This window comes from Mucilaginibacter sp. (assembly GCF_039925265.1).
GTDB lineage: Bacteria > Bacteroidota > Bacteroidia > Sphingobacteriales > Sphingobacteriaceae > Mucilaginibacter.
In genome coordinates this window covers 1-57,671 of the sequence record NZ_JBDSZG010000031.1, presented here as the reverse complement: position 1 = coordinate 57,671, position 57,671 = coordinate 1, and the positions used below count along the sequence as shown (strand labels likewise).

The following is a 57,671-nucleotide window of genomic DNA, read 5'->3' as shown; positions in this document are numbered from 1 at the left end:
AGGAGAATTACGCGGCATACCAGCGCACTTTAGGCAATAAAGAAACCATGCAGGCCAACCCCGATTCGCTGTATATTGGCTTAGGTACCGCTCATGCGCAGGCCTTTACCGATGATAACAGCAGCTATTTCACCCGTATAATTCCGCCTAAATATCTGGAGCGGTATAATGCAGACGCGGGGCGGTCATACCTGCTCAACTTGCTCGATCTGCCGATTACCAGGCACTATAAATACGGCTTGCTCATCACCTTACAAAAAGACCACACCGGCACCATACTGGCCGTTTGCTTTGCAAATGAAAAAGGGCCGGAGTTTTTTAAGAATATAGACAAGGCCAGCAATTGCTTAAAATTTAAGCCTTAGCCCATACAATGTTGATAAGTTAGCATATTTAAATATCACTTTAAGTGTGGGAACTTTATTTTTGCAACCGGGGCGTTTCGTTTCCCCGATTTTTTAGAAAGATATGGCAGAGAATGTAGATTATAATGACGATAGTATCCGTTCGCTCGATTGGAAGGAACATATACGCCTGAGGCCGGGTATGTACATCGGTAAGCTGGGCGATGGTTCTGCTTATGACGATGGCGTATACGTGTTGCTAAAAGAGATCGTGGATAACTCGATAGATGAGTTTGTGATGGGATCTGGCAGAACGATAGAGGTGACCATGAGCGACCATAAAGTGTCCGTGCGCGATTATGGCCGCGGTATACCGTTGGGAAAGGTGATCGATTGCGTATCTAAAATAAATACCGGTGGTAAGTACGATAGCAAGGCTTTCCAAAAATCGGTAGGCTTAAATGGTGTGGGTACCAAAGCGGTTAACGCGCTTTCCAACTTCTTCACCGTACAAAGTTACCGCGACGGGCGCACCAAAATAGCCGAATTTGAAAAAGGCGAGCTAACGCGCGATGAGCCTGAGAAAGAAACCTCGCAGCGTAACGGTACCGCCATTAACTTTATCCCCGATGATACCATCTTCCGCCACTACCGCTTTATCCCGGAGTTTGTAGAGAATATGATATGGAACTATGTGTTCCTAAACTCGGGCCTTACGCTAAACTTCAACGGTAAAAAATACTTGTCGGAACGCGGACTGTACGACCTGTTGGTGCGTAACGCTGATGCCGAAAACCTGCGCTACCCCATTATTCATTTAAAGGGGCACGATATTGAAATAGCCATGACGCACGGCCAATCGTACGGCGAAGAATATTATTCGTTTGTGAATGGCCAGAACACCACGCAGGGCGGTACCCACCAGGCTGCCTTCCGCGAAGCGGTGGTAAAAACCATCCGCGAGTTTTATGATAAAGATTACGATGCGGCAGATATCCGGGCATCTATTGTAGCAGCTATTGCGATAAAAGTACAGGAGCCGGTTTTCGAGTCGCAAACCAAAACCAAGCTGGGGTCGCAAAACGTTGGTCCGGATGGGCCGTCGGTACGTACCTTTATTGGCGACTTTGTAAAGCGCGAACTGGATAATTATCTGCACAAAAATTCGGCAACTGCCGAGGCATTGAAAGCAAGGATACTACAATCTGAACGCGAGCGCAAGGATATTGCCGGCATCAAAAAATTAGCTAATGATCGCGCTAAAAAGGCATCGCTGCATAACCGTAAACTCCGCGATTGCAAGATCCATTTCGACGATAACCACGAACGTAAACAGGATACCACGCTGTTTATTACCGAGGGGGACTCGGCGAGTGGGAGTATCACCAAATCACGCGACGTGCAAACCCAGGCCGTATTCAGTTTAAAGGGTAAACCATTAAACTGTTTCGGACTCACTAAGAAAGTGGTTTACGAGAACGAAGAATTTAACCTGCTTCAGCATGCCCTGAATATTGAAGACGGGATTGATAACCTGCGCTATAATAATATTGTGGTAGCTACCGATGCCGATGTGGATGGTATGCACATTCGCCTGCTGTTGATGACCTTCTTTTTACAGTTTTTCCCGGATTTGGTAAAAGCCGGCCACGTATCTATCCTGCAAACACCATTGTTTAGGGTTCGGAACAAAAAAGAAACCATTTATTGCTACAGCGACGAAGAGCGCCGAAACGCCATTGCCAAACTGGGCAACAAGCCCGAGATAACCCGCTTTAAAGGTTTGGGCGAGATCTCGCCGGACGAGTTCGGACTGTTCATCGGTAAGGATATCCGCCTTGACCCGGTATTCCTGAAAGATGCTAACATTAAGGCGCTTTTAGAATACTTTATGGGCAAAAACACACCAACCCGCCAGCAGCATATTGTAAACAACCTGCGGGTAGAGAAAGATGATGAAAGCGTAAACCCGCTGATAGCCGAAAATTTAGATAGCGTGGAGTTGCCGGTGGCAAGTTAGGTAAATGACAAAGATCTTGTGTAGAGGCGCGATACTTCGCGCCTCTTTTTTGTTTTTATAATAATTACCCTTATCTTGTATCCCCTCCTTTTCAGTAGGGTTACAAAGATGACAGAACACGAAATAAAAATAGCCTTTAAAGAGTTCGATTCCGTTGAGGAATTGAACGACGAAGATCATAACCTTTGCCGGGAAGCCGTTAAGGCTTTGGCCAGCTCGCATTCACCCTATTCAAAATTCAGGGTTGGGGCGGCTTTGCTGCTAAAAAGCGGTAAAGTATTACACGCCAGTAACCAGGAAAATGTTGCCTATCCAAGCGGCCTTTGCGCCGAACGTGTGGCGCTGTTCCACTGGGGCACCAGCCACGCCGATGATCCTATTATAAGCATGGCGGTTACCGCTAAAACGGATGATTTTCAACTTTTAAAACCCGTAACATCGTGCGGGGCCTGCCTGCAGGTAATGGCCGAGTGCGAAAAACGCCAAAACAGCCCTTTTAAAATGTTGTTGTATTGTATAGATGGCCCGGTTTGGGTGATTGACGGCGTACACAGCCTGATGCCTTTTATGTTTTTCGAAGAACGATTGTCGCAAGTGATATGAGATTAAGAATAATTGTACTGTTTATTTTAGCTGCAGCAGGTATCAGCGCCCGTGCGCAAACAGGTTTCCCGTTTGATAACGAGATCCGCGATTTTAAACACCAGGACAGTCTGAAATTCCCGCCCAAAAACGGCATTTTGTTTATCGGCAGTTCCTCCATTCGCAAGTGGACCGACCTGGAGCAGCGTTTTAGCGATAAGCCCATCATTCGGCGGGGTGTTGGAGGTTGTACGCTGGAGCAGGTGGTAGATTACTATACACCCTATATATTGTTCCCCTATCAGCCAAAAAAGGTTTTTGTTTACGCGGGCGAGAATGATATCGCGGCAGGCAAATCCGGCTATTTTGTGGCGAAAGAATTTACTAAGCTGTGGGCTATGCTACGCAGTAAACTACCCCGTGCCGAGGTCTATTTTATGGCCGTAAAGCCAAGCCCGAGCCGGGCAAAATACTTTGATGAAGTGAAAATTGCCAACACCAAAATAAAGGCATTTTTGGCAGGCAAAAAGAAAGGGCATTACATAGATGTAGCTACTGTAATATTAAAGCCAACCACCATGCAGCCCGATTCATCCCTGTTTGAGGGGGATCTGCTGCACCTCAACAAAACCGGTTACGATAAATGGCAGACGGTTTTACAACCCTATGTAAAATAAGAAAGCCTCCCGATACATCGGGAGGCCTCACACTTAAACACTAAACTAAACTAAACTAAAAACTATTTAAAAACGCTGTACACGTTGGTTATTTTCCAGCCATCGCCGGTGTTTGCAACGGTTACATAATTGCTGCGGGTAAAGCCGTCGAATTTCATAGCCACTTTTACCACTTTTACGTCGGCATTGCTTTCTACCACCTCAGTGCTGGTAGTGCAGGCCTGCTCTACGTTTTTGTCGCCTTTAAAAAACTCCATCATTTGTTTTTTATCAAAGCTTAATACTTTGGTGCCGCGCAGCATGCTGAATTTTACAGACTGATCGAGCACCTCGTTAAGGCCGCCTAATTTGCCACGCGTTATAGCGTCTACGTAGGTATTTATGGCGTGGGTAGCGGTAAGGTTTTCGTTTGATGGGATTGGGTTTGCTTTAACTGCGCCGCATACTAATAGTAAGGTTAAGCCCAGCATAATTGATTTTAATTTTTTCATGATATTTTAAGTTATTCGGTTGAATTTATATACATAAGATGCACCCGGCGACCGAAGTGTTACACCCCAAAGTGTTAAAATTCATCATTTAACAAACATTTAACATTTGCCGCACTATCGCCTATATTTGGCTATGGTTGATTTTACTACCATCATTTTACAATTCAACGAATACGGCGACAAAACCGGCTGGACCTATATAGAGATCCCGGCTGATATTGCGGCGGATCTGAAGCCAAACGATAAGCGCTCGTTTAGGGTGCGGGGTTTTTTAGATGAAATGCCCATTGCGGGTATGAGTTTAATGCCCATGGGCGAGGGGAAACACATTATGGCCCTGCGGCGGGAGATCCGTAAGGGAATCCGTAAGGAGCGGGGCGCCATGCTTAGGGTACGGCTGGAATTTGACACGGATTTTAAACTGACAGTACCCGAAGACCTGCAGGAATGTTTTGATTTTGAGCCCGAAGCGGCTGATTATTTTAACAGCATCACCAAATCGCACCGGGGATATTTTATCAAGTGGATCAACGATGCTAAAACAGAGGAAACCCGGGCAAACCGAATAGTAAAAACCATCAACGCCGCGATGAGGAAAATGGACTACGGGGCGATGCTAAGGGAGCAAACGAAGTTGAGGAAGGGGGGGTGAGGCTGTTAGTATGTGCATAAAATCTACATATCCACCCATTCTCTTATCTGCACATTTCCCTATCTTTACCCATCCAAATTTTTTGCTGAAGAATGAGTGACGATCTGCATCCTGATAATATCCCAAACGATAACGAAGACACCAAGCTTCCTACTATAACCACCCTCGACGGGCTATACGAAAACTGGTTCCTGGATTACGCTTCCTACGTTATCCTCGACCGTGCCGTTCCGCATATAAATGATGGTTTAAAACCCGTACAGCGCCGTATCCTGCACTCCCTAAAGGAATTGGATGACGGGCGCTTCAATAAGGGCGCCAACGTTATTGGTAACACTATGAAGTACCATCCCCATGGCGACGCGTCCATCGGCGATGCTATGGTGCAAATAGGCCAAAAAGAACTGTTAATTGATACCCAGGGTAACTGGGGCCGTCCGGTAACCGGAGACTCAGCCGCGGCCCCGCGTTATATCGAGGCGCGGTTATCCAAATTTGCGCTGGATGTTGTATTTAACCCCGACACCACCGTTTGGCAAGCCAGTTATGATGGCCGTAACCGCGAGCCTATCACGTTGCCCGTAAAGTTTCCGTTACTGTTAGCACAGGGTGCCGAAGGTATTGCCGTTGGTTTGGCAACCAAGGTTTTGCCACACAATTTTATTGAATTACTTGATGCTTCCATCGCGTCACTGAAAGGCATTCGTCCTAACTTACTTCCCGATTTCCCTACAGGTGGCATGGCAGATGCATCCGCCTATAACGAAGGACAGCGCGGCGGCCGGGTACGTGTACGTGCAAAAATTGAGGAGCGGGATAAAAAAACCCTCGTTATTAGCGAGGTTCCATTTTCCACAACTACCGTTAGTTTAATTGAAAGTATAATAGGTGCCAATGACAAAGGCAAGATAAAGATCAAGAAGATAGATGACCATACATCGCAAAATGTAGAGATCATCGTGCACCTCGCACCGGGTATTTCTCCTGATGTTACCATTGATGCGCTTTACGCTTTTACAGATTGCGAGGTATCCATATCGCCAAACACGTGCGTAATTCAAGCAGATAAGCCGCGCTTTATGAGCGTGAACGATATGCTGGTAGAAAGCACCGTTTACACCCGCGAATTGCTGAAAATGGAGCTGGATATCAAACTGAAGGAGCTGATGGAAAAAATCTTCTTCAGTTCTCTGCTCAAGATCTTTATCCAGGAAGGGATGTACAAACACCCCGACTACGAAGGTTCATCAACGTTTGAGCTGGTGGTTGAGGCGTTAAGCCGTTTATTTACACCATTCTTCCCGCTGTTTTACCGCGAGATATTGCCGGAGGATTATAAGAAGCTGATAGATAAGCCGATGAGCAGCATCACCCGTTTCGATTTTAAGAAAACGGATGAGCAGATCAAAAATCTCGAGGCGGAAATAAAACAAGTAAAACATCATCTTAAACACCTTACCGATTATACCATCGCCTGGTTTGAAAAACTGCGCGATAAGTACGGAAAGGACCGTGGCCGTAAAACCGAACTGCGCACCTTTGATAAGGTGGAAGCATCGCAGGTGGCATTAGCCAACGTGAAGTTATACGTGAACCGGATCGACGGCTTCATCGGATCGGGCCTGAAGAAAGACGAATTTGTTTGCGACTGCTCGGATATTGATGAGATCATCGTGTTCCGCGAAGGCGGCAAATTTGTGGTGACGCGCGTGCAGGATAAGGTGTTTGTGGGCAAGGACATACTGCATGTGGCCGTGTTTAAAAAGAACGACGAGCGCACCGTGTACAACATGATCTATAAAGACGGGCAAAGCGGCGTTAGCTACATCAAACGTTTTTCGGTAACGGGCATCACCCGCGATAAGGAATACGATCTGACCAAGGGCAGCAAAGGTTCTAAAACGCTGTACTTTACCGCTAACCCAAATGGCGAGGCCGAGATAGTGACTGTTCAATTAAAACCTCATGCCAAGCTTAAAAAGCTGAATTTCGACGAAGATTTTGCGGTGCTGGCCATTAAAGGTCGTGGTTCTATGGGTAACATGGTTACCAAGTACCCTGTTAAAAAAGTGCTGCTAAAAAGCAAAGGCATCTCCACATTGGCCGGTCGGAAGATCTGGTATGATGAGATCCTTAAACGCCTTAACGCCGATGGCCGTGGCAAATACCTGGGCGAATTTGATGGCGACGACCGCATCCTTAACATCTTCAGCAACGGTACTTACGAACTGACCAGCTTCGACCTGAACAACCATTTCGACGATAAAATGACGGTGATTGAGAAATACGACCCGGCAAAAGTATTCTCGGTAGTGCATTACGATGGCAAATCGAAGAATTACATGGTTAAGCGTTTTGTGTTTGAGAATACGGTTATTGGCAAGCAAACCAGCGTCATTAGCGATGAACCGGGTTCTAAGCTCATCATCATCTCTGGTGCTACCCAGCCAATTGTCAAGATAGAACAATTGAAAGGCAAAGCCCTGGTACCCGAAACCGCTGAACTGAATTTGGCCGACCTTATCGATATAAAAGGAATGAAGGCCATGGGCAACCGGATCTCCATCCACATGGTAAAATTGGTAGAGCTGATTGCCGAGCATGACGATGCCGAGGATGTGCCAGATCCGGCTCCAGATTCGGTAGACGATACGGAAATAACCCTCACCGGCGAAGATAAGCAGGTAAGCGACTCAGCCCCGGCAGCACAACAATCGGCCCCGGCCCCCGTTAAATCACAGGAACCGGATAAGCCAGTAGAATCAGTAAGACCGGTGGTCGTTCCAAAAAACGAATCGGAGAAATCATCTGAATCGGTGGAACCAAAACCTGTTAAAAAAATAGATTTCGAGATAACCAACCCGGATGATATCGATATTGACGACAAAGGCCAGCTGGGCTTATTTTAATTTGTGAGCGAGAAATGTTGAAGAAGATTTTAATTTACTGCGCGCTGTTTTTAAGCGTCATCACCCTAAGCAATGCCCAAACGGTAACCCATACCTTCGCCTTTGGCGATAACGATTTCCTGCTGGATGGCAAGCCGCTGCAGATGATCTCCGGCGAAATGCACTACACCCGCATTCCGCGCGAATACTGGCGCGAGCGGATGAAAATGGCCAAAGCCATGGGCTTAAATACCATTGGTACCTATGTTTTTTGGAACGCGCACGAGATGGTGCAGGGCAAATATGATTTTACCGGCAATAACGATATTGCCGAATTTGTACGCATTGCCAAAGAAGAAGGCCTTTGGGTAGTACTGCGCCCCAGCCCCTACGTTTGCGCCGAATGGGAATTTGGCGGCTACCCCTGGTGGTTGCTTAAAGACAAGGATATGAAGGTGCGCAGTAAGGATGGCCCCTTCATTAACGCTTACCGCAGCTATATGCTGGAAGTTGGCAAGCTGTTGGCACCATTGCAGATCAGCCATGGTGGCAACATCCTGATGGTGCAGATAGAGAACGAGTACGGGTCATACAGTAACGATAAGGAATACCTGGCCCAAAACGAAAAGATCTTCCGCGAGGCTGGCTTTGATGGCCTGCTGTTTACCTGCGATGGTCCATCGCAAATGCCTGCGGGTTACCTGCCCGGCTTTTTGCCAGCCGTAAACGGCGAAGACGATCCTAAAAAGGTAAAGGACCTCATCAACAAATATCACAACGGCAAAGGCCCGTATTATATAGCCGAATGGTACCCGGGATGGTTTGATAGTTGGGGTAAACCCCATAGCGGGAGCAACGCCGAAGCAGATGCCAAAAAACTGGATGAAGTATTATCGGCAGGTATCTCCATCAATATGTACATGTTCCATGGCGGCAGCACACGCGATTTTATGAACGGTGCCAACATGAGCAAAAGCGAGCCTTATTCGCCGCAAACATCCAGCTACGATTATGATGCCCCTTTGGACGAGGCTGGCAACCCCACCGCAAAATACAATATGCTGAGGGCGGTAATAGCCAAACACCTGCCACAGGGCCAAACCCTGCCCGATGTGCCAGGCAAAAAACGGATGACCTTTGCTTTGGAAGTGATCAAATTAACGGGTAAGGCAAACCTGTTCAGTAATTTAGGGCTGCCGGTAGAAGCTGAAAAACCGATGAATTTTGAGGACCTTGACCAGGGATATGGATTTGTACTGTACCGCACCACTTTAAAAGATGCCGTGAACGGTTTGCTTAAAGTGAAAGAATTGCGCGATTATGCTACTGTTTACCTCAACGGCAAGCGCATTAATGTGCTGGATAGAAGATTAAAACTGGATTCGCTGCAACTCAGCAGCCCAACGGCTAACAGCGTACTGGATATTTTAGTAGAGAACAATGGCCGCATTAACTACGGCCCCTACCTAACCGATAACCGCCAGGGCATTACCGATAAAGTTACTCTGAACGGACAGGAACTGCTTGGCTGGAAAATGTACAAATTTCCGTTTACCTCGCTTGCCGGGATGAAATATTTACCTGCACAGGCCGGAGATGAGATAACGCAACCGGCCCTTTACCGTGGCACATTCTCGCTGCGCGGATTGGGCGATACCTATCTGGATATGCACGGTTTTGGTAAAGGGTTCGTGTTCATCAACGGGCATAACCTGGGCAAGTATTGGCAAATTGGCCCGCAGCAAACTCTGTATGTACCAGCGGTTTGGCTAAAGAAAGGCACGAATGAGGTGGTGGTATTTGACCAGTTGAAGAGCGGCCATACCGAGCTGTCCACCTTTGACCACCCGGTACTGAACGAAGTGCAAAAAGATTGATATAAAAATGCTGCTAAACGCGGCATTTTTATATTTTTGGAATAAGTTATCACAATAAAGCCCCACTTATGTTTCTGCATGGCGACTATATGTACTATATACCTGTTGGTTTGCAGGCCATATGCGCCTTCCATTCCTACAGGAACGGTACGTTACAGAAATGGATCTGGCTGATCGTGTTTTTGCCGGTGATAGGTTCTTGCATTTATCTTTACCAGGAAGTATTAAATAACCGGCGCATCAGTACCCCTAAAATAGATGTGAAAGCTGTATTTAACCCCGGCGTAAAACTACAGCGGCTGGAAGATGAAGTTCGCTTTACCGATACCTTCGCCAATCGTATTAAACTCGCAGATGCTTACCTGGATGCCGGCTTTACCGAAAAGGCGGTCGATATTTACAAAGCCAGCCTTACCGGCGCCTTCGACGAGAACGAGCATGTAATGGCACAGCTGATTGTGGCTTATTACAAACTGGAGCGTTACCCGGAGATCTTACCCCTTGCCAAAAAATTGTACAAACTGCCGCAATTTGCCCGCTCCCGTGCACATATTTTATATGCCATGGCGTTGGAGCAATTAGGAGATACCGATGCTGCCGAAAACGAGTTTAAGGCCATGAAAGGCCGATATTCTTATTTTGAACAGCGTTACCAGTACGGGCAGTTTTTAATACGGCAGGATAGGATAGAAGATGCCGAAAAGATCTTTACCGATATGCTGGATGAGCAGCCCCACCTGAGCGCGGTAGAGAAAAAGAGCAGCCGGGAATGGTTTGCCAAAGCAAAAGAAGATTTGAAGAAAATATACCAGTAAATAAAAATGCCCCGGGATACCGGGGCATTTTTAATATAAAATGTGTTGTGTTGGTTCTGATTACAGGATCAGGATCAATACTAAGATGATGATGATGATAGCACCTATAGAAAGGTAAACACCACCGCCACCCATAGCCTGGGCTTCGTGTTTAAGGCTTGTTAACTCAGCTTTCAATTCTTTTTTCTCTGCCTTGTTTAGGTCAGACTTATCCATTGCTTTTATCTCGTTTACACGAGTTTTAATTTCTTCAATACGAGCATGTTTTTGCTCGTCGCTCATTTTAGCGGCAGCTTCTTTAAACGCTTTTTTGTCGTCAGTAAAAGTTGCAGCATTTGAACTGAATGACGCTACCATAAGTAACATCGTTACTGCGAATAGATTAAATTTCTTTTTCATGGTAATAATTGTTGAGTGTATTTAATGATAAGCGTAAAAACGACGGGAATGTTTATTAAAGTAAAAAAAACTTTAAATTGCTATACACTAATATAAAAAGATGCTTCAAAAACGTGGCCGACTGCTATTTTTTGAATAGCTTCTTTGTGCTTAATATCCTTTGGTTCGCCGGCCGAATCGGCGCAGCCCAGCCATGGCTCAATGCACAGGAAATCGGCACCGGGTTTTGCCCAAAGCCCCAGATAATTAAAGTGTGGAAACTCTACCGACAGGCTATGCTCATGTTTATCACTTTTAATGGTAACCATGCGCGATTTCAGATCCTTTAAAACCAGGGCGTCTTCCGCGAACAACTCGCGGGTAAGGTATAGCTTTTTATTTTTAATGGCCAACGGGTGGGTTTCGCCATTAAATAATCCTTCGGCCGATAGGAGGTGGGTATCTAATTTCTCGTTACTTTCAAACTCAACATAGTAATCTTCATAGCTTTCACCCGCGCTAAACGGTACATTGAATGCCGGGTGGCCCCCTACGGAAAAGTATACCGTTTTTTTATCCCGGTTAATGAGTTTATAGGTTACCCTCAAGGCGTTTTCTATCAGGGTGTACATCACCTGGAAATCGAATTTGTAAGGATAAACCTCCAAAGTTTTTTCGCAATAAGGTAAGGAGAATGATGCCGATACGTCGTTGCTTTCCAGCTTTATAAATTCCGACTGCCGGGCAAAACCATGTCGTTTCATGCTGTACTTTTCGCCGTCAACCAGTAGCTCATCATTCGCAAGTTGGCCCACTATCGGGAACAGGTTTGGCGCATGCCATGGCCATACAGTTGGGTCGGCTTGCCACATATGTTCGGCACCGGTTGCTTTGTTGTGTAGGGAACTTAACTGCGCTCCTTTTGTATCGATGGATACCTTAAGGAATTGGTTTTCGAGGATCGTCATTATTCGTGATATTTCTAAGGTAAATATATCAACAAATCAATCATCATCGTGTTTCTTTTTCTTCTCCAAAATAACAAAGGCGCTGCGTTTAGGTGCCGGCATCATAGCCGATTCGCCTTTAACCGATTTCCATACCACCTCGTTCAAATCCAGGTCTGGTGCTGCATCTTCTTCAGCCAGGTTAAACGATTCTGAGCGCCTGCTGCTTTCATTTATGGCAACATTACGCTGCTCAATATCTACCTGCGCGGCTTTGGCCTTATAAGGCGTAAAGTCGGGCTTGGCTGTAAAGCACTCATACAAAGGCATGGCAGCGGCATCGTACTGACTCATCGGCGGGAGGCCTAAAATAAGTTCGATGGTACGCAGCACCCCCGAGGTAGAATACATGTTATGGATAACCACCTTACGCTTTGCATAGGGGCTTACCACATACACCGGTGAGCGGTGGGCATCTATATGGTCTGGCCCATTTTGGGCGTCGTCTTCTAAAACAAATACCACAGATTCTTTCCATATCGGGCTTTGCGAAAGGTGTTCGATAAATCGGCCAACAGCAAGGTCGTTATCGGCAACGGCGGCAATAGGCGAAAATGCTCCTTTACGCTGTCCGCTGGTATGGTCGTTCCCCAGCCTTACGGTATTAAATTGCGGCACCTTGTTAATGGTAAGCAACGAATCGAAATCCTGCTCCCAGATAGCCTCGCGGGTAATATCCTTTATGCTCAAGTCAAAATCCGGAGATTTCAGGCAAAAATGCCCTTCCAGCGATTTAAGATTAGCCTTTGGCTTTTCGCCTCCCTCGGCAAATTCGCCGTAGGTACGGTAGCTAACACCGGCACGTTTGCAATAATCCCAAATGAAGCCATCGCGAGGATAAGCGGCCTTGCGGGTTCCTTCAAAATCGTAATTGCCACCACGACTGCCGTAGCTGGTTGGCCAGGTTTTTTCCACAAAATCGGTAGCGTAGGCGGCCATGCTCCAGTTGTGCCCGTCGGCGCTTACCTCGGCATCTACATAAAAATTATCCATCAAGGCATATTCTGTGGCTATAGCGTGCAGGTTGGGTGTTACTTTTTGCCCGAAAATGCAAAGCGACGTATCGCCATTACCGGCAGGCATATCACCAAGAACCTGGTCGTAAGTGCGGTTTTCCTTAATGATATAAAAAACATGTTTTATCGGCGATTTTTCGCCCATTTTACGGGGAATAGGGTTACCCGCTTCGCCCTTGGCGGTTGCGGCTATCTTATCGGTAAAAGGCGTGTTGGCATAAACCTGTTTAGTGTACGCCTTTAATTTGAGCTCGTTTGGCCCATCAATAAACGAAAGGGTGCCCTTAAACAAACCGCCGATGTACTGTTCGCGGCTGTTAATGGCACCTTTTTGGTAACCGCTGTTATCCACCTTTTTCATGGGCTGCGGGCCTTGCGGATTGGCCATAGAGGTAAACCCCTTGCCGTTACTCACCAGTATTTTATTGCCCAGCATTTTTACATTGGTTGGGTACCAGCCCACTGGTATAAAGCCGCGGCTTTGGCTGCTGCCGGGGTTTGATACATCAAAAACGGCGAGGCAGTTATTATCGGCATTGGCTATGTAAAGCGTTTTTTGGTTGGCTGAGAGTGCGAAACCATTGGTGGTTGAGCCGGTTAACTTTGTTGGATAAAGGGCTGTAGATACGGTTTCAATAATTTTGTGCGTTGCGGTATTGATGATGGATACCGAGTTGTCGTTAGCGTTAGCAACAAATAACAGGCTGCCCTTTTTGTTCAGCAGCAACTCATTCGGGTGACTGCCGGTATTGATGCTGCTTAAGACCTGGGTCGAGGTATTGTAGAAAGCCAGCTTATCGCCGCCCCATAACGAAATATAGAGCGTTTTCTCATCCGGAGATAATACGCAACTGTAGGCCTCGGCGCTTAGTTTTACTTTGCTGAGGATGCTGCTTTTTACCGGATTGATGATGTACAGGGTGCTGTCTTCCTTGGTGACGGTATAAAGGCGGGTGTTTGCTTTATTGATGGCGATGCCTGTTGGGCAAATTTTATTTTTTGGCCAGGGCTGCCCCAGTTTAATAGTATCAGGTGTGCCGAGTTTGCTGTTGCTGATGGAGAAGGTAAGGATAACGTTATCATTGCCGCCGGAAGCGTAAAGCTTTTTCTCATCTCCACTAAAAGCGATACCGTACCAGGATTTACCCAGTACTTTTTCATCCAGAAGTTTCTCGCTGCGTGGGTCTATTAGTTGGAGCGATTGTGTACTTTGTCCGTTGTTGGTAACCGCCAGGTATTTACCAGATGCGGATAGCTGCATATTGAGCGGAAGGTCGCCCAGTTGGAGGGATCGCCCGGCGGGACTAAGTTTCCAGCCGTTGGGAAGCAATACCTGCCCGGTTTGGGCTATTTTACCGGGTGTTTGTGCCGAAACGCTGCAGGCAAAAGCCAGTGCAGCGGCAATACAGAGCGTAAGTTTTTGTTTCATGAGGGAAGCAGTGTAATCCAAAATTACATATTGTATTTGTGGATAGCATACTACTTAACAAAAACTTAATATGCGCCTGTTATTGCTTGTCTACCTTGACCTTGGCGCGCATTACCGAGTCTTTTTGCGGGCCGCTTAGCTTTTTGTTATCAAACAATACGTTCTCCCAATCGCCGTAGGATGGGTTGGGGATAACAATATACCGGCTGCCAAACTCTTTTTTTAGCTTTTCGGTAACGGCGGTGCGGCTTTGTTCGGTTTGTTTTTTATCTGCGGGACTATCATACAAGGCATCAAAATCGGGCAGGTTATCGCCGCAGAGTAATACGATATTATAGGTAGACAGCACAGTCTGGCGACGGCTCTCTTTACTGGATGAGCTTTCGCGCATCAACACATGCGCATCATCGGCGTTTGGCAGGTTATACAATTGCAGGTTCTTGATAGTGGCAGCTTTTTCATCCTCGTTACGGTTGGTAATGTAGAATACCGCTACGCCTTTTGATGCCGCGTATTTGAAGAATGCAGGGGCACCGGGCACGGTATCAGCAATGGCTTTGGCAGTCCACGCTTTCCAGGTTTGGGGGGTATATTCCAGGTTAGAATCGGCACGCATAGCATCGTAAGGGCTGTTATCTAACAATGTTTCGTCGATATCGGTAACCACGGCGAAAGGCTTGGCACCTTCGGTTCGGATGGCTTCGTTCAAACGCATTTTGGCAAGGTTGTACGCCTGGAAACACAGCGCTTTATATTCTGCCGAGCGTTGCTGCCAAAGTGAGGACCATACCTTGCCACTATTGGCCATAGAAATGCTTTCCGTTTTTTTGGGTGCAGAGCAGGCGCTTATCAAAATAAGCCCGGCTAAAAGGGCGACGTTAAACTTTTTCATACGTGTGTTATACAAATATGGCGATTATAACAATCCGTGTTTTACTTTATCAGGAAAATCTTTACAAGAGACTGTTTGGTTGCGGCCAAATTATAAGCCTTGGCTAATCCGTCCAAAACACGAAAGGCACCCTTCACAGGTGCCTCCTCGTATTTGAATATAGAACAGATCAGTAAAAAGCTGTTATTGGCCGCCAAAGCCGCCTGGACCACCCGGACCGGGACCACCCATGCCTGGTCCACCGGGACCTCCACCCGGGCCACCCGGACCGTTTGGCCTTGCACCTGCAAATTTGGATAGCCTTAGCGTAAACGTTACCAAAAAGTAACGGCCCAGTTTGTTGGCATTGGTTTGGGTAACGTAGCTGCCATTGCTAGTTGTAGTGTAGCCCGTGTTCTCGTTAAACACATCGTTCACCGCGAAGCGTAAGGTGCCTACATTGCCCTTTAAAAACCTGCGTTCCACATAAGTATTCAGGATGTTTGGGTTGGTTGCACCCTGGTAACCGTAATACAGTTGCTTGCTAAAATCGTAGCTCAGCGTCCAGTCTTTAAAGAAGTAGTTCTTGCCGTTCAAGCCCAGGGTTAACGTGCTGAATTTGGTGTTCACGTTGGCCGCGCTGAGCGTATTGGTGGTGCGGTTAATAGCGTAGGTAGTATTTGCCTCCGCATCTATAATATCGGCAACATTCACCCTAAACCTTACGCCCTGCGATAATACCAGGTTTTTGGCGATGTTTTTTTCTATCGATAAACCATCCTGGCCAAAGCCGCCTATGTAGGAAATATTGTTGTTGTAGTTGGCATTACCCTGAAAAAACAGGTTGTACTTGCGCTTTGCCCATGGCTTGGCAAACACATAAAAGGCGTTTGCCGCGTAATAACCATCTGCATTTTGGTACGTGGTTAAAATGGAACCCGCCAGGTTAGGGTCAGCTTCGGTTAAAGGATAATTGATAGTTGTAGATACAATTTTGTTATTGCTTTGTGTGAACGACAAGTTACTGAAGAACACATTGCCCGTTGCAAAATCGAACTTGTTATAACGGATAGATAACACATTGTTAAACTCCGGTTTCAGATCGGGATTACCCTTTACCGGATACGATGCGTTAGAGTAATCGGTAACGGGCTGCAGCTGTGTGTAAGTTGGCTGCTGGCTGGTGCCGTTGTAGTTAATACTAAGCGACTGGCTCCGGCTGAAGTTATAAATAAACCTGGCGGTTGGTGCCACGTTAAACTCCGTTTTGCGGTTAACCGCGAAGCCCGGCGAGTTGCCTTCCAGTATAGATGGCTGCGCTACCACACCCAATGTGTAGTTATATTTTTTATCGATAAACCTAAAGTTTAACCCAAAGCGATTAGTGGTAAAGGTGTAATCGTAGCTATTGGTAAGCAGTGGGTCGTTATTACGTAAACCGCCTGTGGTTAAGGTATCGGTGTTCCGGTCGGCATTAGTAGTTTGGTACTTGTAGCCGTAAGTAAATTCCAGGTATGATTTTTTGGCCAATGGCTCCAGATAGGACAGATTCACGCCAACACTATCGGTACGGCTTGTGGTATTGATGAGCTGGTTGGCAGGTGCATTTTGGGTGGTACCCGGCGCATACACATAAATAGGGTTTTGATATTGATCGATATGGTACGAACCTGCGCCAACATTTACGCTAAAGTTACGCCCCTTTTTTGCAAAGCGGTGGTTGTACAGCACATTGGCCCCAAAGTTTGGCGCGGTTGAATGCAGGTACGAGTTAAAGGTATAATCTGATATGGTTTGCGTAGCGTTTAACAGCTGGTTGGCCGCGTTTTGGTCGGTAGTGATAGCGCTAAAAGCAAATGAAGGTGTTATTTTTAAGTAGTTAACTGTATCGGGCTTATACTCTATATTAAAGTTAAAACGGTGGTTAAGGTTACTGGTTTCCTGCACGCTGCTTTGGTTGTTGGTGCTGGGGTTATTTATGGATATATTGTTTTGTATAGTAGTGCTGGTGGTATTAACCGTGTTGTTGGCAAAGCTGTAGCTACCGTACACGGTTGTTTTTTTGCTCCAGCTATCGCGATAGTTAAAGCCTAAGCTGCGCGCTGTAGTAATACCGTTTGCCGCGTTTGCGTTACCACCCGGGCCACCACCACGCGGGCCGCCACCACCTCCCGGAGGGCCGCCAAAGCTGAAAAGGTTGGTATTGGTATTATTTAAGTTCCCCAAAACGGCTAATTGCCTGTCGCCATCAAACCTAAACAGGTTGGCTTGTGCTACATAGCGGCCGCTTTCTGTAGCATTTGGCAGTATATCCTGCCCGCCGCCTACGCTGGCCTGGCCAAAGTAGCCGTAGTTTTTGCTGGGTTTTATGTTGATGTTCAATATTTTTTCGGGTTCGCCGGTTTTTATACCGGTGATGTTGGCCTGGTCGCCGTAATCATCAATCACCTGGATGCTTTGCACCACGTCGGCAGGCAGATTTTTGGTAGCCGTTTTTACGTCGCCCCCAAAGAAGTCTTTTCCGTTTACACGGATCTTGGTAACGCTTTTACCCTGCGCGGTAATGTTGCCATCTTTATCTACATCTACACCGGGTAGCTTCTTTATCACATCTTCTACCGGGGCACCATCGCGCACTTTGTACGCGGCGGCGTTAAATTCTACAGTGTCTTCCTTCAACTTTACCGCGTTTACATCGGTAATGGTTACTACGCCCAGCATCCGTGTATCGCTTTTCAGCACGATAGGTAGCAGGGTGAAGGGAGTGGTTTTATTATCGAGGGTGAACCTGCGCTTAATAGGCTGGTACCCCATAGATACCACCACCAAACTAAACTGGTTTACGGTAACGTTATGAAAAACAAAACCGCCGTTTGCATCGGTAATAATAGCGCTGCTATCTTTATCGGTAACTATTTTTACGGTGGTACCGGGGAGAGTAACACCGGTACTGTCTTTTACAATGCCTTTAACATCCCTGCCTGTTTGGGCAAAAGCGTTTACGCTGAGCAGTAAAGCGAGGGCAACAAATAAGTATTTAAGTTTCATATATTTTTTGATGATGCACAAAACAATAGTTTTATATCAACCTAAAAAAACATGATAGACAGGTGAGGGCAATGTGTAGACGGAAGCCCCTTTTTAACCGATAAAAAGACCGCGAACCCGAAAAGCTGCAAAACTGCCTTTTTAACGGCAAGTTTTAAGCCTTCGTCGGTAAATGTGTGCCACCTGTAGATTTTGGTTGGGGATATAGCGCAGGGATGTGTAATATTGTAACATCCTGTTTACAAACCCATTAAAGTAAATGATACTTCAACGTTTAAAAAGCTCATTCGGCAGCATAGTTATCCAGATCTTGATATGGATAGTGCTGGGCAACATCCTGCTGTTTTATCAGCCTTTCCTGAGAGATATAGAAGTACCTTACCAGTTTTGGATGAAGCAAACGGTGGTATTCGCCATGCTTATAGGTGCCTATTATTTAAACGCCTATGTGCTGGTACCTGCCTTTTTGCTAAAAAAACGTAACGGCATTTATTTTCTCTTGCTAACCGCCATCATTATAGCCATTGTATTTTTAACCGGCTTTGCCGACAGGTTCTTTAACATCCGCGAATTGCTGGAGGAAGCGTTCCACAAGCATGGCCCGGCTTTAAAAAAGGGCGGCCCCGGCAGGCGTGGCTACTTCGATACGTTTACCATCACCATCACCTCGCTGGTATTGGGCATCAGCACCAGCGTGGCCACTGTGCAAAGCTGGCAAAAGAACAAAACGCTGCAAAAGGAGATGGAAGCCGATAAAATCAGTTCGGAGCTATCCTTTCTTAAAGCACAAATAAACCCGCATTTCTTTTTCAATACGCTTAATAACATCTACGCGCTCACTTTAATAAATGTTGAAACATCGCGCACGGCGCTGCACCAGCTCTCGCGCATGATGCGTTATGTGCTGTACGATACTCAAAACAGCACCGCCCTGCTAAGCCAGGAAATTGCCTTTATAAAAGACTATATCAGCCTGATGCAGTTGCGCCTTACTGATAAAGTAACGGTAGATTATGCATCGCCGAGCCCCTTAAAAGAGCACCCGGTGGCACCTATGTTGTTTTTGCCCTTTGTAGAGAACGCCTTTAAACACGGCGTAAGCGATACCCTGCCCAGTACCATTGAAGTCCGCGTTACGCAGGAAGAGAACCAGGTGAAACTGCACGTGCAAAACAGTATTTATAAAAAACAAGGTGCCGACCTGGAGGACAATAAAGGCATAGGCCTGGCCAATACCATCCGCCGGCTGGATCTGCTTTACCCCGGCAAACATATTTTGGAAGTGAATAACGATTTGGAAACGAATGTTTATACCGTTAACTTAACACTTTCCTTATAAACCAACATGACTGTAAACTGCATTGCCGTTGATGATGAGCCGCTTGCCCTTGGCCTGGTTTGCGCCTTTATTGAGCAAACCCCGTTTTTAAACCTCGTGGGTAAATACGGCAGCGCCGTGGAAGCATTAGGAGGATTGCAGCAGCATAAGGTGGACCTGATATTTTTAGACATCCAGATGCCCAACCTCAACGGCATCGAACTTGCCCGCGTACTGGATAGCCGCGGCCCCGCAAAACCCCGCATTATCTTCACCACCGCCTACAACCAGTTTGCGTTGGAAGGTTATCGGGTTGATGCATTGGATTACCTGCTGAAACCGTTTAATTACGAAGAGTTTCTGCATGCCGCCAACAAAGCATTGGCTTATACCGAATTGGTGCAGAAATCGAATAACCCTACACCTGCCATCGCCGCCGCCCCCGCAGCAGAACCAGCGCCGGTAGTGGTAGAGCGGGTGGAAGACGATTATCTCTTTATCAAAGTAGAATACCAGTTGGTTCGCATCGCGTTAAGCGATATATTGTATTTGGAAAGTCTGAAGGATTACGTAAAAGTATTCCTCAAAAATTCTGACAAGGCTATCCTTACCCTCAGCAGCCTGAAGGCGCTGGAAGAAAAACTACCTGCCAAACGGTTTATGCGCGTGCACCGCTCGTACATCGTATCGCTGGATAAGATCAACTCCATCACCCGCAACGCCATGCAGATTGGGAAGATCAACATTACCGTAGGGGATCAGTATAAGGATGCGTTTAACGCGTTTTTGAGTAGGTGGGTGTAGGGGTGGCGTGGATAACACCGACCAAAGGCTGAATGCGCAATAATTTATAAAATGGGAATAATTGAGAGTAACGGAATATACTTCGTCAATCACGTATTGCACGGTTATGTCCATAAGTATGGTTCTTCCAGAAATGGTGATGTAGATATTGAGCATTTAAATTTCTTTAAAAACGCCGATACTCTATCAGAGATAATATCAGATGTCGGTAAGGCTTTGGCCGGAGAATTTGATTTAATAAATGATCCGGATCTCACCAATAATATCGCCATTGCGGAGATCACGCCTACCGAAATAGTTTATTATGACTGTTATGGGAAGGATATTATAGCAAAAAGTTCTTTAGAAGATTTTAAAGAAAAGGCTATTGCCTGGAGATTGTTTTTACAAACGCCGCCTTTTAACGGCAGTAGGGTTAGATGGTGGAAAAGGCCTTGGAAATAAGTAACCTGCCCTGCCCATCCAGACGTCCACGCCTGGATGCAACCATTTGCCCACTGGTCGAAGTTTATAACTTCGTCCTACATTGACTTAAGCTTTCAGCTTAAGCGTATTAAAACTGGTAACAAATAGCTATATGCATATCGAAAGCTGAAAGCTTTGATCATCTTAGGTCGAAGTTTAGCGCAGCATAACTTCGACCAGTGTTGCGAATAATCATCTCCTACAAACAACGATATTATCCTTATGAATAACCGTTTATATTATTTAGTGCTAATCCTTATGTTAACCTTAGAAGCTTGTAATCAAGCTGAAAACTATCAGGACGCGCATTTTGTATTAAAGGATAAAAGGCCTTTCATTAAGTTACGGGGTAAACGAAATCTCATGTCGCATGATTTCGTTTCACTATTCAACAATAAAACCTACGAAGACAGCGTATTGATTCCCGTTCCATCTACAGGTGATAAAAGGATTCCGGGACGGGAGATTGTTTTTGATAATGGTTATAATAAGTATTCGTATGACGGGTACGTACTAATAAAGGGTAAAAAACTATCAATTAATTTCTACTATTCCGAAAAAGGCGATAAAACGGAGAAAAAATATTTTTATGTATGGAATGGAGACTATGTGTTGCATCGTGGTTCAACAAAATAGATGCGTTAAAGTTCCGCCCATGCTGACTAAATAAATGTAAGCGTAGACACTTAAAAATTCACACCGTCAAGTGTGGACCCCTGACCGGGCGGTACCTTTGTATAAGCTCGGTTTTCCCACCGTCCAGTTTAACTTCCTTATAATTATCTGTTTATAAATAATTATATTTGGTAAACCCCATAACCCTCACCATCATGAAAACTGCAGTATCAATCGCCCGCGTTGTACTCGGGATAGTTTTTTTGGCTTTCGGCCTCGATTTTTTCCTCCATTTTATAAGCGGAATTGTACGTTTCCCCGGCTTAGACAGGAAGGCCGACAATTATTTAACCGCCCTTACTCACGCTGAATATTTTTTCCCCTGCTTAAAAGTGCTGGAGATCCTCTGCGGGCTGGGCCTGCTCATCAACCGTTTTACCGCTTTGTTTTTGATCATGCTGTTCCCTATCACCTTTAATATATTTTTGTTCGATATTTTCCTGGGGCCGCAACTGCTGCTGCTTGGCGGGGTTTTAATAGCCCTCAATATATTCCTGCTGGTAGCCTACCGTAAAAATTATCAAGGCTTGTTTGCTGTACATCCAACACTATAATTGTATGTTTGACATATAAACAAATTTTTGTTGATAATGCTTAATGTAAACTACTCTTTTACAAATACCAGCCGTGTGTTTGTATTGTTACTGTTGTGTTTAGGTTTTACCCGCGCCGCTGATGCCCAAACCGGCCGCAGTGTCGCCGATTTTGATAAAGGCTGGAAATTCCATTTAGGAGATGTGAAGGATGCGGATAAGGCATCTGCCCCGGATAAGAACTGGCGCACGCTCAACCTCCCACACGATTGGAGCATTGAAGGGACTTTCAGCAAAGATAACCCGGCCTCGCCCGAGGGCGGAGCGCTGCCGGGCGGTATTGGCTGGTACCGCAAAACGTTTACCGTACCGCTGGCATCAAAAAGCAAACAGGTTTACATCGATTTCGACGGCGTTTACCAACATAGTGATGTTTGGGTGAACGGCCATCATTTGGGTTTCAGGCCCAACGGGTATATCTCCTTCAGGTACGAACTAACAAAATATCTGAACTTTGGCGGCGTGAATGTGATAGCTGTTAAAATAAATAATTCCGAGCAGCCCAATTCGCGCTGGTACTCGGGCAGCGGTATTTACAGGAATGTTTGGTTGGTGACGACCAACCCAATAGCGATTGACCATTGGGGGACTTACGTAACTACACCGGCTGTAAGTGCTAATTCGGCAACGATTGCCCTGCAGGTAAAAGTTAAGCATAACCTTGCCAACTTTAAGCCATACACTATCCAGGTGCGCGTTTTAGACGCCGCGAATAAAGTGGTGGCTGTTGGCGGTTCAATTCCATCAAACCCTCAACTGGCAGATTCTGTGGCCACGCTGAATAATTCGTTTAAAGTTAAAAATCCGCATTTATGGTCGATTGAATCGCCTTATTTATACAAGGTGGTAACCACAATTTTGGTAGACAAGGTAATAGTAGATACCTACACCACTCCCCTCGGCATCCGCTCATTTGAATTTGATGCCGATAAGGGTTTTATCCTGAATGGCAAATCAGTAAAGATCCTTGGCGTTTGCGATCACCATGACCTGGGCAGCCTTGGTTCGGCAGTTAACACTCGTGCTTTGGAAAGGCAGTTACAGATACTGAAAGGTATGGGCGTAAACGGGATTCGCACCTCACACAACCCGCCCGCACCCGAACTATTGGATCTTGCCGACAAGATGGGCTTCATTGTAATGGATGAGGCTTTTGACATGTGGAAGATGAAGAAAACCAAGTACGATTACCACCTGTTTTGGGACGAATGGCACGTACGCGATCTGCAGGACCAGATCCTGCGCGACCGTAATCACCCATCGGTTTTCATCTGGAGCATTGGTAACGAAATTGGCGAACAATACAGCCGCACCGATACCACAGGTCGCGTAATAGCGCGCGAACTGGCAGGCATTGTGCGTAGTCTAGATAACCGCCCAATCACTGCCGCCAATAACGACCCCGAGCCGGGCAGCAACATCATCGCCTCGGGCGCGCTGGATATCATCGGTTACAACTACCATCATCAGGATTACGACTCGTTCCACAAGCGTTACCCGGGCAAGAAATTCATCAGTACGGAATCTACTTCTGCGCTGGAAACCCGCGGAAGCTACGATATGCCATCAGATAGCATTCGCCGCTGGCCCATCGCCTGGGATAAGCCTTTTACCACCGGCAACAAAGATAATAGCGTATCGGCTTACGATAACGTTTCGGCACCGTGGGGCAGCACGCACGAGGAGACCTGGAAAGTGGTGAAGAAAAACCCGATGCTTTCGGGTATGTACATCTGGACTGGCTTTGATTACCTTGGCGAGCCTACGCCTTACAGCTGGCCATCGCGCAGTTCCTATTTCGGGGTGATAGACCTGGCGGGTTTCCCCAAGGATGTTTACTACATGTACCAAAGCGAATGGACCAACAAAACCGTACTGCATATCTTCCCGCATTGGAACTGGGAAGCCGGTAAAACGGTAGATGTTTGGGCATACTACAATAATGCCGACGAGGTGGAACTATACCTCAACGGAAAATCGGTAGGCATCAAAAAGAAAACCGGCGACGACCTGCACGTAATGTGGCGCTTAAAATACCAGCCGGGCACCCTGAAAGCAGTTTCCCGGAAGAACGGAAAGGTAGTACTTACCAAGGTGATCAACACCGCCGGTGCCCCTGCCAAAATTGAGTTAACAGCTGATAGAAGCAATATCAAGGCTGATGGAAAAGACCTGTCGTTTATCACGGTTAGGATCCTGGATAAAGCCGGCAACGTAGTACCTAATGCCGATAATTTGGTGAAGTTTAAAATAACCGGCCCGGCCACCATAGCCAGCGTAGATAACGGCGATCCTGTAAGTCACGACCCATTTAAAGCGGATTATCGCAAAGCGTTCCACGGCTTGGCATTAGCGATAGTGCAGGGTAAGGAAATGGCGGGAAGCGTAACGTTCACCGCGACATCTGAGGGTTTGGCACCTGCAACGCTGGTGTTGAAGACAAAGTAGCAGATTTACAGATTTGACAACTTTAAAAAGTTGTCAAATCTAAATACTAATAATAAACTTGTCATCTCTCGATGAGCAGCGGGCAGGCAAGCTTGGGAGGGCGAAGAGAGAACTTGTACGCCACGCGGCCGTTTATGCACTGGCGCAAAAAGCAGGGCGTATAAGATATCTCGTCGCTACGCTTCCCTCGATATGACAATCGGTGTTATAAAGGCTTTACCCCCAGCTTCAATGCCAGCTCATTTAAATCTTTCGCAACGGCATCTACTAAGGGGATGCCGTTTTGCATTCTCTCCAGTTCAGCTTCCAGTTCGGGTTCGCCGGGGATGATGACGTGTTGGGTTGGGTCCACTGTGGATGCCGACTTAAAGCGCCGGATCCAATTATCCATATCCGCCTTAAACTCATCTGCCGGGCGGAAACCATCCACCCGCATAGCGCCTAAAAAGTGTCCTATACCTTTACCGGGTGGGTTTACCGGCGGCTCTAAAAACGATACAAAAGGCGGCACCCATGGCCCGTAATTGGCACCGGACAACACGCCCGATAATATATCCACCGTAGCACTCAGTCCGAAACCTTTGTGGCTGCCGTGCTCGCGGTCGCTGCCAAGGGGGAGGAGAGCGCCGCCAGATTTGAGGGCGTGCGGGTCGGTAGTGAACTGGCCCCGCTGGTTTTGGATCCAGCCTTCGGGCACCTGCTTGCCGCTGCGCTGAGCAATTTCCAGCTTGCCGTTGGCGGCTGCCGAGGTGGCCATATCTACCACAACCGGCGGGTATTTCCCTGCGGGGAAGGCGTAACACATGGGGTTAGTACCCAGCAGGCGCTCGTTGGAAAAAGTTGGCGCAACCAGCGGGCTGGCGTTGGTCATGGCGAAGCCGATCATATCCTGCTCTACAGCCATTAGTGCATGGTAGCCCGCAATGCCAAAATGGTTAGAGTTACGCACCGATACCCAACCCGAGCCATACGTTTTGGCTTTTTCTATCGCCACCTGCATGGCAAAGGGTGCAACCACCAAACCCAGCCCCGCATCGCCGTCAACCGTGGCGGTGGTGGCTGTTTCGTGCACTATCTTAATATCCGGCGTGGCGTTGATGCGCTGTTTTTCCCAAAGGCGAATATAGCCGCTCAGGCGGGCCACCCCGTGCGAATCTATCCCACGCAGGTCTGATTTTAAAAGCACATCGGCGGCCAGCACAGCATGCGCCTCGCTGCAGCCCATGGACAGGAAAATGTTTTGGGTGAAAGTTCTCAGTTCGGGTTCGGATACCAGCATAGCGCAAATATACATTTTAGGGGTGTACCATTTAGATACGGTACATGATGGGACAGCGTGGTGCAAGCGCCGTAGCAGTTAAATTTTTACACCCACCGTTAAAAATATTGCTTTATTTGCGTACCTTCGCGGCGTTCTAAAAACAAGTAAATCAACAAATTAAATTAAAAACAATGCCTAAACACTTACGCATCACCAGGTCTATTAAAGCTATTGTGCTTTTTGCTGTTGCTTTTGCAACTTTAACTGTTAGCTCCTGCTCAAAGGACTCTGACAACACACCCGCCAACACTATTTCTGCTAAAGTGGATGGTACTGCTACCGTTTTCAATAGCAATGCCTTTGCGGTAACAGGTACATCTGGCAGTGTTTCTTTTACAGCTATACAGGGTACTGCCGCCAATGGCACAAGTATCTCTGTAACTATAAATGGCAGCCCGGTAGCAGGTAAAACTTATAGCAACACCGCCGCTTCTGACGACGATAAGCCACTTGTATTATTTAATACAAAGGACGACAATACCTTTATTAACGATGATGATGCAGCCAGCCAGGTAACCGTTACCATTTCCAGCGCATCTGCTACAAGAATATCCGGCACTTTTAGCGGTGGCCTTACTGTGTTTTCTACCGGTACCGGCGGCGTCAAAAAAGTGATTAGCGAAGGTAAATTTGATGTTAGCATCGTTCACTAATAAAACAATATTCAGATAACAGAAAATGCCGGTTTATGCCGGCATTTTCTGTTTAATATTTTGCTTCCGCTACAGCGGGATATTTTAATATCTTTAGGGAAATAATAGCCGTGAAGAAAGCGTTACTTACCTTTTGTCTTATTTTGTTTACTGCCATTACATTTGCTCAAACTGTTAAATTTGGTTTAAAGGCAGGCCTTAATTTATCTAAGCAAACACTTACAGGAGCATTTACAATAGAAAGCGAAAATTTGACGGGTTTTCATGCGGGTGGAATTATGGATATTCGCTTCGCTAATTTTTCAATACAAACTGGCTTGCTTTTTTCTACTAAAGGAGAGCGGCTGGTAACTCAGCAGGTGGATATTAACCAGCAGTATGCGGGTACGTCTACCGTTACTGTTAAACTAAACTACCTGGAACTCCCGGTAAATTTGCTTTATAAGCAGCATTTTACAGGAAGTACTCTTGGTTATTTAGGCGGCGGCCCTTACATAGGGTATGGTATATCGGGCACTGCATCGGGTAATGGCAGCAGTAGCAAACTGAATTTCGGAAACAACAATGCCCCCAATCCCGCTAACTATAAAAATCCCGATTATGGTATTAATTTTATCGGTGGGGTGGAGATCAATAATGTGATTATAGGTGTTAATTACGGCCTGGGCTACGTAACTTATCTTACGGGCAAGGTGTGACACTAAACAATAAAGTATTGGGCGTTTCTTTGGGGTATTTGTTTAATTGAGTTTCTACTCCGTCAGCACCGTAAACTTAAAATCCAGGGGCTCAAAATTGCGGATGAGTTCGTCAATGAAAAGCTGGCCCCATTTTACATAGCTGAGTCCGAAGTTTTCCTGGCGCTCTTGTAAACTATTTTTTGGGAAGAGATCGTCTTTAATGTGTTCAATCTGTTCCAGGCGGGTTTGATAATTGCGTTTTTCGGCTTTTACCAGTTTTTTCTGGAAGTTATCCATCGCGTGTTTTAGCCTGGCCTGTACGGCGGCGGCGGATGGCGCAAGAGTAGGGTCGATCTTGTGCGAGCGAAGTTTTATCTTCTCGAAAGCGCGTTCCATTTCGCGCCATTCTTCGGCAAGGGTAAGGTCGTGGCTGCTATGTTTTTTTACCCAGCTATTTTTTATCTCGTCGGCGCTTTTAAAAATATCGGCAGGGGCAAGCTCCATGCTTTTTATTTTGGCAGCGGTTTCCTTGCGGATAACCAGGCCGGAATTACGCAGTACCAGTATCGGGAAATCTACGCCGTAAAAATCAAAATTAGATTTTAGTTCCAGCCAGTAAACTATTTCGGCACCGCCACCAATGTAGGCGATATTGGGCAAAATACATTCCTGGTACAACGGACGCATGACTACGTTTGGGCTAAAACGCTCGGGGGCGGTAGCAATCTCCTGTTTCAGTTCTTCCTCTGTAAAAGTTATTTCGGTATTGTTAACGCTGTAGTGGCCATCCTCAAAAACAAGGCGTTCGCGCAGCTGATCCTTCAGGTAAAAAAAGTTGATCTCCCGTGGGTTCACCTGGATGTGTACACCCAGGTTTTGCAGTTTTTCGTTAACAGCGATGATATTTTTAAAGCTGTTTTGCTCAATAATATCCCGCTCAATAATGGGGGCGAAGGATTGTTTAAGGCGATGGTCATCGGCATCGATGATCACCAGGCCGTACCGGCCGAAGAGCGCATTTACTAAATAGCGGGTAGCATCGGCCAGTTTATCAAAGGCGGTGTAAGCGGTTTCTACCATTTCGCCAAGCTCGTGAGAGTGGCCGTCGATACCCAAAACACCTTTGTACTGATTGAGCGCCTGGCGCATGGTATCGGGGTTGATACGGCCGGTTGCGCCGGACGCTTCGTACCACCAATGCACTTTTTTGCCACCGATGTTGGTGTAGTTGATCTCGGCGAAATCGTGGTCTTCCGATGCCATCCAGTAAACGGGCACAAAATCTTTATCCGGATGCGCCTCTTTCAATTCGCGGCAAAGTTTGATAGCGGTTACTATCTTATAGATAAAGTACAGCGGACCGGTAAATATATTCAGCTGGTGCCCGGTGGTAATGGTGTAAGTATCGGGCGAAGCAAGCAGGTTGATTTTTTGGCGGATAAAATCGGCAGATTCTAATTCGGGAGTGCCTTTTTTGGAGTTTTTAAAGTACTGTTCGGTTAGCACTTCCACCAATAGCTCACGATTGGCAATTACTTTTTTGTGTTCGAAGAGTTCGGCGAAGCCTTTTAGCGTGGGGCGGTGACTGTAAAATGATCTCAACTCGGGCACATCGTCCAGGTAGTCGATAACGGTTTGGGAAAAGTATCCCGTTTCTTTATAGTCAATACAGGCAGCGTCCATAGTATTTCGAATGTCGGATTTTCAATTTCGAATTTAGTAAAACCTAAATCCCTGCTATCCAATCAGGATGCCGAATTTAGATTTTAAAATTCTAAATCAAACATCGTGCTGCCAAAATCGGGTTATTTTACAATTTGTCCATAAAGGTCAAAGTCCTCCGCAGTATTGATCTTTACGTTTACAAAGCTGCCAACGGCTGCATAATCAATGCTGGCATCAATCAATACTTCGTTATCCACCTCGGGCGAATCGTATTCGGTACGGCCAACAAAGTAGCCGCCGTCTTTCTTATCAATCAGCACTTTGTAGGTATTGCCTATTTTCTCCTGGTTTTTTTCCCAGCTGATACCCTGCTGAATTTCCATAATGGCGTCGGCACGTTCCTGTTTCACTTCTTCGGGCACATCATCCACCAAAGAGTGGGCATGTGTTTTTTCCTCGTGCGAGTAAGTGAAGCAACCCAGGCGGTCGAACTTGGTATCGGCAACCCATTGCTGCATTTCTTCAAAATCGCGCTCAGTTTCGCCGGGGTAACCGGTGATGAGGGTGGTACGCATGGCGATGTTCGGCACGCGGTCGCGGATCTCGTTCACCACATCGATGGTTTTTTGCTTGGTTAAACCACGGCGCATCGATTTCAGCATATTATCAGTAATGTGCTGCAACGGCATATCCAGGTATTTGCAAATGTTGTCGCGCTCGTTCATTACATCTAAAACTTCCATCGGGAAGCCTGCGGGGTAGGCGTATTGCATACGGATCCATTCCACGCCGTTCACGTCGCTCAGGCGGCGCAGTAATTCATCAAGGTTACGTTTTCCGTACAGATCAAGCCCGTAATAGGTAAGGTCCTGTGCTATCAGGATCAGTTCTTTTGTGCCGTTCTTTACCAGGTTCTCGGCGTTCTTTACCAGCTGGTCAATAGGTGTGCTTACGTGCTTGCCGCGCATCAAAGGGATAGCGCAGAACGAGCAGGGGCGGTTACAGCCTTCGGCAATTTTGAAATAAGCAAAATGAGAGGGGGTTGTTAACAGGCGCTCGCCAATTAATTCGTGGCGGTAATCGGCACCAATATTGGTGAGGATATTTTGCAGATCGTTGGTGCCGAAATAAGCATCAACATTAGTGATCTCGGCTTCCAGCTCGGGCTTGTACCGCTCGCTAAGGCAACCAGTTACAATTACTTTGCCTACCTTGCCTTGCTCTTTCAGCTCGCTGTATTGCAGGATGGTATCGATAGATTCCTGCTTGGCGTTATCAATAAAGCCACAGGTATTGATCACGATGATATCATTGTTACGCAGCTTTTCGGCCTCGTGCACCACATCATAGGCGTTGCCTTTCAGCTGGCCCATCAGTACTTCGCTATCGTAAATATTTTTTGAACAGCCTAAAGTAACCACGTTTACACGGGGTTTAGCGGTTAGTATCGGCTTGCTTATTGTTTTTGTCCTCATTGTTATTCTTTTTTCACCGAAGAAGTCTCACCTAAATCCTCTCCAAAGGAGAGGACTTCAAAGCTTCTCAAAACACTCTCCTTTGGAGAGGGCAGGAGAGGCTCCGGATATGTTTTATGATTTAAACAGGCTGTTAACGAACGCTGTCCTGTCAAACAACTGTAAATGCTCCACACCTTCGCCTACACCTATGTATTTTACGGGGATCTTAAACTGATCCGAGATTCCTATCACTACGCCGCCTTTCGCGGTGCCATCCAGCTTGGTTAAAGCTAATGCGTTAACTGCTGTAGCTTCGGTAAACTGTTTGCACTGCTCAATGGCGTTTTGCCCGGTTGATGCATCCAGTACCAGCAGTATCTCATGCGGCGCGCCGGGGATCACCTTTTGCATTACGTTCTTGATCTTGGTGAGCTCGTTCATCAGGCCTACCTTGTTATGTAAACGACCGGCGGTATCAATAATTGCCACATCGTCGCCGTTTGATACTGCCGAACGGAGGGTATCATAAGCCACAGAAGCAGGGTCGCTGCCCATGGCTTGTGCTACAACCTTTACGCCAACGCGCTCGCCCCAGAGCTTTATCTGGTCTACCGCCGCAGCGCGGAAGGTGTCCGCAGCGCCAAGCACTACCTGGTTACCGGCTTGTTTTAGTTTATGGGCCAGCTTGCCAATTGTGGTGGTTTTGCCCACGCCATTTACGCCAACCACCATAATCACATAAGGCTTATGGTTGCCGTATTCAAAATTCTGGAAATCGTTGCTGTTGTTTTCGGCCAGGAGTTGCTGGATCTCGTCCTTCAGCATATTGTTAAGTTCGCTGGTACCTACGTATTTATCGCGGGCAACGCGGGCCTGTATGCGGTCGATAATTTTGAGGGTGGTGGTAACACCAACATCAGAGGTTACGAGTACCTCTTCTAAATCATCCAGCACATCATCATCAACGGTAGATTTACCGGCAACAACCTTGGTTAATTTTGAAAAGAAATTGTCCTTGGTTTTTTCCAGCCCGGTATCAAGCGCCTGCTGTTCCTGCTGCGTGCTTTCTTTTTTCTTAAAAAAATCAAATAATCCCATAAGCCTCACCTAAATCCTCTCCAAAGGAGAGGACTTCATTAAAAGTTATTTAAGTAAATCAGCTGCCTCTTTAACTCCCTCTCCTTTGGAGAGGGTTGGGGTGAGGCTCAAAAAGAAAAAGCCCTCTCGTAAGATACAAGACGGCTTTCAATATTTTAACAAAAGTTTTACCAGGTATTATTTACCTGCAATTGCATCCTTAACGCCATCGTTAGGTACAATTTGCTCTTTAAATGAGTAAGCACCGGTACGTGGTGATTTAGTCATTGTAATAACTTTTGAATATTCTTTGCCTTTACCTGCTACTTTCAGCGTTGCAACTACTTTCTTTGCCATGTCTTTTTGTTGTTATACGTATTACGTTGTAAGTAGTACGTGTATTATAAACTAATTAGCTATAAGTTGAATGCGTTAAACGTAAAACGTTCAACGTATAACCTATTTAATTTCTTTGTGAACTGTTACTTTACGTAATACCGGGTTGAATTTTTTCATCTCCAAACGCTCGGTTGTGTTCTTTTTGTTTTTGGTGGTAATGTAGCGAGACATACCCGGCATGCCGCTGGTTTTATGCTCTGTGCATTCTAATATTACCTGAACCCTGTTGCCTTTCTTAGCCATTTTCTTATCTTGTTAAACGTAATACGTAATACGTTTTACGTTGATTATTGCTTGATGATTGTTATAGTGGAAACGTAAAACGTATGACGTTAAACCTATAACCTACTAAATAGAACCTTTTTTTACAAACTTGTTGATACAAGCGGTAATACCCAGTTTGCTGATAGTTTTAACAGCAGAAGTAGATACTTTTAAAGTGATCCATTTATCTTCTTCGGGGATGTAAAACTTTTTCAGCTGTAAGTTTGGATAGAACTTACGTTTGGTTTTGGCGTTCGAGTTTGATACGCTGTTACCGTTCATGTAGCCTTTTCCTGTTAGATCACAAATTCTTGACATGACAAATATTTTTTTTAATTCTCGCTCTTCTCCTAAAAAGAGTTTGCAAATATCAGGTTTTTAAAGCAAATAGGCAATAGTGATTTGCAAAATATTTAAAATTCTTTTTTCGTTGTCGAAAAGAGGGTTTTAACATGCTTAAACGCCGTAATCCGTGCTATTTTATTTAGATATAGATGAATAGCCATTATGGCTATTATGCTAAAAAAGAATGCCAAAGAAAGTTTTACTCCAGTAACCATAAAAATTACTGGGCCGACAATAATACTAAGCGGGAAATATATTTCTAAAAAATATTTTTTCATTATATAAATGTATAATTAATTAGTGATGATATTGCTGTAAATTGAGAAATAGTACTTTTTAAAATATTTTAAAAAGCCTTAAATTTATTATCCGCTTAACACAAAAATTGCTAATTTACGCCACCATTTATACATCACTATGCAAGTTAAGTCGTTTGAAGAATACCAGCAGGCCTACAGCCTGAGTGTGGAACAGCCCGAGCAATTTTGGGAAGGCATTGCCAATAATTTTTTATGGAAAAAGAAGTGGGATAAGGTTTTAGACTGGAACTTTAAAGAACCAAAAATAAAGTGGTTCGAGGGTGCCAAACTAAATATTACCGAGAACTGCCTCGACCGCCACCTGGAACATAACGGCGATACCACTGCCATCATCTGGGAACCGAACGACCCAACTGAACATCACCGTATTATTACCTATAAACAACTGCACGAAAAGGTGTGCCAGTTTGCCAACGTATTAAAAAACAACGGTGCCAAAAAAGGCGATCGCATTTGTATTTACATGCCCATGGTGCCCGAGTTGGCCATCGCCGTTTTGGCTTGTGCCCGTATCGGTGCTATCCACTCGGTGGTATTTGGCGGCTTTTCGGCGCAATCCATTGCCGATAGGATAAAGGATGCAGAGTGTAATATAGTGATAACTGCCGATGGCGGTTTCCGCGGAACAAAGGAAGTGCCTTTGAAAAACATTATTGATGATGCGCTGGTGCAATGCCCCTCCATAAAAAAGGTGATTGTTTTAACGCGCAGCCGCATGCCGGTATCTATGATAAAGGGGCGCGATGTTTGGTGGGAAGATGAAGTTAAAAAAGTGGAGACCCAGGGTAACCCTGATTGCCCGGCAGAGGAAATGGATGCCGAGGATATGCTGTTCATCCTGTATACTTCCGGTTCTACAGGCAAGCCGAAGGGGGTGGTACATACCTGCGGCGGTTATATGGTTTATACCGGCTACACGTTTAGCAATGCTTTCCAGTACCAGCCGGGCGAGGTTTATTTTTGTACGGCAGATATCGGTTGGATCACCGGTCACTCGTACATTGCTTACGGTCCGCTTACCCAGTGCGCCACATCGGTAATGTTTGAGGGGATCCCAACCTTCCCTAATGCTGGTCGCCTTTGGGATATCGTAGAGAAATTTAAGGTTAACATATTATATACGGCTCCAACCGCTATCCGCTCGCTGATGAGCTTTGGCGATGATGTGGTGAAAGGCCGCGATTTTAGCTCGCTTAAAAAACTGGGGTCGGTAGGCGAGCCGATAAACGAGGAAGCATGGCACTGGTTCGACGAAAAGATTGGCCAAGGCAAATGCCCTATTGTAGACACCTGGTGGCAAACCGAAACCGGTGGCTTTATGATATCGCCAATTGCCGGCGTTACGCCTACTAAACCGGGTTATGCAACCCTGCCACTGCCTGGCGTGCAACCGGTACTGGTAGATGAAAACGGAAAAGTGATAGAAGGCAACGGCGTAAGCGGTAACCTTTGCATCAAATTCCCATGGCCGGGGATGCTGCGCACCACTTATGGCGACCATGAACGCTGCCGCACCACCTACTTTGCCACTTACGAGAATTTATATTTTACCGGCGACGGCTGCCTGCGCGATGAGGACGGCTACTACCGGATAACCGGTAGGGTAGATGATGTGCTGAACGTATCGGGTCACCGTATTGGAACTGCCGAGGTGGAGAACGCCATTAACATGCACAGCACCGTAGTAGAAAGCGCCGTAGTAGGTTACCCGCACGACATTAAAGGACAGGGTGTTTACGCCTTTGTGGTATGCCCCAACCAGCACGGCGACCCTGAACTGACCCGGAAAGATATTATGATGACGGTAGCCCGCATCATTGGCGCTATTGCCAAGCCGGATAAAATTCAGTTTGTAACCGGCCTGCCAAAAACACGCTCGGGCAAAATTATGCGGAGGATCTTGCGCAAGATAGCTGAAGGTGATACTGCTAATCTCGGCGATACGTCTACTTTGTTGGATCCGGCTGTGGTGGAGGAGATAAAGGCGGGGGCGTTGTAGAACGAGGGAGCGTGATTTTTACTTTTGTGCGGAGATGCTTTTTTCTTAAATAAGAATATCTTAAATTTGATATATGGAACTTGTGTTGAAAAACGTGCAAAAAAAACATTTGCCTCTAATCTCGGAGTTAGCTAAGACCCTTAAAATCGAATTGTCGGAACCTGCCGAAGATGACAAATACTATTTAACCGCGATGGAAGAGGGGCGCAAATCTCCCCTGTTGGATGAGCAGGAAAAATTAGATTTTATTGCCTCGTTGAAATCTAAATAATGCAATTAAATATCCGGTCGGCTTTTACAAAGGACGCCAAAAAATTGTCGGACATTTTAAAGCAGGACGTTGCGGATGCAATTCATCAAATAATCAACGCTGAAAAACTGGCAGATATTCATAACGTAAAGTTGCTGAAAGGTGGTAAGAAAGCAAAGAATGCTTACCGAATGCGTATTAAAGATCATCGTATTTGTTTTTATTTTGAAAATCAAACGGTCGAATTGGTGAGGATATTACCAAGAAAAGATGTTTATAAAGTGTTTCCATAGCGCAGAAAGTCAACCTTAACAGCGCCATGCTCCATTCCCCAATCATCAACGGCAACAAGCAATACATCTTTATCCATGGCGAAAGCGATGCCAATCCGGTGTTGCTATACCTGCATGGCGGACCGGGCACTCCGGATTATTGCTTTGTGCGGGAAACGCTGAAGCCGCTGGAAAAACTGTTCACCATTTGTTATTGGGAGCAGCGGGGAGCAGGGAAGTCTTATTCTACGCTCGACGATAAGAATTCAGTAACGCTGGAGCAATTAATATTGGATGCCGAAGCTGTAAGCAAATACCTCATCCAGAAATTCGGGCAAAACAAAATATACGTGCTGGGCCAGTCCTGGGGGACGTACCTGGGCGCTTTGTTAGTTCAGCAGCACCCCGAAATTTTTCACGCTTATTTAAGCGTAGGGCAGGTGACGGATCAATATCTTTCAGAACAGGAATCATACGATTTTGTAAAAGAACAGGCCACCATCCGCAAGGATAGGAGTATCCTCCGTAAATTAAATAAGTGGACCCTCCCCACACGGGATGCCGGTGCAAAAGCCTGGTTCAGGTATCTTAATTTCCAGAGGTGGCAGGTAGCGCGGTATCGCGGCAGCATGAAACAGAAAAATATTTTTTTATTGGCGATATGGAAGCTGCTTACCTGTAAAGAATATTCCCTTGCCGATAAGTTAAACTATATGAAAGGTTCCTCGCTGAGCTTTAACCAGCTGTGGGAGGCTATCATCAACAACAACATCAGCGAAACGGTTACTCACCTCGATGTCCCGGTTTACTTCTTCCACGGTACGCACGATCATCATACTTACTATGCCGGCGCTAAGGATTATTTTGACAAGTTAAGTGCGCCTACAAAGCAATTCTATACTTTTACAGATGCAGCGCATTTTCCGCATGTGGAATGTTTTGGGGAGTTTGAAAAGATTGTGAAGGTGGAAGTGTTGGGAATTAACTATGAAAGGAGCATCGACAATGACTAAGAAGAATAAAGCAACCAAACTTGATGCAACGGAGCATCTGATGTCAACTCCCGCTAATGAAAAAGCTTTAGATGAAAGTATTGCTGAATTAGAAGCAGGAAAAGGTATTAGGATTTCTTTGGAAGATTTATTTTCGGCTGAAGAATATTCAAAGTCCATAGAGAAATGACGCGAGATGAGTTAATCAACCAACAAAAAATAATTTGTGAAAAATATGGATCGGATTTCTCTCCGGTTTCATTCGACGACATAGTAGGCGTAGCGTTGGAGAGTTTCGAAGATTTGCAAATGCCCGTAAATGGCTTGAGACATCCTTCGGACAAGGGGCATCCGGCAAATTGGTACATATGGTGCGGCGAGTACTCATCAGCTGTCGACTTTTTTAAACCGGTGCATGTTCAGCACTTGTCAGATACTCATCTCGGGATCTTAAAATATTTAGGGTTATCGCCCGGCTGGCGTTTTTTATTTGATGATAAAGGTTACGAGGATGTTTGGTTTGACGATAGTCTTTTGCTGATTGATAAATAATTAAACCAAATCGTAATCGAACTGTTCTCCTAACACATCTAAATAAGGAGAAACAAATCATGGATAAATTAGAATTAAAAGGCGGTTGGAACGAGTTGAAAGGGAAAATAAAACAAGCCTACGGCGACCTCACCGATGACGACCTGGCGCACGAAGAAGGCAAGGACGATGAAACACTCGGCCGCATCCAACAGAAAACAGGCAAAACCCGCGAAGATCTGGTAAACTGGATAAATAGCCTTTAAGCCGTAGCGGCAAAACTCAGAGTTAAGAGACAAGAACCAAGATTGCTATCTTGAATCTTGCCTCTTAACTCTTGCTTCTTTTTTTCTCCCACCATGCAACATCCTTCAAAAAAAACCATCGTATCATAAAACTATTTTATGCTACGAACTACCCTAAACCTCCTCTTTTCAATTTTCGTTTTAACCGCTTCGGTACAGGCACTCGCTCAAAGCAAACCGCCGGAACTTTCCTCTGCCAATGATGTTGAAAAGATCCTTAGCCAAATCCAGGCAAATAAGGCCATTGATGCCGATTCTGCCTTCAAAATTTTAAGCCATTGGAATAAATTTCCCGAGATCAAAAAAACAGGTATCGACTACAATTACTTTTATGAGGATGCTGTTTATGGTCGCGTGCCTTTGCATATCTATATTCCCGCTACCTATAAAAATTCTGTTAAAAACCCGGCGGTGATGATGCTGCACGGCGCTGTTGGGATGAGTAAATTTAGCGATATAGACAGCCTGGCAAATACCGAAGAGGACCTACTGTTTGATGCCCTTAAAGCGCAAAACTATATTGTGATACGGCCCATCGGCGATAAAAAGAAACAATTTAGCTGGGTAACCAGCAAGTTTACGCACGGTCAGGAATATTACATTAACCTCACTTTTAAGGTACTCAACGATATATTAACCGCGCTTAAAAAAGTCCTGAATATTGATGATAACCAGGTTTACACCTTTGGTCACTCGGATGGCTCTGATGGGGCAGTAGGGCTGGGACTTTATAAACCAGGTGCGTTTGCAGGCGTAGTGGGCTATAATTCTATGCTCACTAACCTGTTTGCAAAAGATTACTACATCCGCAATATTCAAAACCGCCCCACTTATTTGGTGCATTCAGATCTGGACGATCTGCGCCCAATGCTAATGACGCATGCCATTGTAGATTCATTGCTGAAAACCGACCGGCAACTTTTGTATAAGGAATACATCGGCTACGAGCATTTCGATAAGCACCTGAATAAGGATGTGCCCTATGCCTGCCTTTTTATGAGCGGCACCACCCGTAACCCTTTCAGCAATAATATTTATTGGGAAACCTACCAAAGCGGGCCATATGCAGCCTGCGACTGGCTTAGCCTTAGTACAATAGATACTGCCGCCACACCCGCTGCCTGGCATAAGCCGCTGAACATTCCGTCGTACGATAAACGGACAAAAGAATGGCACAGCGACAGGTCTTATTATTCCTACCTGTTTAAGAGCGCCGCCACAAAAGCATTGTACAGCAATAACATATTCAGCCTGCAAACATCGGGTGTAAAAGAGATAGAATTGTTAATCAGTCCGGTAATGGTGAACAGCGAAAGTCCGGTGATCGTTAACATCAACGGCAAGCAGGCCTTTTCCGGCAAAATAAAGGCCGATAAAACATTTATGCTGGATGGTTTCCGTAAAACCATGGATCGCGATGCCATTTGGGTAAACAGCATCAAAGTAAAAGTCGACTAATCTTTGTATTTTACACATCCAAACCATCACCAGGCAATGCCCGAAACTAAATCCGATATTACGCCCGAGCACAGCAAAGGCAAAATCATCTATATCGACCATCTGAAAGTGGTGTTAACCGTACTCGTTATTCTGCACCACGCGGCTATCACGTATGGCGCGCCGGGCAACTGGTATTTTAACGAGAAAACAAAACTGTTGGGCGCTATTGTACCCATGACAGCTTTTGTGGCCGTTAACCAGGCGTTTTTTATGGGCTTCTTCTTTTTCCTGTCGGCACTGTTCATCCCGTCATCTTACGATAAAAAAGGGCCAGCGAAGTTTATTACCGATAGGTTATTGCGCCTTGGCCTGCCGCTGGTGTTTTACTCGTTGGTGTTGTCGCCCTTCCTGAGTTTTATGAACTATAATTATACCGGCACCCATTCCAGGATCACCTACCTGCAATACTTGGGCGGGTTTGACAGCTGGATAGATTTTGGTGTGCTGTGGTTTGTGCTGGCGTTGCTGCTCTTCACAATGGTTTATGCGGTGTTTCGCCTGTTTGTTGGTGATAGAGGTATCTCCAAATCAATGCCATCCGTAACAAAGATACTCACTTTTGCCGTTTGTGTGGGGGTAATATCTTATGGGGTCCGTATAGTTTTCCCAGTAGGCTGGGTGCTTAAACCACTGGGCTTTCAGTTGGGGCATTTTACGCAATACATCGTCATGTTTACATTAGGACTCGTCGCTTCGCGCAGCAAATGGATAAACGGGGCAGATTATAGTACCGGCAAAACCATGCGTACTGTTGCGCTGTGTTTGGTGTTTATTGGCTTCCCATTATTTTTCGTGGTGAGGCAATTGGTAGGTTTCCCGGTGGAATACTATAACGTAGGTGGGCACTGGCAAAGCCTATGGTACGCGGTATGGGAGCAATTAGTAGGTCTCTCCATTGTAACCGCCTTGCTCTGCATCGGCAAAACGCGCTGGAACAGACCATCTGCTTTTTTAAGCCTGCTATCGCGAACCTCATTCGCGGTTTATATTTTCCACCCATTGATATTAATAGGTCTCTCGGTAGCGTTGCATAGCTGGGCTATAGAACCGGCTTTAAAATTTTTAGTGGTGGCGCCGCTTGCGGTTGCCGGCAGTTTTTTGCTGGGCTTATTGGTGGTGAGAATACCGGGGGTGAACAGGGTGGTTTAAAATGTTTGGTGAATAATTCCAATCATTTTAATTCGTTGGGCTGCCACACAAATGGTTAATTTTGCCCCAATGGCAAACCATGCAAAATCCACCCTCCCCACTATACTTGTTGTAAACGATGATGGCGTAACTGCGCCGGGCATAAAAACCCTGATGCACGTATTGAAGCAGATTGGCCGCGTGGTGGTCGTTGCGCCGGATAGCCCGCAATCGGGTATGGGGCACGCCATTACCATTGGCAAACCGCTGCGTTTAGATAAGGTGGACCTGTACGAAGGCATCGAGATCTATAGCTGCAGCGGTACCCCTGTAGATTGTGTGAAGCTGGCCGTAACCAAAATATTCAAGGGTAAAAAACCGGACCTGTGCGTATCGGGCATTAACCACGGCCTCAACAATTCTATCAATGTGTTGTACTCGGGCACCATGTCGGCAGCGGTGGAAGGGGCTATTGAAAGCATCCCCTCCATTGGTTTTTCGTTGGATGATTATTCGCTGCAGGCTAATTTTGAGCATTGCGAGAAATTCATCAAAGAGATTGCCCTGCAGGTATTGCATAAGGGCCTGCCCATCGGCACTTTGCTGAATGTGAATTTCCCCAACACGCACGATATAAAAGGCATTAAAATTTGCCGGCAGGCCAACGCAAAATGGGCCGAGGAATTTGACGAGCGGATGGACCCTTACAAACGCCCGTATTACTGGCTTACTGGCGTTTTCCAAAATAACGACCATGGCGAGGATACCGACGTTTGGGCGCTGGAGCACAACTACGCGTCGGTTGTGCCTGTACAGTTTGATATGACGGCGCACCATGCTATCCCACTTTTAAATACCTGGAACTTTAATGTTGAATAAGAATAGCATTGGCGCGGGATTTTTACTGGGCAGCATTTTGCCCGCCTTAAGCTGGGTAGTTTTTGAATATGTGCTGCACAATAACGCCGTTATTATGGACAAGCCCGCGGTGCCTTACCTCATAGCTATAGGTTTGAACCTGGTGTTGCTGCGAGTTTGCTTTAAAAATAACCTGGAGGATGCTGCTAAGGGGATAATGATGGTTACATTTACCTTTATGCTGGTAGTTTTTCTATTTAAAATATATACCCGATGAAGTATTACATGGTAGCCGGCGAAGCCTCGGGCGATCTGCATGGCGCCAACCTGATGAAAGCGCTGAAGGAAAAGGACAAGCAAGCGGAGTTTAGATATTTCGGCGGCGAGCTGATGGAGGCCGAAGGCGGCACTCTTGTAAAGCACTACGAGGATATGGCTTTTATGGGCTTTGTAGAAGTTGTGGCCAACCTGGGCACCATCCTCAAAAATATGAGCCTTTGCAAGAAGGATATTGTGGCCTACCAGCCGGATGTTTTAGTATTGATAGATTTTCCCGGTTTTAACCTCAAAATAGCGGACTTTGCCAAAAGGAAAGGTTTGCAGGTTTGCTACTACATCTCCCCCAAAGTTTGGGCCTGGAACCAGAAGCGGGTGCTGAAGATAAAGCGGTCTGTTGATCATTTGTTCTGCATCCTGCCTTTCGAGGTGGAGTTTTATAAGGGCTGGGGGATGGATATTGATTACGTGGGCAACCCTCTTTTAGATGCCGTGGATGCTTTTACGCCCAATGCCGATTTCCTGAAAAACAATATGCTCATTGGCAAAAAAATAATCGCGCTATTACCCGGCAGCCGCAAGCAGGAGATCAGTCGATTGCTGCCTGAGATGGCTAAGGTTGCAGAGCGATTCACCAATTTCCAGTTTGTGATAGCCGGCGCACCAACCTTCGAAGCCGAATATTACCGCCAGTATATCGGTGGAATGCATATCCCCGTAGTGTTTAACGCCACTTATGATCTGCTGAGTAACGCCGAAGCCGCCATCGTAGCTTCGGGTACCGCCACGTTAGAGACGGCTTTGTTGAATGTGCCGCAGGTAGTGGTTTATAAAGGCAACGCCATCACCATTGGTATTGCTAAAATGCTGGTGAAGATCAAATTCATCTCGCTGGTGAACCTTATTATGGATAAAGAAGTGGTGAAGGAACTGATACAGCAGGATTGCGATTTCCACACCATCTCCAACGAGGTGGATAAATTGGTAGGACTGGAAGATTACCGGAACACCATGCTCGCCAATTACGATCTGCTCGACCAGCGTATGGGCAAACCGGGCGCATCCGCCAAAACAGCAGCGTTAATTATTAAATACACCTCAAAAAAATAAGGCCCCGCATTGCTGCCGAACCTTATTTATCAAAGGACTGTTTTAAATAGATAGATAGAATATATGTAGATCAGGCGGCTTGCTGCTGAGCCTGGTTGTTGCGTGTAAACCGGCCTCGTTCCCTTAAAGCCTTCAGGTCTTCCATTAACAAGCTTCTTAATTCGTTATCAAAACGGGTAACTAATTTGCTGGTAGCTGGTTTTTTGTAGGTTTTCATAGATAGATGCTTTAAATATTGTTGGTGGTTGGTAGCTGTGTTAAGTACTATGCTGCGCTTAGGCTGTTAGCGTTGATATCCATCATTTGCGCTTTTACCGATCGGATAGCTTTCAAATCGTTCATTAAAAGGGTTCTCAGTTCTTTATCGAAACGGCTTACCAATTTGCTTGTTGCTGTTTGTTGTGATGTAGTTTTCATGATCAATATTTAAAAATATGTTTAGTTTTTAGTTTGTTCGTTATCGCTTGCTTCGTCCTGATTTTCTTCGAGGTTATCGTGCCTGCGCTTCGCTTCCTTCATTTGCCTTTCCAACTGCTCCTCTTCCCGATGGTCGGCTGGTTTTTCCGGGGCTACCGGGTTTTCCCATTCTTTTTCTTCAGCCGGGGCTTCTGGTTTCTTGTCGATTTCCATGGTTTCTCCGTTTGATGATACTTATTCCAACTTTGTGCCAAAAAAAGAGAGTGGCGCAAAAAAAATGACGGTACGCATAAAGTTTTTTAACACTGCATACAAAAAGGGACCAATAATGGCGTTTAAAGCACCTTTAGGCGCTTGTTACCATACAGGCTGTACAAAAAATAAGTACACGCTGTTGTAAATGGAGGTCAGCAGGTGTTCGGTATGGGTGTACGCTGTTCGTTTTCAGACAGTGCGCTGCATCGTTTTGCGCGTGCTTAAATGGATAACAATGGTGATTGCCGACAGGGTAATGCCGATGGCGCAGATGCCCGGCCAGTTATAGGTGCCCCAAACCTGCGTGGCCAGGAAGGTGCCCGTTGCGCCGCCTATAAAATAGGTTACCATATAAACGGTGTTGATGCGGTTGCGCGCCGCAGGGTCTAACGAAAAAATAATGGACTGGTTGGAAATATGCGTGGCCTGCACCCCCATATCCATAATAATAACCCCGACTATTAGCCCGGCAATGCTGTAGGCCGAGAACCAGAAGATGATAAATGATATTAGAACCAGCGCCAAAGTAATGGTGGATAATTTATAGGCGTCCATTTTATCGCTCAGGCGACCAACCAACCCGGCGGCTACAGCGCCAAAGGCACCTACCAACCCAAAGGCCCCGGCAACTTCGCTGCCCTCGTTAAAGTTTTGTTTGAGCATAAATACCAGGCTGGTCCAAAATGCGCTGAAACAGGCGAAGCAAAGGGCACCGCGCAGCGCTGCAAGGCGAAGTTTTGGCTCATCCATCGCCAGGTGTACTAACGATTTCATTAATTGGCGATAGTTTCCTTTGTAATCGGGTTCTACCTCGGGCAGTAACAGATATATAAACAACCACATCAGCATCATAATACCTGCGGCTATAAAATACATGCTGCGCCAGCCAAAATGAGCACCAACAAAACCACTTAAGGTACGCGACAGCAAGATACCTATTAACAGGCCGCTCATAATGAAGCCTATTTTTTTACCACGCTCGGCAGGGTCGGCTAAATGGGCGGCCATGGGCACCAGCAACATCCCCATGATGGATGTTGCACCCAGTAAAAACCCCGACAGTAGCAGGATATGTATATTGGGTGCGAGAGCGGTTAACAGCAGCGCCAAAACTATAAACGCAAACTCGATAAGCATCAGGCGTTTTCGCTTCACCATATCGGCGAGGGGGATCACGAAAAAGATGCCGGCAGCGTAGCCCAGTTGGGTTAACATAGATAACTGGCCCACTTTGCCATCGCTTACGTGAAAGGTTTCGGCCATATCGTGCAACAACGGCTGGTTGTAATAAAGATTGGCCACAACAAGCCCCGTGGTTAAGGTCATTACCCAAAGGGTGGTGGTAGTTAAGTGGGGTTTGTGTGTTGTAACGGCCATTTTTTAAGATATTCACAAAAGTGTAAAAGATTTTTTACAAGTCCGTCAGCATAAATTCATAAATAATTGAGAATATTTCAAATAAATTGAAGTATCTTTGTTAATACAATAACGAAAAAAGTACATTAATATAAAGCTGACAAAAAAATTACAAATAAATTCTTTGTAATTCAAAACTTAGTGTTACTTTTACACCATCAACAAGAACAGACAATGTTGATACATAAAAAAGTCTTCTCATAATTTAGGTTTATAATTGGTTAGTAAAGGCCCCTGCCCATCAGGGGCTTTACTTTTTTACAAGAATTTGTAAATCTAAATAAGTTCAAAAGGTTAGGGTATTAAATAAAGGGAAAATACCCCGGAATGACGCATGCTTTAAACTTTGAGTGTTTTTTTACCCGTCGGGGGAATATATACCAGGCAGGAGCTTATGCCGGTGCGTTTTATCCTAATGCTTCCGTTAACCCGCAGATGCCCATTTTTCGAGTTTGTTAACCAGGTCATCCAATTTAAAGGGCTTGCTTATATAATCGTCCATGCCTGCATCCATACAAATTTGCAAATCGGTTTGAAGAGCGTTGGCTGTCATTGCAATAATAAAGGGCCGGGCAGGGAAACGTTTTTTTATTATTTGTGTGGCCTCCAGTCCATCCATTTTTGGCATTTGTATGTCCATCAAAATAAGATCAAATACTTTTTTATTCACCATATCCAGGGCTTCCAGTCCGTCTTCCGCCAAATCCGGCTCGTATCCTAATTTACTCAAAATCTTCATAATCAGTTTCTGGTTCATTTGGTTATCTTCTGCAACCAAAATGCGCAATGGGTACTTTTCCGAAAAATTATCAGGTAGTTTAGGCTTTTGAATGTCGGCTTGCGATTTTTCATTGCCCACATCTGTTTGCCTGCCAAGTTCTTTTACAATGTGCGTATATAAACTATGTTGTTTGGCAGGTTTGGTTAATATAGAACAAAAAAGGCCGGGATTATCCTTATGTAAAATAGAGCTTATCGAGCTTAGGAGTATAATGGGTAATGCAGGGTATTTATTGCGTATTAAAGTTGCCAGTTCAATTCCATCCATAAACGGCATTTGCATATCGGTAATAACCAACTTAAAATCGTTATGCTCCGATAATGTGTTAAGTGCCTCCCCGCCCGAATTAACTACCACCGGGCTTAACTTCCATTGTTCCAGTTGGCCCTTTAAGATCCTCCGGTTTGTATCATTATCATCAACAATCAAAATTCTGCTGTTTTCAAAACCATTCATCGTATGGTTTATTTGTGTTAAGTCGGATTGAAGGCTTTGTTGCGCAAACATGGAAAAGTGGAACGTGCTGCCTTTGCCAATTTCGCTTTCAACATTAATTTCGCCCCCCATTAATTTTACCAGTTGTTCGCTTATAACCAGGCCAAGGCCGGTGCCGCCATATTGCCGCGTAGTTGATGAATCTACCTGCGAAAACGCCTTGAACAACCTGTGTAGCTTATCGGCAGAAATACCAATGCCCGTATCCTTTATATCAAAGCCTAATTCGATGCGGTTATTTTCCAATACCTGTAGTAAGTGAACCGCTACATAGATCTCGCCCTTTTGGGTAAATTTAATAGCGTTGCTGATTAAATTGATGAGGATTTGGCGAAGCCTTAAACTATCGCCAATAATTTGTGCCGGCACATCATAGTCTATCTGGTAAACCAGATCGAGTTTTGAGTTGGCCGCTTTTAAAGCGAAAACATCAAAAACCTCTTCAATACAGGAACGCAGGCTGAAAACTTTTTCCTCCAGCTCCATATTGCCCGATTCTATTTTAGAAAAATCTAAAATATCATTAATAACCGAAAGCAGATCTTCGCCGCAGGTTTGTATAGATTCGGTAAAGGTTCGTTGTTCTTCATTTAAGGGCGTTTCGGCGAGTAAGGAAGCCATCCCTATTACCCCGTTCATGGGCGTGCGGATCTCATGGCTCATCGTAGCCAGGAATATACTTTTTGCCCGGTTAGCTTCCTCAGCTTCCAGAGCAGATTTTTTTTCAACTTCTATCGCTCGTGCTAACTGCTCTGTGCGCTCTTTAACCTGCCGCTCCAATTCTGTTTTCTGTTGCTGAATGGCGCGTGTGCGTATAAAATAAAACGCCGGCCCGCTAAAAACAAATATTAAACCTGCGGCTAACTTAAACCACCAGGTAAGCCAAAATGGCGGTTCGATATAAATATTGATAGCTACGCCTTTGTTGTTCCATTTACCGTCGTTATTGGATGCTTTAACCCTAAATGTATAGTTCTTGGGGTCGAGGTTGGTATAGGTTGCTGTTCGCTTACTGCCAACATAATTCCAGTCTTTATCAAAGTTCTCCAGTTTATAAGCATATTGGTTTTTTTCGGGAATGGTATAATTAAGCGCTGCAAATTCAAACGTAAATACCGAGTGTTTGTAAGAAAGCTTGATGGCATTAGTTTCGGTGATATCTTTTTGAAGGGGAGAGTTTTTGCCGCCTGCGATAACTTGCTTGTTGAAAATTTGCAGCCCGGTTATATAAACAGGCGGGATAAAGTTGTTATCTTCTAAACTATCGGGATAAAAACTGCTGAAGCCGTTAACACCGCCAAAAAACATTTCTCCGTCTTTAGTTTGAAAGCTGGAGTGGCCTTTAAATTCATCGCCCTGCAACCCGTCTGACAGGCCATAGTTCCTCACCATTTTGGTTTGCGGGTTAAATGTTGCAATTCCCTTGTTGGTACTTAGCCATAAATTCCCCTTATGGTCTTTTAAAATGTTAAATACCACATTATTGGGCAAGCCATCTTTTTCGGTGTATGCTATAAATGTTTGGGTGCGGCTGTTTAAATAGTTTAACCCGCCCCCATTGGTGCCTACCCACATATCACCGTTGCCTGCCTCGGCAATAGCTTCTACTATATTGCCAGATATGCTGCGTTTGTTTCCTTCCTCGTGTTTATAATGCGTAAAATGTCCGGTTTTTAGGTCCAGCATATCCAGCCCACTATCGGTACCTATCCATATATTGCCTCGCTTATCTTCTAATATGGTATTACTGATATCGCTGGCTATGCTATTTTTATCTCCCGGCTTGTTTTGATAGCGCGTAAAAACGCCGGTTTTAACATTATAATGATTAAGCCCCCCTTGCCAGGTACCTATCCATATATTACCATCCCGGGCTGTATACATATTCCCTATATCTGATAGGGAAAGGCTTTGCGGGTTATTTGCCTGTGGCATATGATGCTTAAAAAACCCCGTTTTTTTATCGAACAGGTCAAAACCGCCAATGTGGTAGCCAATACCAATGAGGTTTTTAGCTACTGGCACTATAGCTGTTACATAATTATTGCTTATTGTATTAAGATTGTTATCCTTATGCAGGTAGCGGACAAATGTTTTTTTCTTCCTGTTAAACAGGTTTAGCCCGCCGCCATCTGTACCTATCCAAATATTTTCGTCATCAACATCTCCGGAGATGGCGAGTACATTATTATTGCTTAAACTATTATTATTGTTTGGGTTTTGCCTGTAGGAGGTGAATTTATTATCAAATTTTGGCAAAAGATTCACGCCGCCCGAATAGGTGCCTATCCAGGTGTTTCCGCCGTTGTCCTTATATAAACAATAAACCGAGTTGTTGCTAAGGCTGGTAGGGGTATTCGCGTCAAATTTGTAAGTGACAAATTTGTTGGCCGGGTAATCAAATACGCTTAATCCACCATTCTCTGTCCCTATCCACAGTTTGCCGTCGTTGCCTTCCATAATCGAAAGAATATCATTATGGCTGATACTGTTACTATTGGCCGCGTGTTTGAAATTTATAAACGAATTGTTTTTTGGGTTATATAATGCCAGCCCGCCGCCGTGGGTACCAATCCAAATATTACCTTTACTATCTTTATAAACTGTTTTTATCCAACTGGAGCCAATGCTGTTCTTGTTTTTGGGGTCATGTTCATAACCAATAAATTTGCTGGTTTGTGGATTGAAATGATACAAGCCATCGTCGGTGGCTATCCAAAGCCAACCATCATTATCCTGGGTAATCTGGGATATAAAATCCTTGGCTAAGCTATTTGTTTTCTTACCGGCATGCGTGAATTGCTTAAATGTGCCGGTAGTTGCATTAAACAATTGCAAGCCCTTACTGGTGCCCAGCCACATTCTGTTTTTAGTATCCAAAAAAACGGAATGGACGGCAAAAGCTAAATGATTGGAGTAATGGATAAATGTATTTGTAGCCCGGTCAAATCTATCTAACCCGCTTTCTGTGCCGATCCACAAGTTACCCGCGCCATCTTCCGTTATAGCCGACACGTAATTATCGATAATGGTGCTCTTGTTATTTTGGTCGTGTTTGTAATGGGTGAATTTATACCCATCATACTTGTTCAGGCCATCTTCGGTGCCAAACCACATAAAGCCGCGGCTATCTTTAATAATGGCGCATACATGGCTTTGGGAAAGGCCTTCAGTTGTGCTGAGTTTTTTAAATTTAAGGTCGCGGGGTTGCGAATAAGATAAACCGGAGTTAAGCAGGCATAAACACGAAAAAAAAAGAAATATTCGCTTCATTTTATCGCGTTAGTGATTTTGTTGCAAATAATTTTTTAACTGGCTCACCCGATGTTAAATAGAAAACAATATTACAGCGGTAAAATAATACTATTGGTTTTGGGAGATAACTGATTTATTTTAGAAATATGCCGCTCGCTTTTTCTACGAAGGAGTTGCCGATTATATATTTAAACAGCCTTTTAGCATCTATAATAAATCCAAATTCCCCGAACTTTTATTTATTTAACTTGATACCTATTTATACGATATTTTAGCAAATTTGTTGCAAATAATATCCTATAATGGAGTATATCAGTGTGTGATTCCTATTTGGCGGATGGAATAAATATTTTTTTACCAGCGCCAATATTTGCTAAATTAAAATTGTTTTGTTGTAGCTAATAGTGCTGTCATGTGCTATTTCTCCCGCTTTACTAAAATAGTAGGCTCCAGTGGTTCCAGGTGCAGTACACCACTGATGGCGCTATCATCTAACAAAGTTTTATAAACTGTGCCCTCGGGCAGTGGGATATTGATCGCCCCTTCTTCGAGGTTAAAGTAAATCAGTACCTCGTTTTGCCCGTCGTACCTTTTATAGATAAGGGTATGCCCTTCGGCAGTAACAAATTCTATTTTACCATGTATCAGCACCGGGTTTTCTTTGCGGATGGCGATGAGCTTTTTATACCAATCGAAAGTTTGCTGGTTAAAGCCAACCTTATCATACTCTTTTTCGCCGGGCTGGGTGTTGTTGCGGGTTTCGTCGGCAAAGGTATAGTCTTTCCACCAGAGCGGTTTGCGCGGGTCGGGGTCGTCGGCACCCCACATGCCCATTTCTTCTCCGTTCCAAATTTGGGGCGCGCCAATACTTGTGAACAGGTGTACGAGGTATAAACGCAGGCGTTTGTAAGTTTCTTCGTCGGGTTTGCCGGTGCGGTAATTGGGGTTCTCGCGCGGGTTGGCCTGGAACTTATATTTATTGGTGTTGTAAAAATCGGTGAGCAAGCGAGGCGTATCGTGCGTGCTGGATACGTTCATCATGGCGTATCGCTTATCTTCGGGCAGGCGGTTCCACTCGTGCTCCAGCTCGTTTTTAAACTGCGCGGCATCCAGCGGGAAATCGGTTTTAGCGAAGAAGTAACGGGCAGGACGGTAGGCCTGGTAAAACATTACAGCATCAAATACATCGCCCTGGGTGTAGGGCGTTGGGTCCATCAGTTTATCGGGCCAGGTATCCCACCAAATTTCGCCTACTAAGTAAGCGTCGGGTTTTATGCTGCGGACTTCCTTGCGGAAATCGCGCCAAAAGCCGAGCCCTATCTGGTCGGCCACGTCCAGCCTAAAACCATCTATGCCGTTGGCCGTCTTGCCATCCGGTGCCAACCATCGCTGGGTTACCGCGAAGATGTGCTTCTTGGCGCCTTCGTTAATGTTGCCTTCGTAGGGCTGGCCGTTAACGCGTGGCGTAGCTACATCTACCTTGCGGATCTCGGGCAGGCTGGATACACCCACCCAGCCGGTGTAGGCAAATTCATTCCCGGGTGTGCTGCTATCATCAAACGACCGAATATCGTACCAATCCTTATACGCCGAGCGCGACTGGTTTTTGAGCACATCCTGCCAGGCCCAAAACATTACGCCGGTATGGTTCCAGGAGTAATCCATAATAATGCGCATCCCACGCTCATGCACCTCCCTGATCAGTTTCAGGAACAGCTTATCGGCGCTGGTCCATTTCCAGGTGGCCGGGTCGGCAGGGTTTTCTGTGGCAATGAGTTTGTTGTCGCCCTCCGGGTCGGGACCAAAGTTTACGTCGATGTGGTGATAGTGCCGGGCATCGTATTTATGTGCCGATGGAGCATCGTTCAGCGGGTTCATAAAAAGAGCGGTTACGCCCAGGTTTTGCAGGTAATCCAGCTTATCTAAAACGCCCTGCAGGTCGCCACCGTAGCGGCGGTAGTACATGTTATCATTAAAACCTTTGTTTACCTCCCAGCCCTGTTGGCCGTACCAGTCTTCGGTCCATTGGTTTACCCTCCAGCCATCGGGGGCGGTTTGCCCCATTGGGGGGATGTTGATATTTTCGGGCTTGGGGTCGTTCTTGCTGTCGCCATTACGGAAACGCTCCGGGAAAATCTGGTACCAGATGGCGCTTTTGCTCCATTCGGGCGCTTTATCAAACGGTGTGGCAATATCCTGTGCCTGAGTGGTAAAAGCGGCGAACAAGCAAATAAGCATAGCGGTATAATTTTTCATGGACCAGCATGAACAGGTTAATAATTGCGGGGCGGCGCCCATTTCAAATATAGACACTTATTTGTTGTGCGCGCTAAAGAAAGCGGCAACCGGCCCGGCAAAAAAAACCGTTAATCTACCGCGAAGGGAAAGCCCTGGTTCTCATCATAAGCAAAAGACAGCTCAATGGCCTCTTTCATAAACTCCTCCGCATGGATCACCATGTTTTTGGAGCCGATAAAAACCGGCGTGCGCTGGTGCAGTTCCTCAACCTCCATAGTTAGGATGCGCTTGTCGCCATTAGTTGCCCGGCCGCCTGCCTGCTCAATAATAAAAGCCATAGGGTTGCACTCGTACACCAGCCTTAGTTTGCCAGATGGTGTGGCCGCAGTGTACGGGTAGATGAAAATGCCGCCTTTAATAAGGTTGCGGTGAATATCGGCCACCATGGAGCCGATGTAGCGCGATGTGTAAGGCCGCTTTGTAGACCGATCCTCCTCCTGGCAATATTTAATGTATTGTTTAACTCCTTTCGGGAAATGCATGTAATAGCCTTCGTTGATGGAGTAGATGGTGCCATCCTCGGGCACCCGCATCCCCGGGTGGGAGAGGCAGAACTCGCCGATGGACGGATCGAGCGTGAAGCCGTTAACGCCTCTGCCGGTGGTATAAACCAGCATGGTAGACGAGCCATAGATAATATAGCCCGCTGCCACCTGTTCGGTGCCTTTTTGCAGCACATCGCTAAGGCCAGGCGGAGTATCAAAATCCTTTCGGCGGTAAATAGAAAAGATGGTGCCTACCGGTACGTTCACATCGATGTTGGATGAGCCGTCGAGTGGATCGATAGCGACCACATATTTGCCGGCTTTTCTGTCTTTTGGGTCGATTAGGATGATATCCTCATTTTCTTCCGATGCCACAATGCAGCATTCGCCGCCGCTGGTGAGCGCCGAGATGAATTGCTCATTCGCGAAAATATCGAGCTTCTGCTGGCTTTCTCCCTGGATATTGGTACTGCCCGCCTGCCCTAAAATATCCATCAGCCCGGCTTTGTTCACCTCCCTGTTCACAATTTTGGCGGCTATGGCAATATCTCTCAATAAGCGGGAAAGCTCCCCTTTGGCATAGGGGAAATCGGCTTGTTTCTCAATAATAAACTGACCTAAAGTAGTAACCTTTGGCATAAAAGTATGGTGTATAACGTTGCTTAATGGACTTTTAAACCGCCTGGATGGCCGCGGGCCCTGCTGCTAACAGGTGTACGGTGTCATCGTTAAGGTATTTGCGGAAGTTGTTGTTAAATGCCTCCGCCAGCCTGTTGGCGTGTTCTTCGTACTCGTTTTCGCTCTTCCAGGTGTTTTTTGGGTCGAGCACATCGTTGGGTACGTTGGGGCAGGTTACGGGCATCATGGTTTTAAATATCGGGTGACGGTGATATTTAACATGGTCCAGTTCGCCGTTTATTGCCGCGCTGATCATGGCACGGGTGTAGGAGAGCTTGATGCGCTGCCCGGTACCGTATGCGCCGCCGGTCCAGCCGGTGTTTACCAACCACACGTTCACCTGGTTATCGGTTATTTTTTTGCCAAGCAGGTTAGCATAAGCCACCGGGTGCAGTGGGAGAAAGGCCTCGCCAAAGCAGGCCGAAAAGGTAAGCTTTGGCTCGGTAACCCCGGTTTCGGTGCCGGCCACTTTGGCGGTATAGCCGGAGATGAAATGATACATAGCCTGTTCTGCCGTCAACTTAGAGATGGGAGGCAAGATCCCGAAAGCATCCGCAGTTAAAAAGAAAATATTTTTTGGCGAAGCGCCTACCGAGGGGATAACCGCATTGTTCACATTTGATAGGGGGTAGGCTACACGTGTGTTTTCGGTTTTGTCGATATTATCAAAGTTAACCGTACGGGTTCCGGGTGTAAAGTTTATGTTCTCCAACAACGCCCCGTATTGGATGGCCCGGAAGATCTGCGGCTCTTTTTCGGCAGTTAAGCCAGAGCATTTCGCGTAGCAACCACCTTCGAAATTAAATATTGAATGATCGCTCCAGCCATGTTCATCATCGCCGATCAGGTGGCGTTCCGGGTCTGCGGATAAGGTGGTTTTACCCGTGCCCGAAAGGCCGAAGAAAATAGCGGTATCGCCATTGGTGCCCGTGTTGGCAGCACAATGCATAGGCAGCACCTGTTTATCATGAGCGAGGGTGAAATTAAGTACGGTAAAAATGGCTTTCTTTATTTCGCCGGTATAGCCGGTGCCGCCTATTAAAATGGTTTTTTTGCTAAGGCTGATGATGGTAAAATTCTTTTGGCGCGTGCCGTCGGTCTCCGGGTCGGCAGTAAAGCCGGGTGCGGCGATGACGGTCCATTCCGGCTGCCCTTCGGGGTTTGCCACCTCGGGCCTGATGAACAGGTGATGTACAAACAGGTTTTGGTACGCGGTTTCGGTCACCACACGGATATCGATATGGTAATCTGCATTGGCGCAGGCGCAGCTATCGCGCACAAATATTTCTTTTTGCACCAGGTAGCTGGTCATCTTTTTAAATAATGAATTGAACCGTGCGCCGTCAAATTTAAAATTGACAGGCCCCCACCATACATTATCGTGGCTAATGTGGTCGTCAACAATAAATCGGTCTTTGGGCGACCGGCCGGTAAAGGCTCCGGTATCTATCGCAAGCGCGCCCGAATCGCTTAAAATACCTTCGTTGCGTTTGATGGCCGCTTCAATTAATTGTGCTGGGTTGAGCTGGTATAAAATAGCAGAGCCATTAGCCAGGTTGAGATACCCTAATTGGGGCACCCGGTTATTATTTGTATTCATTAAGGTTAAAAGTTTATAATTGGTTGCCCCAAAATTAGGCTTAAAAAACACTAATAAACAAGTGTTTTTTAATATTTATTTACATAATGTATTTTTTACACACTATTTAATCGATTGATTATCAAATATTTAATTGGTTGAAAATAGTTAAAATAATAATTTTCAATACACTAAGTGTTTTTGTTTTTAAGGTGGTCGGTGTTTTTAAACTTCGTCCAGGGAAGTTTAAAAGTTTCTTGGCAGTTGTACGATTAAATATTATATTTGCGCTCCTCAAACGGGGGATTAGCTCAGCTGGCTAGAGCGCTTGCATGGCATGCAAGAGGTCATCGGTTCGACTCCGATATTCTCCACTCAGACACTTAATGCACCTGGTAATCAGCTATTTAGCTACTCACCAGGTGCATACTCTGACAAAACTCTGCCACAAGCCCTCAATTTCGGGGCCATGAAAACGGCAGAAATCACCTACACAACCCCCAAATTATTCAAGGGAAAGAAGATTGATTTGGTTCCGAAAGGCTCCACAAAAGCCCGCGAGGAAGCCAAACAAAGCTGGTACATCGAATTTTTCTTTTACGATCCGGCTACCCGTAATATGGAACGGTTCAGGTTTAGCAAAAATCTGAACAGGGTAAAAGACCCTAAAGAAAAACTTATCCTTTTCACCGAACTGTTAGAAACCTATACAGAAGCTTTAGATGGCGGCTGGAGTCCGATTGACGAAAGAAGCAACGAAAAACTAAAGCGGCAGGTCGTTTCCTTATCCCTCGAAGAAGGTAAAGTTCTTTTTGAAGCTTACCACGAAGCTAAGGGCACCCGGAAAAAATCCATTCAATCCTATCTTTCTAAAGTTAAAATGTTCATCAACTATTACGGGGAACATAAAAAAGCTAACGAAATCAGCGATTATGAGATCACCCACTTTTTAGACCACCACGAGCGATCCGAAAAATGGATGGGTGTAACCTATAACAATGCCAGAATATCACTTAATAATTATTTCCGCTATCTAAAAAAGAACAAATACATAGAAATCAACCCTGTTACTGATACAGAAACGAGGCGGAAATTGGCGACTGAATCCCACCAGGTATTTTCCGACCACGATTTTAAATCTATTATTGACTGGCTGCAAGCCAATGATCCTTATTGTTTATTATTTGTTCGGATGATCTACTACACCTGTATCCGGCCCAAAGAATTGCGGCACCTGCAATTAAAGTTCATCAACTTAGAAAACGATACGATCACTATACCCGCATCTATCGCCAAGAACAAAAAATCATTGCCGGTACATATTGATGTGAGTTTAAGAAAAGAGCTGGATAAACTTAAGATTCCGAAATACCCCAGGGAGTATTTCCTGTTAGGCTCGCCGGATACTATTATAGCTGAACAGAAGATCGGTGAAAATACGCCCTATGAGCGTTTCCAAAAGTGTCTGAAGGCTTTAAAACTCAAAGACAAAAACTATACACTCTATTCCTTTAAGCATTTTTCCAATGTCAAAAAGTTTAAAGCAGGCTGGACACTGGCAGAAATATGCTCCGCGAACAGGCATAGCAGTTTGGTGGAAACGGAAACCTATCTGAAGGACTTATTAAAATTCGTACAGAGCGATAAATTGATACCGGCTATTTAGGGCTGTTTCTTTTTCCTTACTGATCCCAAAAGGATTTCGGCCATAAACCGTTCCTTTTGGGATTTCTTTTTTAAATGCTTTGCCGGGAAATGCAGCGTATGTATCTCGCTGATCTTTTTGGTGATATCGGAAAGCATCGGAATTGAGTTGATTAGCCCTTCCAATTGCCGTTCTTTGGCATCCAGCTTAACAATAAGCTCCACTAACCGTTGTACAATTAGTTTTACTGGTATCTCTCCCTGTTCAATTTGTAATAGCAATTCCGCAATCTCCAAATTTTGCTCTTTTATCTTCTCTGGTAACATAGATTTGGGTTTATAGTAGCAAAAGTTGTTATAGTTATATTGGATTGTTGGCAGTCCATAAACTTGCAGAAAGTTTATTACGAGACAACTACAATAATTCCTTTACATTAGATTATGGGTACACTATACGCTGGGGTAGCAGGCATCGGCTATCAAAATCAAGATTTTGAGTTGGGAGAAGGTATCATTATCCGTTCAACCTATGCCCATTTGTTCGCTCCGTACATGATGGCATTTAAACCGCCCGGTAAGTATAAGCACCACGATGGGCCTTGGAAACCAGCAAAAGGGGGCATTACATATGATATATATATAGAAATTGAAGTGCCCGAAACCACTACTATTAAAGGGTTCTCAAAAGAGGAAATTGCTTGGCTAATAGTAAGTCTTATAAAAATTTCTGATCATCCTTATGTTTCAACGCCTATTCTCTCTGATATATCCTTTAACAGAGTTGTTGAAGATGATATCGAACCAACGTTAATACCAAATGAAGTAAAACGAAGAATATTTAGGCCCACCAAAGACGTTATTTCCTATCTCAGTGAAGAAACTTTGCTTTGGATTAAAGGCACCTGGAAAGATGTTGCAACCTTGATGACTAAAAACCCACAATTCAATACTGCCTATAAAGCTTTTGATACAGCCGGTTTTGAAGGTAGTACCGCCTCGTCATTAATAACAATATGGGGCGCTATAGAACAGCTATTCTCATCAAATTCAGGGGAACTGCGCTATAGAGTGGCTTCAAACTTAGCTGCGTATTTGGAAGCACCGGGCGAAAAAAGGTTGGACTTGTACAAAAGATTGCTCAAACTTTATAACGAACGTTCTACAGCTGCGCATACTTCAAAGCCTATTGAACAAGGCCCATTGTTAGAATCCTATGTTTATTTAAGAAACGCGCTTATTAAGATTATTCAAACTGAGAAAGTCCCTACTGCAACAGATTTTGAAGAAAAAATATTTAAAGGGCTTTCATTCGAGTGATTTTATATAACCTGTTTATTATGAATCGAATGCTAAAAAAACTTCTCCCCATAAGGTAACTCCCATTTTCACAACCTCCTTCCCCTCACTTTTGGCTTAACAAAAACAATGAGCCATGATACGAAATATAGTCTTCCGAAAATTAGCCTATCAGAAGTTCACCCCAAAGGTGAACAGATCAACCGTCCATAACCGCCGAAAAGTCGGCGCAGCAATGCGCCCATTTGCACCGTTAGGTGCAAACGCAACAGCTGGAAATCCGAAGGATTAAAGGCGGCCCAAAGGGCAACAAACAAAGACAGAAAACGAAGTTTTACCGACGACCGTAAGGGAGCAGACCAAACACACCAGTGTTTGGCAAGATGTACGTTTGTCTACACAAACGGATCTTGCCCACTCCTTTCAGTCGGGGGGTAACCGCCGCGGAACTTGGCGGTTATGGAAAATTTAATGTATGGATTATGGCCAGGCCAAAGACTGAAAACAGGGAGCGACTTTATACAAAGGTGGTGCGCACAAGGGTAACTAAAGCGACCTATGAACGAATGGAAAAACTATTAGCCGAAAGCAATTGCCGTTCTATCGGTGAAGTGGCGCGAAAAATCCTTTCCAGAGAAAAGATACGATGCTTATATAAGGATGCAACCATGAGAGGTACAATGGAGGAATTAACCCGAATCCGAAAAGAACTCAAAGCTATCGGCATCAATATTAACCAACTCACCAAGGGATTTAATAGTTCCCGCGACGAATCCGGCAAAGCCTTTTATACACTGAAAGCAATTGAACGCTCAAAAGATATTGATGCAAAGATTGACCGCCTAATGATTCTGGTTACCTCACTCACAAAAAAATGGTTGCAAGAATAAAAAGCGGCAAGAGCATTCGGGGATTGCTGAACTATAACGAGAATAAAGTTACAGCCGGGCAAGCGCAGCTGGTTATGGCGAGCCTGTTCGGCACAGAGGTAGAAAAACTGAAGTTTTCCGATAAGCTGAACCGGTTTCAGCATCTAACCGAACTCAACGAGAGGGTTAAAACCAATTCGGTACACATCATGCTCAACTTTGATGAAATCGAAAAACCGAACATGCTCACTTTGCAGCAGATCGCAACGGCCTATATGTGGAGATTCTGATGAACCAGACCACCTGATTCCGGGGCAAGCTGACCACCAATTCCGGGGCAAACTGACCAGGGGATTCCGGGACAAACTGACCACCCTCGACGTGTAGCAAATGCTGTAGAAGC

General features: G+C 45.4%; 55 protein-coding genes and 1 tRNA gene (1 of these 56 running past the window's edge). 33 read left to right on the top strand and 23 right to left on the bottom strand.

The window, feature by feature from the left end:
- The 4 genes from ABIX36_RS14345 to ABIX36_RS14330 all read left to right on the top strand — a co-directional run.
- A protein-coding gene (locus tag ABIX36_RS14345; protein WP_348082850.1) for a hypothetical protein crosses the window boundary here: on the top strand, positions 1-365 show its 3' portion. 304 nt of this gene lie to the left of the window's left edge; the window shows 365 of its 669 coding nt (coding positions 305-669); its start codon lies off the left edge, out of view; it ends in the stop codon at positions 363-365.
- Positions 366-468: 103 nt separating this feature from the next.
- Positions 469-2,364: a DNA topoisomerase IV subunit B gene (locus ABIX36_RS14340; RefSeq protein ID WP_128536239.1), complete on the top strand. Its 1,896-nt coding sequence runs from the start codon at positions 469-471 to the stop codon at positions 2,362-2,364.
- Positions 2,365-2,472: 108 nt separating this feature from the next.
- Positions 2,473-2,967 carry a cytidine deaminase gene (locus ABIX36_RS14335; protein ID WP_348082849.1) on the top strand — a complete coding sequence of 165 codons (495 nt, stop codon included), beginning with the start codon at positions 2,473-2,475 and terminating at the stop codon, positions 2,965-2,967.
- Positions 2,964-3,623 (top strand): GDSL-type esterase/lipase family protein, encoded by a 660-nt coding sequence (locus tag ABIX36_RS14330; RefSeq protein WP_348082848.1) that lies wholly within the window; start codon positions 2,964-2,966, stop codon positions 3,621-3,623. Before ABIX36_RS14335 ends, ABIX36_RS14330 begins: the two co-directional genes overlap by 4 nt.
- A gap of 62 nt (positions 3,624-3,685) precedes the next feature.
- Here ABIX36_RS14330 and ABIX36_RS14325 read toward each other — a convergent pair whose 3' ends face one another.
- Positions 3,686-4,114 (bottom strand): nuclear transport factor 2 family protein, encoded by a 429-nt coding sequence (locus tag ABIX36_RS14325; protein WP_348082847.1) that lies wholly within the window; start codon positions 4,112-4,114, stop codon positions 3,686-3,688.
- 133 nt (positions 4,115-4,247) lie between these two features.
- Between ABIX36_RS14325 and ABIX36_RS14320 the strand changes: the two genes are divergently transcribed.
- The 4 genes from ABIX36_RS14320 (at position 4,248) to ABIX36_RS14305 (ending at position 10,346) form a co-directional block, all read left to right on the top strand.
- Entirely contained in the window at positions 4,248-4,766 is a 519-nt protein-coding gene (locus ABIX36_RS14320; protein ID WP_348082846.1) for a YdeI/OmpD-associated family protein, read from the top strand.
- Positions 4,767-4,858: 92 nt separating this feature from the next.
- A complete protein-coding gene (locus ABIX36_RS14315; protein ID WP_348082845.1) occupies positions 4,859-7,675 on the top strand; it encodes a DNA gyrase/topoisomerase IV subunit A in 2,817 nt (938 codons plus the stop codon).
- A 14-nt stretch (positions 7,676-7,689) separates the two neighbouring features.
- On the top strand, positions 7,690-9,531 hold the full coding sequence (locus ABIX36_RS14310) for a glycoside hydrolase family 35 protein (RefSeq protein ID WP_348082844.1): 1,842 nt from the start codon (positions 7,690-7,692) through the stop codon (positions 9,529-9,531).
- Positions 9,532-9,599: 68 nt separating this feature from the next.
- Positions 9,600-10,346, top strand: a complete 747-nt coding sequence (locus tag ABIX36_RS14305) for a hypothetical protein (protein ID WP_348082843.1) — start codon at positions 9,600-9,602, stop codon at positions 10,344-10,346.
- 60 nt (positions 10,347-10,406) lie between these two features.
- Here ABIX36_RS14305 and ABIX36_RS14300 read toward each other — a convergent pair whose 3' ends face one another.
- From ABIX36_RS14300 to ABIX36_RS14280, 5 genes are all read right to left on the bottom strand, one after another.
- A complete protein-coding gene (locus ABIX36_RS14300) occupies positions 10,407-10,745 on the bottom strand; it encodes a hypothetical protein (RefSeq protein ID WP_348082842.1) in 339 nt (112 codons plus the stop codon).
- 80 nt (positions 10,746-10,825) lie between these two features.
- Complete coding sequence (locus tag ABIX36_RS14295; protein ID WP_348082841.1) at positions 10,826-11,692, bottom strand: aldose 1-epimerase family protein; 867 nt, start codon at positions 11,690-11,692, stop codon at positions 10,826-10,828.
- A 36-nt stretch (positions 11,693-11,728) separates the two neighbouring features.
- Complete coding sequence (locus ABIX36_RS14290; protein ID WP_348082840.1) at positions 11,729-14,176, bottom strand: bifunctional YncE family protein/alkaline phosphatase family protein; 2,448 nt, start codon at positions 14,174-14,176, stop codon at positions 11,729-11,731.
- A 79-nt stretch (positions 14,177-14,255) separates the two neighbouring features.
- Complete coding sequence (locus ABIX36_RS14285) at positions 14,256-15,068, bottom strand: 5'-nucleotidase, lipoprotein e(P4) family (protein ID WP_348082839.1); 813 nt, start codon at positions 15,066-15,068, stop codon at positions 14,256-14,258.
- A 183-nt stretch (positions 15,069-15,251) separates the two neighbouring features.
- Positions 15,252-18,095, bottom strand: coding sequence for an outer membrane beta-barrel protein (locus tag ABIX36_RS14280; protein WP_348082838.1), 2,844 nt, complete (start codon positions 18,093-18,095; stop codon positions 15,252-15,254).
- A gap of 259 nt (positions 18,096-18,354) precedes the next feature.
- Between ABIX36_RS14280 and ABIX36_RS14275 the strand changes: the two genes are divergently transcribed.
- The 6 genes from ABIX36_RS14275 (at position 18,355) to galB (ending at position 24,398) form a co-directional block, all read left to right on the top strand.
- Positions 18,355-19,434, top strand: a complete 1,080-nt coding sequence (locus tag ABIX36_RS14275; RefSeq protein ID WP_348082837.1) for a histidine kinase — start codon at positions 18,355-18,357, stop codon at positions 19,432-19,434.
- A gap of 6 nt (positions 19,435-19,440) precedes the next feature.
- On the top strand, positions 19,441-20,217 hold the full coding sequence (locus ABIX36_RS14270) for a LytTR family DNA-binding domain-containing protein (protein ID WP_348082836.1): 777 nt from the start codon (positions 19,441-19,443) through the stop codon (positions 20,215-20,217).
- A gap of 51 nt (positions 20,218-20,268) precedes the next feature.
- Positions 20,269-20,661, top strand: a complete 393-nt coding sequence (locus ABIX36_RS14265) for a hypothetical protein (protein WP_348082835.1) — start codon at positions 20,269-20,271, stop codon at positions 20,659-20,661.
- A gap of 384 nt (positions 20,662-21,045) precedes the next feature.
- Positions 21,046-21,318 carry a hypothetical protein gene (locus tag ABIX36_RS14260; protein WP_348082834.1) on the top strand — a complete coding sequence of 91 codons (273 nt, stop codon included), beginning with the start codon at positions 21,046-21,048 and terminating at the stop codon, positions 21,316-21,318.
- Positions 21,319-21,512: 194 nt separating this feature from the next.
- Entirely contained in the window at positions 21,513-21,911 is a 399-nt protein-coding gene (locus tag ABIX36_RS14255; RefSeq protein WP_348082833.1) for a DoxX family membrane protein, read from the top strand.
- Positions 21,912-21,947: 36 nt separating this feature from the next.
- Positions 21,948-24,398, top strand: coding sequence for a beta-galactosidase GalB (gene galB, locus ABIX36_RS14250; RefSeq protein WP_348082832.1), 2,451 nt, complete (start codon positions 21,948-21,950; stop codon positions 24,396-24,398).
- A gap of 205 nt (positions 24,399-24,603) precedes the next feature.
- On the opposite strand, the gene ABIX36_RS14245 is transcribed toward galB, so the two are convergent.
- Positions 24,604-25,677 (bottom strand): Ldh family oxidoreductase, encoded by a 1,074-nt coding sequence (locus ABIX36_RS14245; protein ID WP_348082831.1) that lies wholly within the window; start codon positions 25,675-25,677, stop codon positions 24,604-24,606.
- Between the two features lie 173 nt (positions 25,678-25,850).
- Between ABIX36_RS14245 and ABIX36_RS14240 the strand changes: the two genes are divergently transcribed.
- Together ABIX36_RS14240 and ABIX36_RS14235 are read left to right on the top strand one after the other, a co-directional pair.
- Positions 25,851-26,372, top strand: coding sequence for a hypothetical protein (locus ABIX36_RS14240; protein WP_348082830.1), 522 nt, complete (start codon positions 25,851-25,853; stop codon positions 26,370-26,372).
- A 110-nt stretch (positions 26,373-26,482) separates the two neighbouring features.
- On the top strand, positions 26,483-27,070 hold the full coding sequence (locus ABIX36_RS14235) for an outer membrane beta-barrel protein (protein ID WP_348082829.1): 588 nt from the start codon (positions 26,483-26,485) through the stop codon (positions 27,068-27,070).
- A gap of 54 nt (positions 27,071-27,124) precedes the next feature.
- On the opposite strand, the gene bshC is transcribed toward ABIX36_RS14235, so the two are convergent.
- The 7 genes from bshC to ABIX36_RS14200 all read right to left on the bottom strand — a co-directional run bounded on the left by bshC (position 27,125) and on the right by ABIX36_RS14200 (position 32,537).
- Positions 27,125-28,735 (bottom strand): bacillithiol biosynthesis cysteine-adding enzyme BshC, encoded by a 1,611-nt coding sequence (bshC, locus tag ABIX36_RS14230; RefSeq protein ID WP_348082828.1) that lies wholly within the window; start codon positions 28,733-28,735, stop codon positions 27,125-27,127.
- Positions 28,736-28,857: 122 nt separating this feature from the next.
- The gene (gene rimO, locus ABIX36_RS14225) at positions 28,858-30,192 is read right to left on the bottom strand and encodes a 30S ribosomal protein S12 methylthiotransferase RimO (protein WP_348082827.1); all 1,335 of its coding nucleotides are present in this window, start codon (positions 30,190-30,192) and stop codon (positions 28,858-28,860) included.
- Between the two features lie 114 nt (positions 30,193-30,306).
- Entirely contained in the window at positions 30,307-31,272 is a 966-nt protein-coding gene (gene ftsY / locus ABIX36_RS14220; protein WP_348082826.1) for a signal recognition particle-docking protein FtsY, read from the bottom strand.
- 177 nt (positions 31,273-31,449) lie between these two features.
- Positions 31,450-31,608, bottom strand: coding sequence for a DUF4295 domain-containing protein (locus tag ABIX36_RS14215; protein WP_128536210.1), 159 nt, complete (start codon positions 31,606-31,608; stop codon positions 31,450-31,452).
- A gap of 102 nt (positions 31,609-31,710) precedes the next feature.
- Complete coding sequence (gene rpmG, locus ABIX36_RS14210; RefSeq protein ID WP_067063463.1) at positions 31,711-31,893, bottom strand: 50S ribosomal protein L33; 183 nt, start codon at positions 31,891-31,893, stop codon at positions 31,711-31,713.
- A gap of 105 nt (positions 31,894-31,998) precedes the next feature.
- Positions 31,999-32,232 (bottom strand): 50S ribosomal protein L28, encoded by a 234-nt coding sequence (rpmB, locus tag ABIX36_RS14205; RefSeq protein ID WP_067187494.1) that lies wholly within the window; start codon positions 32,230-32,232, stop codon positions 31,999-32,001.
- Positions 32,233-32,327: 95 nt separating this feature from the next.
- Positions 32,328-32,537, bottom strand: a complete 210-nt coding sequence (locus tag ABIX36_RS14200) for a hypothetical protein (RefSeq protein WP_348082825.1) — start codon at positions 32,535-32,537, stop codon at positions 32,328-32,330.
- A 139-nt stretch (positions 32,538-32,676) separates the two neighbouring features.
- On the opposite strand from ABIX36_RS14200, the gene acs reads away from it, so the two are divergent.
- From acs to lpxB, 12 genes are all read left to right on the top strand, one after another.
- Positions 32,677-34,578: an acetate--CoA ligase gene (acs, locus tag ABIX36_RS14195; protein WP_348082824.1), complete on the top strand. Its 1,902-nt coding sequence runs from the start codon at positions 32,677-32,679 to the stop codon at positions 34,576-34,578.
- 73 nt (positions 34,579-34,651) lie between these two features.
- Positions 34,652-34,849, top strand: coding sequence for a hypothetical protein (locus ABIX36_RS14190; protein ID WP_348082823.1), 198 nt, complete (start codon positions 34,652-34,654; stop codon positions 34,847-34,849).
- Positions 34,849-35,121: a type II toxin-antitoxin system RelE/ParE family toxin gene (locus ABIX36_RS14185; protein ID WP_348082822.1), complete on the top strand. Its 273-nt coding sequence runs from the start codon at positions 34,849-34,851 to the stop codon at positions 35,119-35,121. The genes ABIX36_RS14190 and ABIX36_RS14185 overlap by 1 nt, the downstream gene beginning before the upstream one ends.
- A gap of 26 nt (positions 35,122-35,147) precedes the next feature.
- Complete coding sequence (locus ABIX36_RS14180) at positions 35,148-36,113, top strand: alpha/beta hydrolase (protein WP_348082821.1); 966 nt, start codon at positions 35,148-35,150, stop codon at positions 36,111-36,113.
- Positions 36,088-36,282: a hypothetical protein gene (locus ABIX36_RS14175; RefSeq protein ID WP_348082820.1), complete on the top strand. Its 195-nt coding sequence runs from the start codon at positions 36,088-36,090 to the stop codon at positions 36,280-36,282. The genes ABIX36_RS14180 and ABIX36_RS14175 overlap by 26 nt, the downstream gene beginning before the upstream one ends.
- Complete coding sequence (locus ABIX36_RS14170; RefSeq protein WP_348082819.1) at positions 36,279-36,644, top strand: hypothetical protein; 366 nt, start codon at positions 36,279-36,281, stop codon at positions 36,642-36,644. Before ABIX36_RS14175 ends, ABIX36_RS14170 begins: the two co-directional genes overlap by 4 nt.
- Before the next feature lie 59 nt (positions 36,645-36,703).
- On the top strand, positions 36,704-36,889 hold the full coding sequence (locus ABIX36_RS14165) for a CsbD family protein (protein ID WP_128536203.1): 186 nt from the start codon (positions 36,704-36,706) through the stop codon (positions 36,887-36,889).
- A gap of 138 nt (positions 36,890-37,027) precedes the next feature.
- Positions 37,028-38,386 (top strand): hypothetical protein, encoded by a 1,359-nt coding sequence (locus tag ABIX36_RS14160; protein WP_348082818.1) that lies wholly within the window; start codon positions 37,028-37,030, stop codon positions 38,384-38,386.
- Positions 38,387-38,422: 36 nt separating this feature from the next.
- Positions 38,423-39,577, top strand: coding sequence for an acyltransferase (locus ABIX36_RS14155; protein WP_348082817.1), 1,155 nt, complete (start codon positions 38,423-38,425; stop codon positions 39,575-39,577).
- 69 nt (positions 39,578-39,646) lie between these two features.
- Positions 39,647-40,435 (top strand): 5'/3'-nucleotidase SurE, encoded by a 789-nt coding sequence (gene surE, locus ABIX36_RS14150; RefSeq protein WP_348082816.1) that lies wholly within the window; start codon positions 39,647-39,649, stop codon positions 40,433-40,435.
- Positions 40,425-40,691 (top strand): hypothetical protein, encoded by a 267-nt coding sequence (locus tag ABIX36_RS14145; RefSeq protein ID WP_348082815.1) that lies wholly within the window; start codon positions 40,425-40,427, stop codon positions 40,689-40,691. The genes surE and ABIX36_RS14145 overlap by 11 nt, the downstream gene beginning before the upstream one ends.
- Positions 40,688-41,800, top strand: a complete 1,113-nt coding sequence (gene lpxB, locus ABIX36_RS14140) for a lipid-A-disaccharide synthase (RefSeq protein WP_348082814.1) — start codon at positions 40,688-40,690, stop codon at positions 41,798-41,800. Before ABIX36_RS14145 ends, lpxB begins: the two co-directional genes overlap by 4 nt.
- Positions 41,801-41,870: 70 nt before the next feature.
- Here lpxB and ABIX36_RS14135 read toward each other — a convergent pair whose 3' ends face one another.
- The 8 genes from ABIX36_RS14135 to pckA all read right to left on the bottom strand — a co-directional run bounded on the left by ABIX36_RS14135 (position 41,871) and on the right by pckA (position 53,480).
- On the bottom strand, positions 41,871-42,017 hold the full coding sequence (locus ABIX36_RS14135) for a hypothetical protein (protein ID WP_348082813.1): 147 nt from the start codon (positions 42,015-42,017) through the stop codon (positions 41,871-41,873).
- A 47-nt stretch (positions 42,018-42,064) separates the two neighbouring features.
- Entirely contained in the window at positions 42,065-42,217 is a 153-nt protein-coding gene (locus tag ABIX36_RS14130; RefSeq protein WP_348082812.1) for a hypothetical protein, read from the bottom strand.
- 21 nt (positions 42,218-42,238) lie between these two features.
- Complete coding sequence (locus ABIX36_RS14125) at positions 42,239-42,430, bottom strand: hypothetical protein (RefSeq protein ID WP_348082811.1); 192 nt, start codon at positions 42,428-42,430, stop codon at positions 42,239-42,241.
- Positions 42,431-42,661: 231 nt separating this feature from the next.
- Positions 42,662-43,849: an MFS transporter gene (locus ABIX36_RS14120; RefSeq protein WP_348082810.1), complete on the bottom strand. Its 1,188-nt coding sequence runs from the start codon at positions 43,847-43,849 to the stop codon at positions 42,662-42,664.
- Positions 43,850-44,312: 463 nt separating this feature from the next.
- Positions 44,313-48,437, bottom strand: coding sequence for a two-component regulator propeller domain-containing protein (locus ABIX36_RS14115; protein WP_348082809.1), 4,125 nt, complete (start codon positions 48,435-48,437; stop codon positions 44,313-44,315).
- A 399-nt stretch (positions 48,438-48,836) separates the two neighbouring features.
- Positions 48,837-50,675: a glycoside hydrolase family 13 protein gene (locus ABIX36_RS14110; protein ID WP_348082808.1), complete on the bottom strand. Its 1,839-nt coding sequence runs from the start codon at positions 50,673-50,675 to the stop codon at positions 48,837-48,839.
- A 110-nt stretch (positions 50,676-50,785) separates the two neighbouring features.
- Positions 50,786-51,841, bottom strand: coding sequence for a class 1 fructose-bisphosphatase (fbp, locus tag ABIX36_RS14105; RefSeq protein WP_348082807.1), 1,056 nt, complete (start codon positions 51,839-51,841; stop codon positions 50,786-50,788).
- A gap of 34 nt (positions 51,842-51,875) precedes the next feature.
- Entirely contained in the window at positions 51,876-53,480 is a 1,605-nt protein-coding gene (pckA, locus tag ABIX36_RS14100; RefSeq protein WP_348082806.1) for a phosphoenolpyruvate carboxykinase (ATP), read from the bottom strand.
- Positions 53,481-53,759: 279 nt separating this feature from the next.
- Here pckA and ABIX36_RS14095 point away from each other — a divergent pair.
- A tRNA-Ala gene (locus tag ABIX36_RS14095) sits at positions 53,760-53,833 on the top strand.
- 95 nt (positions 53,834-53,928) lie between these two features.
- Positions 53,929-55,125, top strand: coding sequence for a site-specific integrase (locus ABIX36_RS14090; RefSeq protein ID WP_348082805.1), 1,197 nt, complete (start codon positions 53,929-53,931; stop codon positions 55,123-55,125).
- On the opposite strand, the gene ABIX36_RS14085 is transcribed toward ABIX36_RS14090, so the two are convergent.
- The gene (locus ABIX36_RS14085) at positions 55,122-55,430 is read right to left on the bottom strand and encodes a hypothetical protein (RefSeq protein ID WP_348082804.1); all 309 of its coding nucleotides are present in this window, start codon (positions 55,428-55,430) and stop codon (positions 55,122-55,124) included. The two genes, ABIX36_RS14090 and ABIX36_RS14085, sit on opposite strands and share 4 nt — an antisense overlap.
- 114 nt (positions 55,431-55,544) lie before the next feature.
- Between ABIX36_RS14085 and ABIX36_RS14080 the strand changes: the two genes are divergently transcribed.
- From ABIX36_RS14080 to ABIX36_RS14070, 3 genes are all read left to right on the top strand, one after another.
- Complete coding sequence (locus tag ABIX36_RS14080; RefSeq protein ID WP_348082803.1) at positions 55,545-56,420, top strand: hypothetical protein; 876 nt, start codon at positions 55,545-55,547, stop codon at positions 56,418-56,420.
- 461 nt (positions 56,421-56,881) lie between these two features.
- On the top strand, positions 56,882-57,289 hold the full coding sequence (locus ABIX36_RS14075; protein ID WP_348082853.1) for a mobilization protein: 408 nt from the start codon (positions 56,882-56,884) through the stop codon (positions 57,287-57,289).
- On the top strand, positions 57,274-57,558 hold the full coding sequence (locus tag ABIX36_RS14070; RefSeq protein WP_348082802.1) for a hypothetical protein: 285 nt from the start codon (positions 57,274-57,276) through the stop codon (positions 57,556-57,558). The genes ABIX36_RS14075 and ABIX36_RS14070 overlap by 16 nt, the downstream gene beginning before the upstream one ends.
- Positions 57,559-57,671 lie beyond the last annotated feature (113 nt).

What these genes read in the sequence shown, in the direction of transcription:
- ABIX36_RS14325 (WP_348082847.1), bottom strand. Translation starts at nt 4,114, where the DNA reads ATGAAAAAATTAAAATCAATTATGCTGGGCTTAACCTTACTATTAGTA.
- ABIX36_RS14090 (WP_348082805.1), top strand. Translation starts at nt 53,929, where the DNA reads ATGAAAACGGCAGAAATCACCTACACAACCCCCAAATTATTCAAGGGA.
- ABIX36_RS14260 (WP_348082834.1), top strand. Translation starts at nt 21,046, where the DNA reads ATGTCGCATGATTTCGTTTCACTATTCAACAATAAAACCTACGAAGAC.
- surE (WP_348082816.1), top strand. Translation starts at nt 39,647, where the DNA reads ATGGCAAACCATGCAAAATCCACCCTCCCCACTATACTTGTTGTAAAC.
- ftsY (WP_348082826.1), bottom strand. Translation starts at nt 31,272, where the DNA reads ATGGGATTATTTGATTTTTTTAAGAAAAAAGAAAGCACGCAGCAGGAA.
- ABIX36_RS14165 (WP_128536203.1), top strand. Translation starts at nt 36,704, where the DNA reads ATGGATAAATTAGAATTAAAAGGCGGTTGGAACGAGTTGAAAGGGAAA.
- ABIX36_RS14255 (WP_348082833.1), top strand. Translation starts at nt 21,513, where the DNA reads ATGAAAACTGCAGTATCAATCGCCCGCGTTGTACTCGGGATAGTTTTT.
- ABIX36_RS14185 (WP_348082822.1), top strand. Translation starts at nt 34,849, where the DNA reads ATGCAATTAAATATCCGGTCGGCTTTTACAAAGGACGCCAAAAAATTG.
- ABIX36_RS14070 (WP_348082802.1), top strand. Translation starts at nt 57,274, where the DNA reads ATGGTTGCAAGAATAAAAAGCGGCAAGAGCATTCGGGGATTGCTGAAC.
- ABIX36_RS14340 (WP_128536239.1), top strand. Translation starts at nt 469, where the DNA reads ATGGCAGAGAATGTAGATTATAATGACGATAGTATCCGTTCGCTCGAT.
- ABIX36_RS14305 (WP_348082843.1), top strand. Translation starts at nt 9,600, where the DNA reads ATGTTTCTGCATGGCGACTATATGTACTATATACCTGTTGGTTTGCAG.
- ABIX36_RS14190 (WP_348082823.1), top strand. Translation starts at nt 34,652, where the DNA reads ATGGAACTTGTGTTGAAAAACGTGCAAAAAAAACATTTGCCTCTAATC.
- ABIX36_RS14280 (WP_348082838.1), bottom strand. Translation starts at nt 18,095, where the DNA reads ATGAAACTTAAATACTTATTTGTTGCCCTCGCTTTACTGCTCAGCGTA.
- ABIX36_RS14120 (WP_348082810.1), bottom strand. Translation starts at nt 43,849, where the DNA reads ATGGCCGTTACAACACACAAACCCCACTTAACTACCACCACCCTTTGG.
- ABIX36_RS14290 (WP_348082840.1), bottom strand. Translation starts at nt 14,176, where the DNA reads ATGAAACAAAAACTTACGCTCTGTATTGCCGCTGCACTGGCTTTTGCC.
- ABIX36_RS14335 (WP_348082849.1), top strand. Translation starts at nt 2,473, where the DNA reads ATGACAGAACACGAAATAAAAATAGCCTTTAAAGAGTTCGATTCCGTT.
- ABIX36_RS14310 (WP_348082844.1), top strand. Translation starts at nt 7,690, where the DNA reads ATGTTGAAGAAGATTTTAATTTACTGCGCGCTGTTTTTAAGCGTCATC.
- lpxB (WP_348082814.1), top strand. Translation starts at nt 40,688, where the DNA reads ATGAAGTATTACATGGTAGCCGGCGAAGCCTCGGGCGATCTGCATGGC.
- rimO (WP_348082827.1), bottom strand. Translation starts at nt 30,192, where the DNA reads ATGAGGACAAAAACAATAAGCAAGCCGATACTAACCGCTAAACCCCGT.
- galB (WP_348082832.1), top strand. Translation starts at nt 21,948, where the DNA reads ATGCTTAATGTAAACTACTCTTTTACAAATACCAGCCGTGTGTTTGTA.
- ABIX36_RS14145 (WP_348082815.1), top strand. Translation starts at nt 40,425, where the DNA reads ATGTTGAATAAGAATAGCATTGGCGCGGGATTTTTACTGGGCAGCATT.
- rpmB (WP_067187494.1), bottom strand. Translation starts at nt 32,232, where the DNA reads ATGTCAAGAATTTGTGATCTAACAGGAAAAGGCTACATGAACGGTAAC.
- ABIX36_RS14285 (WP_348082839.1), bottom strand. Translation starts at nt 15,068, where the DNA reads ATGAAAAAGTTTAACGTCGCCCTTTTAGCCGGGCTTATTTTGATAAGC.
- ABIX36_RS14170 (WP_348082819.1), top strand. Translation starts at nt 36,279, where the DNA reads ATGACGCGAGATGAGTTAATCAACCAACAAAAAATAATTTGTGAAAAA.
- ABIX36_RS14160 (WP_348082818.1), top strand. Translation starts at nt 37,028, where the DNA reads ATGCTACGAACTACCCTAAACCTCCTCTTTTCAATTTTCGTTTTAACC.
- ABIX36_RS14155 (WP_348082817.1), top strand. Translation starts at nt 38,423, where the DNA reads ATGCCCGAAACTAAATCCGATATTACGCCCGAGCACAGCAAAGGCAAA.
- ABIX36_RS14270 (WP_348082836.1), top strand. Translation starts at nt 19,441, where the DNA reads ATGACTGTAAACTGCATTGCCGTTGATGATGAGCCGCTTGCCCTTGGC.
- ABIX36_RS14080 (WP_348082803.1), top strand. Translation starts at nt 55,545, where the DNA reads ATGGGTACACTATACGCTGGGGTAGCAGGCATCGGCTATCAAAATCAA.
- ABIX36_RS14295 (WP_348082841.1), bottom strand. Translation starts at nt 11,692, where the DNA reads ATGACGATCCTCGAAAACCAATTCCTTAAGGTATCCATCGATACAAAA.
- rpmG (WP_067063463.1), bottom strand. Translation starts at nt 31,893, where the DNA reads ATGGCTAAGAAAGGCAACAGGGTTCAGGTAATATTAGAATGCACAGAG.
- ABIX36_RS14125 (WP_348082811.1), bottom strand. Translation starts at nt 42,430, where the DNA reads ATGGAAATCGACAAGAAACCAGAAGCCCCGGCTGAAGAAAAAGAATGG.
- ABIX36_RS14215 (WP_128536210.1), bottom strand. Translation starts at nt 31,608, where the DNA reads ATGGCAAAGAAAGTAGTTGCAACGCTGAAAGTAGCAGGTAAAGGCAAA.
- ABIX36_RS14265 (WP_348082835.1), top strand. Translation starts at nt 20,269, where the DNA reads ATGGGAATAATTGAGAGTAACGGAATATACTTCGTCAATCACGTATTG.
- ABIX36_RS14175 (WP_348082820.1), top strand. Translation starts at nt 36,088, where the DNA reads ATGAAAGGAGCATCGACAATGACTAAGAAGAATAAAGCAACCAAACTT.
- acs (WP_348082824.1), top strand. Translation starts at nt 32,677, where the DNA reads ATGCAAGTTAAGTCGTTTGAAGAATACCAGCAGGCCTACAGCCTGAGT.
- bshC (WP_348082828.1), bottom strand. Translation starts at nt 28,735, where the DNA reads ATGGACGCTGCCTGTATTGACTATAAAGAAACGGGATACTTTTCCCAA.
- ABIX36_RS14180 (WP_348082821.1), top strand. Translation starts at nt 35,148, where the DNA reads ATGCTCCATTCCCCAATCATCAACGGCAACAAGCAATACATCTTTATC.
- ABIX36_RS14085 (WP_348082804.1), bottom strand. Translation starts at nt 55,430, where the DNA reads ATGTTACCAGAGAAGATAAAAGAGCAAAATTTGGAGATTGCGGAATTG.
- ABIX36_RS14315 (WP_348082845.1), top strand. Translation starts at nt 4,859, where the DNA reads ATGAGTGACGATCTGCATCCTGATAATATCCCAAACGATAACGAAGAC.
- ABIX36_RS14275 (WP_348082837.1), top strand. Translation starts at nt 18,355, where the DNA reads ATGATACTTCAACGTTTAAAAAGCTCATTCGGCAGCATAGTTATCCAG.
- fbp (WP_348082807.1), bottom strand. Translation starts at nt 51,841, where the DNA reads ATGCCAAAGGTTACTACTTTAGGTCAGTTTATTATTGAGAAACAAGCC.
- ABIX36_RS14110 (WP_348082808.1), bottom strand. Translation starts at nt 50,675, where the DNA reads ATGAAAAATTATACCGCTATGCTTATTTGCTTGTTCGCCGCTTTTACC.
- ABIX36_RS14115 (WP_348082809.1), bottom strand. Translation starts at nt 48,437, where the DNA reads ATGAAGCGAATATTTCTTTTTTTTTCGTGTTTATGCCTGCTTAACTCC.
- ABIX36_RS14135 (WP_348082813.1), bottom strand. Translation starts at nt 42,017, where the DNA reads ATGAAAACCTACAAAAAACCAGCTACCAGCAAATTAGTTACCCGTTTT.
- ABIX36_RS14300 (WP_348082842.1), bottom strand. Translation starts at nt 10,745, where the DNA reads ATGAAAAAGAAATTTAATCTATTCGCAGTAACGATGTTACTTATGGTA.
- ABIX36_RS14240 (WP_348082830.1), top strand. Translation starts at nt 25,851, where the DNA reads ATGCCTAAACACTTACGCATCACCAGGTCTATTAAAGCTATTGTGCTT.
- pckA (WP_348082806.1), bottom strand. Translation starts at nt 53,480, where the DNA reads ATGAATACAAATAATAACCGGGTGCCCCAATTAGGGTATCTCAACCTG.
- ABIX36_RS14130 (WP_348082812.1), bottom strand. Translation starts at nt 42,217, where the DNA reads ATGAAAACTACATCACAACAAACAGCAACAAGCAAATTGGTAAGCCGT.
- ABIX36_RS14075 (WP_348082853.1), top strand. Translation starts at nt 56,882, where the DNA reads ATGGCCAGGCCAAAGACTGAAAACAGGGAGCGACTTTATACAAAGGTG.
- ABIX36_RS14200 (WP_348082825.1), bottom strand. Translation starts at nt 32,537, where the DNA reads ATGAAAAAATATTTTTTAGAAATATATTTCCCGCTTAGTATTATTGTC.
- ABIX36_RS14330 (WP_348082848.1), top strand. Translation starts at nt 2,964, where the DNA reads ATGAGATTAAGAATAATTGTACTGTTTATTTTAGCTGCAGCAGGTATC.
- ABIX36_RS14320 (WP_348082846.1), top strand. Translation starts at nt 4,248, where the DNA reads ATGGTTGATTTTACTACCATCATTTTACAATTCAACGAATACGGCGAC.
- ABIX36_RS14245 (WP_348082831.1), bottom strand. Translation starts at nt 25,677, where the DNA reads ATGCTGGTATCCGAACCCGAACTGAGAACTTTCACCCAAAACATTTTC.